Genomic DNA, 57,671 nt, shown 5'->3' with positions numbered 1-57,671 from the left:
AACACAAGAGAAATAATAGAAAAGCAAGAATCCTAGTTTAATTGACTAGGATTCTTTTTTATTTAAAAGAATTTTCATGCAATTTTGCATATTGTCTTTTAAATTTGTTATATAAGATATTTAATATATATCACATAACTCTTTATTTTTCATATTTCGATATAAAGTGAAACTTTAATCAGTGGGGACTTTGTTCATCCCCACACTGATTATTAATTGAACCAAGGGATAAAAAGATAGAGGGTCTGACCAGAAAACTGGAGGGCATGATTCTATAACAGAAAGCTTAACGTTTATAGAATTATGCCTTTTTATATAGGGAGGGTAGTAAACGGGGATTTCGACAAAAATGTACTTATTTATCTGAATTTTAAGTTTTATAAAAGGAGAGAAATGGAATGAGAAGAAAAGCGCCATTTAAAGTGTTATCGTCATTAGCAATTGCGGCAATTATCGGATGCACATCTGTAATGAGTGCTCCATTAACATACGCAGAAACGCCAGCAAAAGAGAAAGATAATGTATCTACAACACCAATTGATTACAATTTAATTCAAGAAGATCGTTTAGCGGAAGCACTGAAAGAAAGAGGAACAATTAATCCAGCATCTTCTAAAGAAGAGACGAAAAAAGCTGTCGAGCAATATATTGAAAAGAAACAAGGAGATCAGGCGAATAAAGAAATTCTTCCAGATGCTCACTCACAAGAAACGTCTGATTTCACAAAAAAAGTAAAAGAGAAAAAGATGGAAGAAAAGGAAAATGTAAAAAAGGCTGAAAAAAATGTTAGCCTTGAGCAAAAGCCAGAACCAAATAAAAAGCAATTGAATGGGCAAGTTCCAACTTCAAAAGCAAAGCAAGCTCCATATAAGGGATCTGTTCGATCGGATAAAGTATTAGTGTTACTCGTTGAATTTAGTGATTATAAACATAATAATATTGATCAAACACCAGGTTATATGTATTCGAAAGACTTTAGTAGAGAACATTATCAAAAGATGTTGTTCGGTAATGAGCCGTATACTTTATTTGATGGTTCAAAAGTAAAAACGTTTAAACAATACTATGAAGAGCAGTCTGGTGGTAGTTATACGACAGATGGATATGTAACGGAGTGGCTAACTGTTCCAGGAAAAGCATCTGATTATGGAGCTGATGGTAGCAGTGGTCACGATAATAAAGGTCCAAAGGGTGCACGTGATTTAGTGAAAGAAGCTTTGCATGCAGCTGCTGAGAAAGGACTAGATTTATCCCAGTTTGATCAATTTGATAGATATGATACAAACGGGGACGGGAATCAAAATGAACCTGACGGTGTAATTGATCATTTAATGGTAATCCATGCTGGTGTTGGTCAAGAAGCTGGTGGCGGTAAATTAGGTGATGATGCGATCTGGTCACATCGTTCAAAATTAGCAGTAGATCCAGTAGCGATTGAAGGTACGAAATCAAAGGTAGATTACTTTGGTGGTAAAGTAGCAGCACATGATTACACAATTGAACCAGAAGATGGAGCTGTAGGTGTGTTTGCACATGAATTTGGACATGATCTTGGATTACCAGATGAATATGACACGAAATATACTGGAAATGGTTCACCAGTCGAAGCTTGGTCATTAATGAGTGGAGGTAGTTGGACAGGGAAAATCGCAGGAACAGAGCCGACTAGTTTTTCACCACAAAATAAAGATTTCTTACAAAAGAATATGGGTGGCAACTGGGCAAAAATATTAGAAGTAGATTACGATAAAATTAAGAGTGGTGTGGGAGTTCCTACCTATATTGATCAAAGTGTTACGAAATCAAATCGTCCAGGCGTTGTACGTGTTAACTTACCAGGTAAAAGTGTTGAAACGATTAAACCGGAGTTTGGAAAGCATGCATATTATAGTACAAGAGGCGATGATATGCATACAACGTTAGAGACACCATTCTTTGATTTAACGAAAGGAACAAATGCAAAATTCGATTATAAAGCAAATTATGAGTTAGAAGCAGAGTGCGATTTCGTCGAAGTACATGCAGTAACAGAAGATGGAACGAAAACATTAATTGATAGACTTGGGGAAAAAGTAGTCCAAGGAGATAAAGATACAACAGATGGGAAATGGATTGATAAATCATATGATTTAAGTCAATTTAAAGGCAAAAAAGTGAAACTACAATTCGACTATATTACAGATCCGGCTGTAACATATAAAGGTTTTGCGATGGACAATGTAAATGTAACTGTTGATGGACAAGTTGTATTTTCTGATGATGTAGAAGGACAGTCTAAAATGAATTTAAATGGTTTTGTTGTTTCTGATGGGACAGAGAAGAAAGCTCATTATTACTACTTAGAGTGGAGAAACTATGCGGGATCAGATAATGGTTTAAAAGCAGGAAAAGGTCCAGTGTATAATACAGGCCTTGTCGTTTGGTATGCAGATGATAGTTTCAAAGATAACTGGGTTGGGATGCATCCAGGTGAAGGATTCCTGGGTGTTGTAGATTCTCATCCAGAAGCGCTAGTTGGTAATTTAAACGGAAAACCAGCATACGGTAATACGGGCATGCAAATTGCAGATGCTGCATTTTCATTTGATAAAACACCAGCATGGAGTGTAAATTCATTAACACGTGGTCAGTTTAACTATTCTGGATTACAAGGTGTTACAACTTTTGATGATTCAAAAGTATATAGTAACAAGCAAATTGCAGACGCAGGAAGAAAAGTTCCAAACCTTGGACTTAAATTCCAAGTTGTTGGACAGGCAGAAGATAAATCGGCAGGCGCTGTTTGGATTAAACGTTAATAACATAAAAGCACATTCTTCATATGAAGAGTGTGCTTTTTGATTTGTACAGTAAGTTATTATTTTAGTTTATCCCGCATTAACGGTCAGTAAGATCCCCACCTCAAAATTCAGTGGAAGTAAAGAAGTTAGTTGGGAGATCAACTGCCCGTAAAAGCCCGATTGGTTCAACTAATAATCAGTGGGGAGGAACCAAACCCCCACTGATTAAAGTTTCACTTTATGTAATACAAGTGTTTATTCATGTGTACTGTATCAAATTATGTGGGGAAAGGAAATATTTCCGAGGAAATTGTCGAAGTATCGTCAGTATTTATAAACTTTCTGTTTAAAAGAAGAGATGTATTATTGCCTCTACGGCTCAATTTATTTACATTGTTATTTGGTTATACACAAAAGTAATATATTGGGCAAAAAGAGTTCTATTCGATAGGGCTCTTTGGTTTTGTATTTGATATACAAATATTAACCTCAATTGTTTGGAAATGTATCTTCTTGTTTAGCGTCATTTGGACTTTAACTACAGTTTTTGTTTTTCGTTTATATGAAGAAGGAGATGAGCGGTTACCTTTTATATTTAAATTAATTGGCATTATTCCAACGCTTCCATTATATTACGAGTTATATCAATATGCATTAAAAAAAAGACAACGATGGATTATCCCATCATTGTCTTTTTTACTTTGCTTCTTACATAAATCATCCCAGCAAATGTTAATAAAAATGCTGTCCCGATAATGAAGCTGACGCTAGGTGATGCTCCGATTGCGCCGACTGTAAAGGAGCCAGCAACAACTCCTAATGAGAAGAAGGCATAAAATAATCCGAATGCCTTTCCGCGATTATCGTCTGTAGTATTTTCAACGAGTAAAGCGTTAATAGATGGAAAGAGGATTGCGAATCCAATTCCATAAATCATCATTACGATAAAGAGCATACCTTTTGTAGCAAATAATCCGAGTAAAGATAATGCGAATGCCATAACTGCAATTCCGATTAGCATTAGTTTCGAACGATTAAATCGATCATAAATACGATTTGTTGGAAGTAAGAAGAAGAGGATAGCAGTTATACCAAATATACTTAACATCATGCCTGTTGTGGATGCTTTAAGCGCTAATGCCTCAACTTTTACTGGTAACATGTAAGTGACAATTCCTTGTGAAAACATTAATGTGAAAGCACCAATATATGCTTGTAATAACGGTTCTGATTTTAAAAGTTCAACCATATCTTCTTTGTTCATCATTTGTGTTCTTGATGTATCTTTTCTTGATACGTTATTTGGTAAGAAGAATAGAGATACGATCGTACCAAGAGCCATTAAAATAGAAATAGTAATGAAGACCCATTCTACGCCCGCTGTTGCTTTCATAATACCGCTGAAAGCAGGTCCTACGATTGCGGCTGTTCCAACAGCAGCACCAGATAGAGCCATTGCTTTTCCTTGTCTTTTTGCATTTGTTTGTTTTGATAAAAATGTAAAGGCAGCAGGAATTAAAAAGCCATCACTAAATCCATGCATAAAGCGCACAACTAATAGTTGTTCACCACTTTGAACAACGGTGTATAACAAGACTATGAAACTCGTAATTCCCATGCTTATATAAAGGATTTTTTTTGCACCAAATTTATCGACAGCGGCTCCAGCAATAATATTACCGATCATATTAGCGAATGAGTACATACCGACAACTAGCCCGATAATAAGAGGAGTTCCTCCAAGGCTTTGAGCGAAAGTACTCATAATAGGTAATTGTGAAAATGTATCTAAAAATGCCACGATAACGATAAAGTAAATAAAATATTTCAAGCGATATTCACCTCTCCTATGCTATTATGGCACAATGCTAATTTCACCTGCAATGAAATTGAATTAACAGATGTGGAAAAAAGTACAAAGTGACAAAATATTGAACGTTATTTGTAAAAAATTAGTGGGAATGTGATTGTTTTTTTGAAATATATGGATAGAAGTATTATAATAGAATTGTAAACTTCACCAGGTTAAGTATATACATAGAGAGGGATGTATAAAATGAAAGCACTACTTTGGCATAATCAACGTGATGTACGAGTAGAAGAAGTACCAGAACCAACAGTAAAACCAGGAACAGTGAAAATCAAAGTTAAATGGTGTGGTATTTGTGGGACAGACTTGCATGAATATTTAGCAGGGCCTATTTTTATTCCAACAGAAGAACATCCATTAACACATGTGAAAGCACCTGTTATTTTAGGTCATGAGTTTAGTGGTGAGGTAATAGAGATTGGTGAAGGAGTTACATCTCATAAAGTGGGAGACCGCGTTGTTGTAGAGCCAATTTATTCTTGTGGTAAATGTGAAGCTTGTAAACATGGACATTACAATGTTTGTGAACAACTTGTTTTCCACGGTCTTGGCGGAGAAGGCGGCGGTTTCTCTGAATATACAGTAGTACCAGAAGATATGGTTCATCACATTCCAGATGAAATGACGTATGAACAAGGTGCGCTTGTAGAACCAGCAGCAGTAGCAGTTCATGCAGTACGTCAAAGTAAATTAAAAGAAGGGGAAGCTGTAGCGGTATTTGGTTGCGGTCCAATTGGACTTCTTGTTATCCAAGCAGCTAAAGCAGCAGGAGCAACTCCTGTTATTGCAGTTGAACTTTCTAAAGAACGTCAAGAGTTAGCGAAATTAGCAGGTGCGGATTATGTATTAAATCCAGCAACTCAAGATGTGTTAGCTGAAATTCGTAACTTAACAAATGGTTTAGGGGTAAATGTTAGCTTTGAAGTAACAGGTGTTGAAGTTGTACTACGTCAAGCGATTGAAAGTACAAGCTTTGAAGGACAAACTGTAATTGTTAGTGTATGGGAAAAAGACGCAACAATTACTCCAAATAATTTAGTATTAAAAGAAAAAGAAGTTATTGGTATTTTAGGATACCGTCACATCTTCCCAGCCGTTATTAAATTAATTAGCTCTGGTCAAATTCAAGCAGAGAAATTAATTACGAAAAAAATTACAGTCGATCAAGTTGTTGAAGAAGGATTTGAAGCACTGGTAAAAGATAAAACACAAGTGAAAATTCTTGTTTCACCTAAATAAGATAGAATCGAATAAAGTAGCCCTTTTCTAGAAATAGAAGAGGGCTACTTTTTTTCTATACTGAAAGGTGATAGACTTTCCTTTGACTCAATGTATTTTTGTTTGGAAGGGAGAATCTAATGCTTTCATTTTTGTTAACTTTAAAGCGAATGTTAAGAGCCTGTTTACGAGCGTGGAAAGATAAAGAATTTCAAGTATTATTTGTATTAACAATTCTGACTTTAATATCGGGTACGATTTTTTATAGTACAGTTGAAGGATTACATCCTATTGACGCTTTATATTTTAGTGTGGTCACGTTGACGACTGTCGGTGATGGGAATTTTAGTCCGCAAACTGATTTCGGAAAGATATTTACAATCTTATACATATTTATTGGGATTGGACTAGTGTTTGGATTTATTCATAAGTTAGCAGTTAATGTACAATTGCCAAGTATATTATCGAATAGAAAAAAAGAGTAAAGCATTCAGATGCTTTACTTTTTTTTTACATTAGTTTAGACAAGCCTTAATAATAGTTTATTAAAATGAAAGTGTATTCATTCATTATATTCACTGTGTATAAAGTTATAATGATATGAACATTTGCATATTTTAATTTAGTGATAGAAATTTCGTGAAAGGTGGGATATTCTAGTCATAGGTTAACCGGACGACATCATAGGATCCTAACAAAATGTTTACAATAATTCAATTATAAAATGGAGGATTTTATATGAAAAAGAAAGTACTTGCTTTAGCAGCAGCTATTACATTAGTTGCTCCATTACAAAGTGTTGCATTTGCTCATGAAAATGATGGGGCACAGAGATTTGGAGTTATTCCGCGCTGGTCTGCTGAAGATAAACATAAAGAAGGCGTGAATTCTCATTTATGGATTGTAAACCGTGCAATTGATATTATGTCTCGTAATACAACACTTGTAAAACAAGATCGAGTTGCACTATTAAATGAATGGCGTACGGAGTTAGAGAACGGTATTTATGCTGCTGACTATGAAAATCCTTATTATGATAATAGCACATTTGCTTCACATTTCTATGACCCTGACAATGGGAAAACTTATATTCCGTATGCAAAGCAAGCAAAGGAAACAGGAGCTAAATATTTTAAATTAGCTGGTGAGTCTTATAAAAATAAAGATATGAAACAAGCGTTCTTCTATTTAGGATTATCTCTTCATTATTTAGGGGATGTAAACCAACCGATGCATGCGGCAAACTTTACGAATCTATCGTATCCACAAGGATTCCATTCTAAATATGAAAACTTTGTAGATACGATAAAAGATAATTATAAAGTAACGGATGGAAATGGATATTGGAACTGGAAAGGTACGAATCCAGAAGATTGGATTCATGGAGCAGCAGTAGTTGCGAAACAAGATTACGCTGGCATTGTAAATGATAATACGAAAGATTGGTTCGTGAGAGCTGCTGTATCACAAGAATATGCAGATAAATGGCGCGCTGAAGTTACACCAATGACAGGTAAGCGTTTAATGGATGCACAACGTGTTACTGCTGGATATATTCAGCTTTGGTTTGATACGTACGGAAATCGTTAAGTATTTAAAAAAGGTCAAATCTCAGAATAGAGTATTTGGCCTTTTTATCACTATACAATACATGGGGGTATGAAACGTGAAATGTAAATTGCTAAAAGGTGTACTTAGCTTAGGTGTTGGTTTAGGAGCTTTATATAGCGGAACGTCAGCTCAAGCAGAAGTGTCTACAAATCAAAATGATACATTAAAAGTGATGACGCATAATGTATATATGCTATCAACAAACTTATATCCGAACTGGGGACAAACTGAGCGTGCTGATTTAATCGGGGCGGCAGATTATATAAAGAATCAAGATGTAGTTATATTAAATGAAGTGTTTGATAATAGCGCTTCAGATCGTTTATTAGGGAATTTGAAGAAAGAATATCCAAATCAAACAGCAGTATTAGGTCGTAGTAGTGGAAGTGAATGGGATAAAACGTTAGGAAACTATTCATCTTCAACTCCTGAAGATGGTGGCGTTGCGATTGTGAGCAAATGGCCAATCGCTGAAAAGATTCAATATGTATTTGCAAAAGGATGCGGGCCAGATAATTTATCGAATAAAGGATTTGTATACACGAAAATTAAGAAAAATGATCGCTTCGTTCACGTGATTGGTACACATTTGCAAGCGGAAGATAGTATGTGCGGAAAAACTTCACCTGCATCTGTACGTACAGACCAATTAAAAGAAATTCAAGACTTTATTAAAAATAAAAATATACCAAATAATGAGTATGTGTTAATTGGCGGTGATATGAACGTAAATAAAATTAATGCAGAGAACAAGAATGATTCAGAGTATGCATCTATGTTTAAAACATTGAACGCTTCTGTACCATCTTATACTGGACATACAGCGACTTGGGACGCAACGACAAACAGTATTGCAAAATATAATTTCCCTGATAGTCCTGCTGAGTATTTAGATTATATTATTGCAAGTAAAGACCATGCGAACCCATCATATATAGAGAATAAGGTGTTACAGCCGAAATCTCCACAATGGACTGTTACATCGTGGTTCCAAAAATATACGTATAATGATTACTCTGATCATTATCCAGTAGAGGCGACTATTTCTATGAAGTAGTTTCAAAAAGTTTCTTCGTAAAGAAGAAACTTTTTTTATTTGCAAACAGGAAAATCACACTTTCTTTCCAATATGTATAAGACATATTGAGAAGAGGAGAGAAAAATGTGGATCGAGGAATTTTTAAAGAAGTTCCATTACCGTGTGCATTTTTGGATGAAATGGCTTTAGATAGAAATATTCAATCGATTATAGAGTTAAGTGGAAATAAGAAGATTCGTATAGCGAGTAAATCGTTACGCTCTGTTCCGATTATGCAAAAGATTTTAGCTGCAAATGATCGATTTCAAGGTATTATGTGCTTTTCACCTAGAGAGATTTTATTTTTAATAGAACAAGGATTTAATGATTTATTGCTTGGATATCCTGCTTACGATGAAAGAGCTCTGTATGAAATTAGTTTGTTAACAAAGAAAGGTTTCATTATAACTTGTATGGTGGATTGTGAAGAGCATATTGTGTATTTAGAAAGCATTGCTGAGAAATCTAAAGGATGTTTTCGTGTTTGTTTGGATATTGATATGAGTAGTCGTTTCTTTCAATTTCATTTTGGTGTACAAAGGTCCCCAGTAAAAAATGTGCAGGATGCGTTGAAAGTAGTAGAAAAGGTGAGAAGGTCATCATATTTAATGTTAGATGGTGTAATGGGTTATGAAGCTCAAATTGCTGGGGTGGGAGATCATATACCGAATCAATGGTTGAAAAGTAAAATAATTTCATATTTAAAGCAGAAATCAGTGCTAGAAGTGAAAGAAAGAAGAGAACATATTGTAAAAGCAATACAAAACCTTGGTATTGAGCTAAGGTTTGTAAATGGAGGCGGAACAGGAAGTATAAAAACAACCGAGAAAGATAATTCAGTTTCAGAGATTACAATAGGTTCTGCTTTTTATTCTCCGAAGCTGTTTGATTATTATAAAGAGGTGAAATTTTATCCAGCGGTCGGATTTGCCTTACCAGTTGTGCGTAAACCAGCCCCGTTTATTTACACTTGCCTAGGTGGTGGATATATTGCTTCAGGAGCAGTTGGAAAAGATAAAGAGCCTGAAGTTTGGAGACCGAAGGGTGCAAAACTATTAGCTTTAGAAGGTGCTGGCGAGGTACAAACGCCAATTTTTTATAAAGGTGAGGAACGAGTGGATATAGGAGAGTCCATTTTGTTTCGCCATAGTAAAGCTGGTGAGTTATGTGAGCGTTTTCCCTTTTTGTATCGTGTTAAAAAAGGAGAGATTGTTGGGGAGTATTCAACATATCGGGGGGATGGCCAATGCTTTCTATAAAGGGACAAAAGTGGAGAAATTGGACAGGGAATGTAGAAGGAACGCCGCATTATACGATGTATCCAGAAAGTATACAAGATGTAGTAGAAGTTGTGGGACTTGCGCGAAAAAAGGGGAAGAAAATTCGTGTTGTCGGTTCAGGACATTCGTTTACACCCCTTGTGCAAACGGAAGAAGTTTTAGTTTCTTTAGATGAATTGAAGGGTATTGTGAATATTGATGCAGAGAAGATGGTTGCTGAAGTATGGGCAGGAACAAAGTTATATGATTTAGGGAAGTTACTTGAGGAAAAAGGGTATGCGCAAGAAAATTTAGGGGATATTGATTCGCAATCTATTGCAGGAGCGATTAGTACGGGGACTCATGGAACGGGTATTACCTTTGGGAGCTTATCAACACAAGTTATAGAGATTACGGCAGTTCTATCTAATGGTGAGAGTATAGTTTGTTCGGAAGCTGAGAACGTAGAATATTGGAGAGCGTTTCAGTTGTCACTTGGAATGTTAGGTATCATTGTAAAGATAAAATTGAAGGTTATTCCAGCGTATTCACTCGTTTATGAAAGTGAAAAACAGTCATTATCCACTGTAATGAACAAACTAGAAGAATATAAGAAGCATCGTCATTTTGAATTTTTCGTTTTTCCTTATTCTGATGAAGTACAAGTAAAACTTACGAACGAAACAACGAATCAAGGCAGTGATTTGAAATGGCATAAACTAAAGGTGGAGTTACTTGAAAATAGGATGTTCTCTTTACTATCTAAAGGGTGTAAATGGTTTCCTTCTATAAGTAAAGGAGTGAGTCGATTATCAGCTAAAGCTGTACCAAACACAAAAATAATTGGCCCGAGCTATGAAGTATTTGCTACATCACGTACGGTACCATTTTATGAAATGGAGTATAGCATTCCTTCAAAGTATATGAGGACGGTTGTAGAAGAAATCTCAAATCTTATTGAAAAGAAAAAGTATAAGGTGCACTTTCCGATCGAATGCCGCTATGTAAAAGGGGATGATATATGGCTTAGTCCAGCCTATGGAAGAGATTCAGCGTATATCGCTGTTCATATGTATAAAGGTATGAAATATGCTGCTTACTTTGGCGAAGTGGAAAAAATTTTTCTGAAGTATGAAGGGCGTCCGCATTGGGGGAAAATGCATACATTATCATATGAGCAATTACAAGATATATATCCAGAGTTTCATTCGTTTTTACAGGTGAGGAAATCTCTAGATGAACTTGGAATGTTTTTTAATCCTTATGCAGAAAAGTTATTTATCCCGCTATTTGCCGGGCAGTAAGACCCCCACTGATTAAAGTTTCATATTATGTATATAAAAAAGCTGACAAATAATTATTTGTCAGCTTTTTTTAGTGTAATTGCATTTCTTGTATGACTAATATGTTCATAAAATAGTAGTTTATCACGGCTAAATACATGCAGTAAAATATGAATAATGAATAGGCCGTTAATGATAAATAGGAATAACAATGTAACGAGTAATACTAAAGGCTCTGTGTGATTTAAAATAGAGCTACTAGAAAGAATATAATTGATTCCGCCTAGCGCAAAATAAAATATACCGTAGCGAATAAATAGTTCTTTTAATGTAATACGATTTGATTTTCCTTTCACGTGAATGCGAAGCAATGCTTTCCCAATTGTTTTTCCATTCGTAAAGTATGGAATAATAATAAAGTAAATAAGGATTGAACACGTAATGAAAATGAGTTCATACATATTGGTGTAAGATTGCATATTAGAAACGAAGAAAGAATTTCCTTTGTTTTTAACGACAGGTACGACGATAGATAAGAAAATCCAATCAATTTGCATTGCGATAAGGCGACGAATGAATCCGACTGGTTTCGTTTCCAAATTAATATGACTATCTAACTCGTTTGTCTTCGGAAGGAAGTACGTAAATATTGGTGCAATGATAAAACCAATTACGCCACCTAATGTATTTAAAAACAAATCATCGATATCAAATAATCGGTATGCACAATTGTATATACCGTATAATCCAGTCACTTGTGTTAGCTCAAAAAATAGTGAAAGGAAAAAGGAAATGCAAATTGTTTGTAAGAAACTACGTCGGAAATAATAACGTAAGTAAATGCCGAATGGAACAGTTAATAGAACATTAAAGGCAACTTGTAAAAACGCAGACTCTTTTAATAAGTAGAAATAAGTAGTTGGTTTCGTTAAAACTGCCGATGTATGACTACTAATCTCTTGTATGAAATAAAATGGTGAGAGTTGCATGTGTTGTGTATTAGCCGGTTGTAGGCTACAAGTATCAAACGTTTGTGGCAACGGCAAAATAACAAGAAAATAGGCATTTAATAAGTAAAGTAATAATGAGTATAAAATAAATGAGCGCCATTTATTTAAATAACCGTATTTTCGATAATTAAATATTAAAAAAGGAATTAAAAGAAACATTGCTAAAAAGGGAAATAAAATAAATGCTGTTTTCACTGGAAATAAATATGCAGTCAAAGTAAAACTCCTTTCAATAAAAATTCGTTTATCATTATAGCGCTAAAAATATTTAAATACAAAGTTAAAATCTTTCGAAATAGAAATAATTACTAATTTTATAGGAATTAAGTTATAATAAATTTAATATGAGGATATTATGATTATATAAGTTGAGAGAGGGTACAAGAGATGCGATATGAACTTTTTTCTGTAAGTGGGGATCATATTACGACTTTTGAAAGTGCATGGCGTTTTCAGGAGGGAGAACAGATTTTTGTTCATGATGATCAAACAAAACGAAACTTTATTATTATTCGGCTGACGCATGATGTATTTCAACAAAATAAACATGTTATTCGTTTGTATTGTCAAGAGAAGAAAGTGTATGCATAAGAGAAGCCCTCTTACAGTATGAAAAATAAGAGGGTCCTTACCTCGTTATTTGTGAACAGCCCAATTGATGAGGGCTGATTAAAGTTTCGCTTTATCATTTTATCCCTCGTAAGGAATAAAAAGAGAAGGGTTAATGCACATAGGTAGCATTTGATTTGGAAGAAAGGATATAGCCTTGTATTTTTTGCTTCAAAGTTTCATTGCCTTCTTTTTGAGAAAGCCATGTATGGTAATCTTGTTGTGTTTTCCATAACATACGAATCATATATTCTGCCTTATCATTTGTACGATGAACATGTGAAAACTCTATGTTAATACAACCGTTCGTTCCAGGGGAAGGATAATATTGTTTAAGCCCATAAAATAGCTCATTTTCATATCCGTACTTAATGTGAATGAGTTTAGTAACTATAAACATATAAACACCTCTTTTACGATAATAGTAGGAAAGATAGAATTACTGTAATAGTGAACTTAAATAATATTATACTATTCAGAAAATTCAAAGTAAATGATAGGTTTTAACTTAATAAAGGTATAAAAAAGCGAGTCATTCTATTACACTAGATGACTCGCTTTCAATTTGTAAGTTTTACTTTATAAGAAAATAAGAGTAAGTACACCTACGATAATACAATAGAAAGAGAAATATTTTAAATTTCCTTTTGCCATAATGTTCATAAACCATTTTAGTGAAATATACGTCATGATAAATGTTGCGATGAATGCAACGACATATGGTACGAATAATGTGTCTAGATTTGGATCATTTGCAATGTCTGTAATGCTTAACAACAAGCCACCTAAGCTAACAGGAATGTATAGTAAGAATGAGAAGCGAAGAGCTGTTTCTTGCTTCATACCAAGTAACATTGCTGCTACGATTGTGGCACCAGATCGGCTTATTCCGGGAATCAGTGCGCAAGCTTGTGCTAATCCGACGATGATTGCATCTTTCATAGAAAGGTCGCCATCATTTTTACGACCGCGTAAATTTCTAATAATCCAAAGGCCGACAGCAGTAATAAGAAGGGAAATCCCAACCATCTTCACACCTTTTAAGTACTGATCGATGTAATCTTTAAATAAAACACCAATAACACCTGCTGGAATGGTTGCAATAACAAGATAAATAATAAAGAAGAAATCTGATTTTGCGTCTTCTGCTCTTGTAAATATATAAGAGAGACCATTCTTCGTTAGACGAATTAAATCATTTCTATAAATAAGTAATACAGCTAATAATGAAGCTGAATTAACAAGTAGTTCGAAGCTAAACCCTTCTATTTTTAGTCCTAGCAAATGTTGTGCTAAAACGAGATGACCACTTGAAGAAATCGGAATTGGTTCTGTTAGTCCTTGGAACAGACCGAGAATTAAATATTTTAAAACGTAGTAAAATTGTTCCATAATAACCTCCTTGTTTATTAGTTGAAAGAAACAACTTTTCCATTATAACAAAGATATGGATGAATATTGAAAAGAAATAAATATTCAAAATAAAATAAAAATCCCTTATAGCAGTATAAGGGATTTTTATTTTTAATTAAGAAGTTACTGTTTCTTGAAGACTTTTAGACAATTGAACATCGACTTTTTCAGCATCATGAATATGATTCATAATAGTAGTATTTAATTTTTGGAACATTTGTTGTGTGTTAGCGAATTCTCGTAATATGTCATCATTACAAGACTTTTGGTTTTCGATAGCCTTAATAACATTTGTAGCACCATTTTGTAACGTTTGAATCATAACTAAAATATTTTCAATTCTAGCATTTGTATCGGCGCTCATTTCTACACCTTCATCGACTAAATGTAAATTATCTTTTGTGTTATCATATGCTTTTTCAATTTCTTCTTGAATTTTTTTCGTTAAGTTGCCGATGTTTTTTGTACTTTCTGCTGTACTTTCCGCTAGTTTTCTTACCTCATTGGCAACGACAGCGAATCCTTTACCGTGCTCCCCAGCACGTGCGGCTTCAATACTCGCATTTAATGCAAGTAAATTTGTTTGTGCTGCAATGTTTTGAATGACTTCTACAATTTGCTCGATTTCCTTTGAGCGTTCGCTTAGATGATTCATACTATTAGACGTGCGTTGAGATTGTTCACCTAATTTATTAATTACAATAAGTAAGCGGTGAACGGATTCTTTTCCTTCATTAGAGCAGTCAATAATTTCTGCAATAGACTGAATTAAGCTTTGTTCCTTTTGTAACATTTCATTATTTAACTCATTGGAATGTGTCGTACGTGTTGAAACATTTTCGAAACATGAACTTAATTGTTGAACTAAATTTTGAAGTGTATTGTGTTGGTTATTTACAAGTTGATGCTCTTGGACAACGCTTTGTACACGATCGTGGATAGTAGAAATAGTCTCTTGCTTTTCAATATCCTTTTGTTTTAATTCTAATTCTAATTCTTGTATACGCTCTTCTAATTGAGCAATTGTATGTTGGAGTGATTTTTTTTGAGTAAACATGTATTTATTTCAACCGCCTTCGAAAGTTATATTTTCTCTATATTTGGATTTTAGCATCTTTTGTATTTTTTAAATATAGGAATTGTTAAATATTTAAGAATCTATTACATTTTATTCATAATTCTCTTTTTTTCGTCACGAAAAATAAACTGTATTTAATCGTTTTGTAAACAAACTGTAAAATAAATCATGTATAACTGTATAAGAAGGGAGTCGGATTATGAACTATTTTAAGCGAATCAGCTGTCTAGTATTAGCAGGAATTATCGGTCTTTCTAGTACAGTCGCTGTTAAAGCAGAGTCAAACGACGAGAAACTTAACAACATGCAACAGCAATTGCAACAAAACGATGCAGAAATGCAAAAGAAAGAGCAAGAAAAGCAAGCTGTTAGTAAAGAAATTAAAGGTATCGAAAACGAACTACATAATTTAAATAATACAATTGCAAAAAATAAAGAGGATCAAGCTGCTATTCAACGTAAAATCGATGAAACACATAAGCAGATTGAGCAAAAAAAGCAAGAAATTGTCGTTTTGGAGGATAAAGTCCTTGCTCGTAAAGATATTATGAGAAAACGTATGGTTTCTGTTCAAAACAGTTCAAATACAAGTTTAGTAGTAGAAGTTGTAGTAGAGTCAAAAAACTTTGCAGACTTCTTACAACGTATGAACGCAGTTTCTACTATTCTAGAAGCTGATAAAGAAATTTTACGTCTACAAGAACAAGATCTTCGTCAAATTGAAGAAGATAAGAAAACAATTGACGAAAAAGAAGCATCTTTAGTAGTAGACAAACAAAAATTAGCAAAAGCGCAAGCTGAACTGCAAGATAACTTGAAAAAACGTCAAGATAACTTACAAACAGTTCAAGCTAAATATAATGAAGTTGCAAGTCAACTTAATTTAGCAGCGGAAGAAAAAGCTAAAATTGAATCAAATATGAAGACAGTACAAGAAACGATTGCTCGTGAGCAAGAAGCAGCAAGAATCGCAGCAGAAGAGCGTGCAAAAGCAGAAGCGGCTGCAAAAGCAGAGCAAGAAGCTTTAGCGAAAGCACAAGCAGAAATTGCTGAAAAGCAAAAGCAGGAAAAAGCTAGTAAACCAGCTGAACCTGTAGCAAAAAATACAGAAACAGAGTCTAAGCCTGATACGAAACCAACTCAAGGTGGAAAAGAATTTTACGTAACAGCAACCGCTTATACAGCTGACCCATCTGAAAACGGCTATAAACCGGGTGAAACTGTAAAATCTAAGTTAGGACATAATTTAACTGCAAATCCAAACATGAAATTAATTGCTGTAGATCCATCTGTTATCCCATTAGGTTCTACTGTATATGTAGAAGGATATGGAACAGCAATTGCTGGAGATACTGGTAGTGCAATAAAAGGGCATATCATTGATCTATTAATGCCAAATTCAGCTCAAGCTAATGACTGGGGTAGAAGAACAGTTAAAGTTAAAATTTTAAACTAACAAGTAATCCAACTTTACAATACGTAAAGTTGGATTTTTTTATAATAATAATGTTAAGTTGAGTTTACATTTTGTTAAGGATAGCATACAATAATGGTGAGAGGTGGTAAATTTGACCATTTTAAATAGAGTAAAAGAATTAAGAGCTCGTTTTAACTTTACGCAAAGTGTATTAGCAGAAAAGGTTGGAGTAACGAGACAAACAATTGCTGCAATTGAAAAAGGGGATTACGTTCCTTCGTTGTTATTAGCACTTACAATTTGTGATGTGTTTCAGTTAAAGATGGAAGATGTGTTTGTTTTAAATAAGGAGGGGGAAGAGGATGAATAGAATTGTTTTTTCTTATATCATAAACGTGCTTTATACTGCTTTAGCATGCTGGACATTTGTTGAATTTTATAGTGTCATTACAGAGTTAGCAGATATAATTAAAAACGAGAAATTCCCATTTGAAGTATGGTTTAATGGAGTACCATTCATTTTATTATTTATTGGAGCAATTATAGTTACAATTTTTTATAGAATTCAAAAGAAAAAATATAAGAATTTATCTTTTTGGATGTATCCATTATTATTTCCGCTAGAAGATGAACGTGAAAAAGCGATTACGGATAAAGCTTGTCGAACAACATTTGTATCGTTATGGTTTGTGTTACCTTGTGCAGTTGGATTTTTAACTTTTTCGCCTATTATTAATGAATATCTTCCTGGATACCCATTATATATTCTATTTTCTATTTTCTTTATTCAAATGACAGTATTTCACGTATCACTATACAGAAATAAATTAGCTTAAAAAGAAACCTTCTTGCACTGGCAAGAAGGTTTCTTTTTAAGCTAATACTTGTACATATAGCGATATTATTTTATCATTTTATATAGAGTAAGATTTTGTAAGGGAAAGGAACTGTGTATGAATAAGCAAAGAATTTATAGTATAGTAGCAATTCTGCTATTTGTTGTAGGTGGCGTATTAATTGGAAAGCCATTTTATGATGGATATCAGGCTGAAAAGAAACAGACTGAAAATGTGCAGGCTGTTCAAAAGATGGATTATGAAAAGCATGAGACGGAATTTGTAGATGCTTCCAAAATTAATCAACCAGACTTGGCGGAAGTAGCGAATGCATCATTAGATAAGAAACAAGTAATTGGTCGTATTTCGATTCCAAGTGTTTCAGTAGAACTGCCTGTTTTAAAAGCTTCTACTGAAAAAAACTTATTATCAGGTGCAGCGACAGTAAAAGAGAATCAAGTTATGGGAAAAGGAAATTACGCATTAGCAGGACATAATATGTCTAAAAAAGGTGTTTTATTTAGTGATATAGCTTCTTTGAAAAAAGGCGATAAAATTTATTTGTATGACAATGAAAATGAATATGAGTATACGGTTACTGGTGTATCTGAAGTAACTCCTGATAAGTGGGAAGTTGTAGAGGATCATGGGAAAGATGAGATAACGCTTATTACATGTGTATCTGTAAAGGATAATTCTAAGCGTTATGTTGTTGCTGGTGATTTAGTAGGAACGAAGGCGAAGAAGTAAAAAAGAAGGTGAACTCTTTAAAGAGTTCACCTTCTTTTTTTACTAATGTTGAGAAATAATAGAATATTTTGGTTTGTATTCAAATATTATTCTATTTATGTATAATAAAGTTAGGATTCTATATTTTGGGAGGAACAAGAGTGAGACAACAGGTGAAGAAACTTCTTTTAACAACGAGTATAGCGTTATTGGTAGCTCCAATTTCAGCTTATGCACATCCAGGGCGTACAGATGCTAATGGCGGACATACGTGTCGTACAAATTGTGAGAAATGGGGATTACAGTACGGGGAATATCATTATCACAATAAACCAGCTTCTAGTAGTGGCGCAACGAGCCCAGCTCCTAGCCAGAATAATAATAGTGCTGTAGAAGCTGAGAGACAAGTAGAAGCACAGCGCAATACTGAGGCGGAAAAACAACGTGCTGCAGAAGCGCAACGCAACGCTGAGGCGGAAAAACAACGTAATGCAGAAGCACAGCGTAAAGCTGAAGAAGAGAGACAACGTGTAGCCGAGGAACAAAGAAAAGCTGAAGAGGCACGTAAGCAAGAGGAAGCGCAGCGCCAAGCTGATATGGAAAAAGGTCAACTTGAAGGTCAAAAGAATGGAGAAACTGATTTTAAAGCAGGAAAAAATGATGCAGAAGTGCATGTAGCTAGAAAATCTGATGCATATAAACAAGCGTTTAAAGCGACTTATGCAGCCGTATGGTCTTTAGAAGAGCAGAAGAAAACGCATTTTGAAAAAGGAAAAGAACAAGGTTTAGCACAAGAGACGATGGACGATAGTCAAGTTGCTCCAGAGTTTAAGGTAAACTTTGCAGACGGATTCAAAGTAGGGAATAAAGAAAGAACAGAAAAAATTGAAAAAGAGCAAGCTGAGTTAGGGGAAAAGACAGGGAAAGAACTAGCTGAAAAGAATCCTGGAAATAGAGAGAAAGAAGTATACGTGAAGGCATATGAAACAGCGTATGAAAAAGGCTATAAGTCTACAAAAAAGGCAGTAGAAAAGGCTGGCTATAAGTATGCATTTGAAAACTATGATTTAAAAGTTCCTGCTAAGTATGAAAGAAATGAATTGTTAAAGAAATGGTTTACTGAAGGATTTAAATCGAATAAAAAAGCAGCGGAAATTCGAGAAGAAGGGTATAAAAAGGGAGACAGCTGGTTCTCATTCTTCTATAAGAGTTTCGTACCAAGTGAATATAAAGAACATAAAGTGCTGTACGAACAAGCAATTGAAAAAGGTAAAACAGCATAAAAAAAGATGAGGAGAAATTCCTCATCTTTTTTAATCCATCCATTTCACTAATTTCTTAGAAATTAATAATAAAACACAACCTAGTACAATTGCCACAGCACCAATAACTGTGAATACTTCAGCGTATCCAAGTGAAGTTGTGAAGCTTGCAAGTTGTCCGCCTAAAATGTTGGCGATACCTGAACTTGCTAGCCATACACCCATTAGTAAAGATGCTAATTTTACCGGAGCAAGCGCACTAACCATTGATAGTCCGACAGGTGATAAGAATAGCTCACCTAACGTATGGAAAAGATACGTAAAGACGATAAACAGTAAGTTTGCTTTTTCTGTAATGTTATGTTCATCACTACCTGTTTTTAATGTAGCGATAACGAGAATGATATAACCGATACCGAGCAAGATCATACCAAGTCCCATTTTAGTTGGGATTTTTAAATCACCCTGCTTGCGAGTTGCAAGTTTTGCCCATAATGCAGAAATGACTGGAGCAAGCAAAATAATAAATAATGGATTGACCGATTGGAACCAAGATGTTGGAACTTCCCATCCGAACACAGAGCGGTCTACAAATTTGTTTGTATATAATGTTAATGAGCTACCAGCTTGTTCAAAGCCAGCCCAGAAGAAGACAACGAAGCATGTTAAAATGACGATAACTGCGGTACGTTGTTTTTCTTTTTTTGTTAATGGTGTATCTCCTACTGCTGGTTGTCCAGCAGCTGTTTGTAAATCGCGAGTTGGTTTTTTACCGATATTACCAAGGAAGCGATTTGATAGTGTTGTAAATAAAATTTGTCCAATAATCATTCCGATTGAAGCGGCTAAGAAACCGTAACGGAATCCGTAATGTACAACGCCATCAACTGTTGTTTTGAATAAATTTTCTGATAAAAATCCGCAAACGAGTGGAGCTAAAAATGACCCGACGTTAATACCCATATAGAAAATGGTAAATGCACTATCACGTTTTGGATCGTTCTCTTCGTATAATTCTCCAACCAGTGTAGAGATGTTCGGTTTGAAGAATCCGTTACCGATAATAATAAGCGCTAATCCGAGGTATAGGCCTAATTGGTTTTGCAAGGCAAATAGTGTAAGGTTACCGATTGCCATTGTTATACCACCAATTGTGATTGCTTTTCGTCTACCTAGAAAACGGTCTGTTAAGTATCCACCAATCATTGGTGTGAAATAACAGGCTCCAGTATAAAATCCGTAAATAGAGAGTGCCCATGCGGGACTAAACCCAAGACCACCGCTTACTAAAGCTGTCGTTAAATATAATGTTAATAATCCTCGTAATCCATAGTAACTAAATCTTTCCCACATTTCTGTAAAGAAGAGTAAGTATAAACCTGGAGGATGTTTCTTTTTTCTTTGTTGTTCTCTTTCTAGTTGTATCGCTGATTCCATGTTATTTTCCTCCTGACACAAACAAAAACAAAGTTAATAATTTTGTACATTTAATATTTTACCTTATTAACTATTATAAGTCAATAAAGGTTGATTTTTCAGAAGAAATTGGAAAAGAGGAATAGCTATAGAATGGGTGTTTCTTTTGTGATAGACTATGGACTATGTTTTCTTTGCAAGGAAGCGGGTTATTGTACTTTTTTATATGTGAAATTGATTTCATAAAAGATGAAATTAAAGAAGGAGAAAGAAATGAAATTGTTACAGAAAAAAGAAATTTTACTTATTAGCCTTATGTTATTCTCTATGTTCTTTGGAGCAGGGAATCTGATATTTCCACCTTTCCTTGGGTATGAAGCAGGAGAACATGTTTGGATTTCATTAGTAGGGTTTATTATATCAGCAACAGGTCTTCCTATATTAGGTGTTATCTCTATTGCAAAAGCAGGAAGTTTTCAAACGTTAGCGGGTAGGGTTCATTCTTCATTTGCAATTATTTTTCCATGTATCGTGTATGTATTTATTGGACCTGGGCTTGGTATACCACGTGCGGGAAGTTTAGCCTTTGAAATGGGGCCAGGTCAGTTATTCCCTGAAGCAGGAAACGGATTATTATTGTTTTACACAGTTATTTTCTTTAGTATTGTTTACTGGTTAAGTTTATCACCATCTAAACTAATGGGGTTGTTTGGAAAAGTCTTGACGCCATTATTATTATGTATGATTGCACTCATTTTTATAAAGAGTATGTTTACAACAGTAGGAGATATGAAAGAACCAATAGGGAACTATGGCCAAGCTCCTATGTTTCAAGGGTTTTTAGATGGATATTTAACAATGGATGCGTTAGCTGCTTTAATCTTTGGAATTGTTATTGCAAATGCATTACGTGCAAAGGGTATTGAAGATGATAAAGGTTTAGCGAAATATATGAGTATTGCTGGAATTGGGGCAGGACTATTATTATCGATTATTTATGTCATCCTTGGATATGTGGGGGCAATTAGTGGCTCATTAGGAACATTTGATAACGGTGCGAAAGTGTTAGCACAAGTTATGATTACATTATTTGGACAGGGCGGAGTCGTTTTATTAGGTCTTATTTTTACTATCGCGTGTTTATGTGTTTCAATTGGACTTGTTACGTCTTGTAGTCAATTTTTTGCGAGTGCATTTCCGAAAGTATCTTATAAATTGTGGGCATTTATAGTAAGCGTTGTTAGTATGATTTTAGCTAATTTAGGGTTAACGCAAATTTTAAAAGTATCAGTACCAATTCTTGGATTTATTTATCCAATTGCGTTAACGCTTATTATTCTAGGGTTATTCCATCAGTATATTGGAAAGTATGCATACGTATATGCAGTAACTGTTTTGGTTGTAGCGTTATTTAGTGCAATTGACATTTTAAATAAAAATGTAATGATGAATCAGTGGACGTCAGCATTAAAATACATCCCGTTTTATACAGAAGGCGTTGGGTGGATTGTTCCAGCTATTGTAGGCATGTGTCTTGGTTTTATCGTTAGCATTTTTCTAAATAAGAATAAATGAGTAAAAAGGTGTTTTCCTATTTTGGGAAGACACCTTTCTTTTTTTGGAAAAATACTATTGAAAATGAATAGACTAAGAGTATGATAAAGATAATTGGTAATATATAGGTTCAATGAGAGTTACGAATAAGGGGGGAGCGTATGAAGAAGGATTTGGATAAGAAAATAGAAGCACTCGAAACGGCAATTGAAACAATTCAAGAAGCACTTGCTGAATTAAAAGTAAAGCAAAGGGAAATAGAAGTAGAAAACGCTCAGCAACATGTTAGTAAGAACAAGAAAGAATATATTGAAACGGTAATGGAGGAAAAGCCAAAAGAAGAAATAGTTAAGATAAAAGAGCCTTTGCAAGAACCTGAGGTAAAACAAGTAGATATATCGGCTTTTAAACCAGAGCCATTTAATATTATTAAGTTTTGTCAGACGTGGTTACCGCGTGTATTTGTCGGTATTATGTTGCTTGGAGTGATCTGGTTATTTAAAGCAGGGGTAGATGCTGGTTTATTAACACCAGCGATACGAATTGTGTTTGGTATCGCATTATCTATCGGGTTGTATTATATAGGAGATATTCAAATTAAAAGAGAGCGGCAAGCGTTAGGATTAGTATTAGCTGGAGGAAGTATTACCGGGATTGTTCTAACGACGTTTGCAGCACATTATTTATATGGATTTATTCCGGCAAGTGTCGCGTTTCTCTGTAATATTGCATGGGTTATTTTAGGTATTTATTTAGCGAAAAGATATCAATCGGAATATCTCACTATTTTCGTAGCGGTCGGTGCGTTCTTCGTACCATTCTTGTTAAATAGTACGACTCCTAATCCTTATATTTTCTTTGGATATGAGACAGTATTAACACTTAGTTTATTATGGTATGCGTTGAAAAATCGTTATAAATACTTATATATGATTTCTTACGCTGTTGCTGCCATTGTCCTTTTCGTTTTCTTTGCTGTTATGTCAATGTTAGTAGAGAACTTGCAAATACAGTTAACGATTGTATATGGTTTGATTCATTTACTATTATTTTGGCATATGTTTACGGAGAGAAGTTTTATACCAGAACCACGTTTGGCGATATTTAGTGCGAATGCAGTTTTCTTTATACTAGCTATTGCCAAAATACCTGATTTTACAACATGGGGATTGATTATTAGTGCAATTGTGCACGCTGCTATGTTTGTGCTTGAGTATAGGAAGAATAGACATTCTACATTTACAAATCTCTTATTTGGTTTCGCAATGGGAGCATTTAGTTTAGCGATTTTATACGAGTATAGTTTAGTGAATGCAGCGATTGTACTATTATTACAAGGTTTCCTTGGCATGGTCACTTCTATTAAAGTAAAACAACAGATAAAATTGTATGTTAGTGCGACGGTTTACGCAATTGGAATGATACAGACTATTTTTAGCCCGTTTGATCAATTTATTTCGGCAGGCTTTGTTGCTCATCTTATTTTAATAGGAACGTTCTATTATTGCATGAGAGAAGCGAAAGAAGTATTAGCGAGCTTCGGCAAATATATGTATTCTATAGTGCTCTATTGGTTTATGATAATTGTATTTATTACAATTACGAGAATCGGTGAAGTTTTATCTACAGATGGAAGCGTAATTAGTGTATCAGTATCGTTATTATGGATGGTATATGCATTATTTGCGGTTTGGTTTGGAAGAAATAGAAATATGAATGAAATATTATATGCTGGTTTAGTCGTTTTAGTCGTAACGGTAGGGAAGTTATTCTTACTTGACTTACCAGAGGTATCGATGATGATTAGGGCAGTGTTATTCCTAATCGTCGGTAGTATAGGTATCGTTATTTCAAGAATGTTTTTCTCGAAGGAAGAGAAGTGAGAAGAAGGCAATCCATGTATGGATTGCCTTCTTTATTATTTCTTATTAATCGTTACAGTTTCATTATATTTCGTTGTTGTATTTTGGCGTAGACGAAGCGTTGCTTGTCCAGTTGTATTTGAATCAATCTGTACATTTACAACTTTCTCAGCAGAGCCTAAGCTGTTTGTTGTGAAAGAAAATGCACTACTATATCCGAAAGTAGATGGCCAAGTGCCGTTTGCATTTTGTACTTTAGCCACTTGTGTTCCACCAGTAGTGAAGATACCTAAAGAATAGTTGTTATACGTTGTATTAGGTAGTAAGTTATTTACTTGAATCTTCATTTGGAAAATTTCATTGTTTGGTAGAATGCTAGGGTGTGTAACGACGTAGTCGCTTGTTGTTACCGCACCGTTATAACCGTATGAACCTGGTTTAAAAGTATTTGTATTAAACCATTGATAACCTGCATTTGGTGCACTCCAAGGTTCAGGTTGTGGTTCTGTTGATAAGTTTGGCTGTTCAAATGTTTGTAGAGCTGTAGGTGAATCAAGTTGTAAACCATTTACTTGATCTAAACTTGTAAATGTCTCTTTATTTGATAACCAATTTACGATGTTTTCTAATAAAATCGCATCGTTTTCTTCTTTATAACCATCGTAAGTTTTCTTTGTTTGACCAGAATCTTCACGAACGTATTTTGGCGTAGCATCTTCAACAGGAGAAGAGTCACCAATAAAGGCAGCTTTTCCAAGTCCTACTTTTGCGATAGCAGCATATGGGCCTTCTGCAATACCACCGCCATTATAAACGCCACTATCAACAGCGTTATTCCATTTTGATGGATTTTCTGGAAGGTAAACAAGTCCTTTTGCTAGTTTTGGGTTTGTAATTGCTAGAGTAGAACCAGCATGCATTGCTACAGACGAAACACCTTTTGTAATTCCGAAAGATTGTTCAGGCGATACAATTGTTTTCGCTGAAACATCACCAAGTGCATTGTAGCGGAAGCGAATACCGAAGTTGTCAGAGAGCCAATCAGAGCTTTCTACTCCTTGCATAGCTTGTGAATTTGCTTCTTCATTAGACATTCCTTTTGCTGGATTATCCCAAGCACCGCGTCTATATCCATTAAATACTTCAGAAGAGTCCCAGCGATTTTTATTACGATCTGCATTGTAATGATCAGCAATAAAGAAGATACTACCACCATTTTTTACATATTGTAACATAGCGTCCTGCTCAGATTTTTTGTAAGGAATATTAGCTTCTGGAACGATAAATACATTGTAATCTTTTAAGTCTTCGTACGTAATAGGTGTTGATTTACGAAGTTCCTTTACGTGATATCCGTTTTTTGCAATGCCGTTTCCGAAGTCAGAAAAGCCGCCGTCAATAACCCAGTCAGCTGTCCCAGCAGTTTGACCGTGTGTATTATCGAATAATACTTTCTTCCCATTGTTTTGATTTACAACTTTTGCAGCAATTTCAGGAGCTGGGTCTACAGAGCTTTCGGCATAAGTAGACGGTATGAACGAGGTCCCTATACTTAGTGTAATTGCTGTTGCTAAAGAAAATGTAATCCATTTTTTATTCTTCATAGAAGAATCCCCCTAATAATAAATATATGTGCTTTAATAATGTAATTTATTTTTCTGTAAAAATAAAGACGGAAAACATAAAAAATATTAAAAAATTGTAAAAATACCGTGAATTTTGTTGAGAAATATTTATATAGATATAAAAACATCCCTTCCAAGTAATAAGGAAGGGATGTTTTGCTTAACTAATTTTTGAGTTAGGTGTTTCATCAATCTTATGAAACCCTTTCATGTAATATACGATTGCTAAGCCGATAAGCCAAATTGGGCCGACAATCAATGCAATTCGTGTATCTTCTGAATACGCCATTATACCTAATACTAATACAAGGAAAACGAGTGAGAAATATGAGCTTAATGGGTATAAAGGCATTTTATACGATAACTTTTGTTTATTTTGAGTAGGCAAGCTTTTACGGAATTTAATTTGAGCGACTAATATAATTCCCCAAGTCCAAATTGCACCGAAAGTTGAAATGCTAGTAAGCCATGTAAATACCTTTGCAGGTACGAGATAGTTTAATATAACACCAATTAGTAAAACGATAGCAGTTGCTACAATTCCTTGGCTTGGAATGCCATTTTTATTTAAACGACCAAATCTTTCAGGAGCTTTTTTCTGCTGAGCTAATGTATATAGCATACGGCCTGTACTAAATAAACCACCGTTACAAGAAGAAAGAGCTGCTGTTAATACGACAAAGTTAATAATACCTGCTGCTTTTGCGATACCAATTTGTTGGAATGTTAATACGAATGGACTGCCTTTCTCACCAAGTTCGTTCCATGGATAAATTGCCATCATAACGAATAATGCCCCAACGTAAAAGAGTAGAATTCTCCAAAATACGTTATCGATTGCCTTTGCGAGTGTTTTCTTCGGATTTTGAGCCTCACCAGCTGTAACACCGATTAATTCAACGCCTAAATAAGCGAATAGTACCATCTGCATGGAGAGTAGTAACCCAGAAAATCCATTTGGGAACCAGCCACCATGTGACCAAAGATTTGAAATACCAGTAGCGATACCACCGTTTCCGAATCCGAATAAAATAATACCAGCTCCGACTACTATCATACAGATAATTGTGACAATTTTAATGAGAGCAAACCAAAACTCAAGTTCTCCAAATACTTTTACCGATAAGAAGTTAAAAGCGCTCATTAATAATAGAGCAAGTAATGCCCAAGTCCAGCGCGGGATATCAGGGAACCAGTACTGCATGTAAATGCCAGCTGCTGTAATTTCAGCCATACAAGTAACAACCCATAAGAACCAGTAATTCCAACCAGTAATATAACCAGCGAGTGGTCCAATATAATCATATGCATATTTACTAAAAGAACCAGCAACAGGTTGTTCAATTGCCATTTCCCCAAGCGCTCGCATAATGAAAAAAATAACGAGACCGGCAATCATATAGCCTAGCAAAATAGAAGGACCTGCTAGTTTAATGGCGGAAGCGGATCCTAAAAATAGCCCAACGCCAATAGCTGAGCCCAGTGACATTAAAGTAATATGTCGTTCTTTTAAACCACGATTTAAAGTTCCAGATTTGTTTGTGTGCTGCATAAGAAGAATCCCCCTTGTAGAGTGAACGATATTTGAATGCGTTTACTAAATATTTAACTATTTCAAATTATAAAACATTTCTATCTGTTATGCTACAAAAATAATCATAATGAACTGTACTACATCTGTACTTGTCAGACTTAAACTTAAAATTCGAACTATTAGGGAATATATTGACTCTTCTTTTTATTGATTGTTAAGATTAAGTATTATATTTTCTCACATACTAGTAAGAAAAAGAATGTGTGATAATAATTCAGGTGTAGGAAGGGTACATAAGCATGTTTCAATTACAAAAATATAACACTTCTGTGAAGCAAGAGTTTTTAGCTGGCATCACAACTTTTTTTACATTTGCGTATATTCTTGTCATCAATCCAAAAATATTATCTGATGCAGGTGTACCATTTGATCAAGCGTTTACAGCAACAATTATTGCAACCGTTGTTGGAACAGTAGGTATGGCGATTTTCGCGAATTACCCGATTGTTATTGCTCCAGCTATGGGAATGAATGCATATTTTGCTTATTCTGTTGTACAGAAGGCAGAAGGGATTACATATGTAGTTGCCTTTTCAGCTGTATTTGTAACGGGGATTATTTTTCTTTTATTATCTTTTACTTCGTTTAGGCAAAAGTTAATTTTAGCAATTCCTGATAGTTTAAAGCATGCAATTGCAGGTGGAATTGGACTATTTATTGCTTTTATTGGATTGCGCCTTTCTGGAATTATCGTGGATCATCCGTCTAATTTAGTTACGATTGGTGATTTTCATTCTCCAGCTGTTATTTTAACTTTAATTGGTTTAATATTAGCGGCGGTATTAATGACATTGCGTGTGAGCGGTGCATTATTTATTAGTATGATTGTGACAGGAATTATTGCCTTCTTTACAGGGCAATTGAAGTTTGCTGATAAAATTGTGGCGATGCCTCATTTACCAGAGGGTATCATCGTTTCAAACCCAATCAATGCCTTTTCAGATGTAATTGAATACGGATTATACGGCGTTGTATTTTCATTTTTACTTGTACTTTTATTCGATACAACAGGTGCATTACTTGGTTTAATTAAACAAGCAGGTTTAATTACAGACAATACAGAGAAGCGTTTTGGTAAAGCGTTTATTGCAGATGCAATTGGCGGGACTACAGGTTCTATCTTTGGAACCAGCCCAACAGCAGCGACGATTGAATCGTCAGCAGGTATTGCTGCAGGTGGTAAAACTGGGTTAACAGGGATTGTAGTTGTTGGTCTAACAATTATAACGGCATTTTTTAGTCCTGTTATTGATTCTTTATCAAGTGTAGCCGCTATTACAGCTCCTTCATTAATTATAGTAGGTAGTTTAATGGCACAAAGCATTCGAGATATTAATTGGAATGAATTTGAAGATGCGTTACCAGCATTTTTAATTTTTATAGGTATTCCGTTAACATCTAGTATTGCAAATGGAATCGCAATTGGATTTTTAGTATATCCAGTCTTGAAAATTGTGAAGGGTAAAGGGATGGAAGTACATCCATTACTATACTTATTTACAATTTTATTTGGATGTCATTTATTCTTATAATATAGGAGAGGGGGCTTCTTATGAGGGGCTCCTTTTTTGTGTATAATAAAGTGAAACTTAAATTAGTAATGTAAAATATAAATTACTTATTGGAATATATATTATAATAAGGGTGGAGGAGAAAGAAACAGTAAACAAAAACATAGACAAAAGTAGGCATATATAGTGAAAAGTAATTATGAAACAATATAAACCGAAAGAATTTTCAGAAATGCTTAATGTCTCTGTTAAGACATTGCAAAGGTGGGACAATCAAGGTGTTTTACCTGCTTACCGAAACCCAAAAGGAAGAAGATATTATACAGAAGAACAGTATAAGAAATATATGGGTATTCAAGAAGAACTTGTTCAGGATTTAATATCTATCATTCATGTATTTAGCTGTAGAATATATGGGTTGAGAAAATACGAAAAGAAAATGTCGGAGGATGAAGACTTATGAAAAGAGCATATTTAATAGAAATCAAACCGACAACTGAACAAATTAGTAAAATCCGTCAAACTATTGGGGTGTGTCGATATGTATATAACCTGTATATCTCTAAAAATAAAGAGGTATATGAGTCGGAGGGGAAATTTCTTAGTGGTTATGACTTTTCCAAATGGTTAAACAACATTCATACAAAAGAGTGTGACCAGTGGATTAAAGAAGTGTCGAGCAAAGCGGTAAAACAAGCGATTATGAATGGAGATAAAGCTTTTAAGCGGTTTTTTAAAGGTTTATCTAAGTTTCCACGATATAAAAAAAAGAAGAAGCAAGATGTGAAGTGCTACTTTCCGAAAAACAACAAAACAGATTGGACAGTAGAAAGACATAGAGTAAAAGTCCCTACAATTGGTTGGATAAGGTTAAAAGAGTATGGATATATTTCAAAAAATACAACTGTAAAAAGTGGTACAGTATATCAAAGAGCAGGAAGATACTATGTGTCTATACTCTGTGAAGTGAAAGAGGTAAAACCAAATGCAACTCTCAATACAGTAGGTCTAGGAATTGATTTGGGAATTAAAGACTTCGCTGTACGTAGCGATGGAAAAACTCACAAAAATATAAATAAAACAGTACAAGTAAAAAAGATAGAAAAACGGTTAAAACGTGAACAACGCTCTTTATCACGCAAATTTGAAAATATAAGAAAGAGAGGTGAACAACCTGTTACTAATAAAAGAGCGAATATAAACAAAAATATTCTTAGGGTGCAAAAACTACATGCTAGGCTAGCAAATATTCGATTAGCGTATGTAAAGTCTATTGTAAATGATGTGGTGAAAACCAAGCCAACGTTTATTGTAGTAGAAGATTTGAATGTGAAAGGTATGATGAAGAACAAACATCTATCTAAAGCTGTAGCGCAACAATGTTTTTATGCTTTTAAAACATGGTTATTAACGAAATGTAGGGAATATGGAATTGAACTACGGCAAGTGGACAGATTCTATCCATCTTCTAAAATGTGTTCATGTTGCGGTCAAAAAAAGTCGGATTTAAAGCTGTCTGACCGAGTATATACATGTGAATGTGGCAATGTAATAGATAGAGATTTAAATGCGTCAATCAACCTTTTACAAGCAAAAAAATATACAATACTAACGTAAATAGATTGTATATATGTACGGTGGGCTACATCGGAATTTACGCCTGTGAAGTGTCACAGCAAACTGTAGTAGCAAGTGATTAGCGAGGCAGGGCACGTAGAAGCAGGAATACTCTAAGAATATACATTTGTCTATATTTTTAGTAGCAGGAACATGAATGGCTGTAAGTAAAATAAAAGTCGCGCGTGTTCAGTTAGATTTAACACAGCAACAATTAGCAGAAAAAGTAGGCGTTACAAGGCAAACGATTAGTTTAATTGAGAAGGGGAAATACAATCCATCTTTAGATTTATGTTTAAAAATTTGTTATGCAGTAGATAAAACGTTGAATGATTTGTTTTGGGAGGAAAAGGAGTGGTAGGATGAAAATCGTGAAAGATGAACGTTTAATGATTGAAGGGTTAAAACATATTAGATTAGCTTTCATCTTACAAAATATCGTCATACTAGCTATCGTCTTTTACCGCTATGTCTTGCAAGGGGCAGGATATGAAAGTGTTTCGGATTTATTAATGGTATTTATGGGCGGGATAATAATTATTAACTTTTTAAATCTGAAAAATTCAGTGGAAGTGTATGAGCATACGGGCGGAGTGTCGCGTCGTTATTTTATGAAGCTATTATTCATTCCGGTGGGTATTATTATTGGGATTTTAGCTATTTGTATCGTTGTAACACCAGATATTTCGATAAAGGAAATTAGTATGACAGGACTTATTATGTTTGCTTGTTTTTTAGTTCCAAGTTTGTTTATATACATATATATGAAAAAAATAAAAAGAGAAGATTGAAATATAAGAAAGGCTTTCCTGTATTGAGGAAAGCTTTTCTTATATCTTTTTATACAAAACTTTATGAAGGCCAATTGGTTCAATTTCAAAAATTTCACCATGCTCCTGAAAGCCTAATCGTTTGTAATAGTCAGTTACAGTAATTCGGCCATTACACCATAACATATTTGCTTGACGCTCTTGTAAGATTTGTTCTGCATTCTGAATTAAGGAGCTTCCAGCGTGGTTGTTTCGAAACTCAGGTAATGTGGCCATTCCTCGTAGACGATAATGAATCCCGGCTGGTAGGTCAGGATATATTTCTTTTGAGAAGGAAGCGATACTAATTAGTTCATCGTTTATAAATGCGCCTAAGTGGAAGGTGTCTGTTTCATAATCGGAAGGATATTTACAATCTGCTAATGTTTGATTGGGGCGTAAAATTTTTTGACGTAATACGTAAGTTTCAGATCCCTCAATATTTTTCACGGTAATCATATTAACATCCTTTCTTATAACGCTTTTTCTGTTAATTGTATAAAGAAATAGGCAGGTGCGGCGAGAAGTCCGAGTATGCTAGCAGTTCCGAGAAGGAGTGAAAGTAGGAGGCAAGAATATTTTATTCCATTCGATTTTTTCCATCCGTAACTACAAATCTCAATACTAACACCGATGAGAATAATGGCAACGAGTATTTCGGCTAATAATAAGAGAGCTAAAGTTATAATAGACATAATGTAATCCATCCCCATAATATGTGATAGTAACATTTTACCATATGAAATGGAAAAAATGCCCCTCAATTATGTGAGGGGCATTTTTTTATTCTAATATGTTTTTTAGTGTATCGATATGTTCTTTTGAGCCTGTTACAAGTAATGTATCACCGTGTTGTAGTCTTGTATCCCCATGTGGGATTAATGCTTTATTTCCACGATAAATTTGAATGACTAGTACATCACCTAAAAACGGAAGGCGACGAAGTGCAACGCCGTTATATTTATTGCTCCGTAGTTCAACTTCACGGACTGTTTCGTTTGCTGTTGTAATTAAGCGGACGAGACTAGGTTTATCAATAAGCGCACGTAATAAAATACGTGTAGAGTTAATTGTTGAGAATACAGCGATATGTTCTTGCGTTGCTTTTTCTTGTAGAAGTGGATCTTCTACACTTGCAATAACATGTTCAACACCTAGCTCTTTTGCATGTTCTGCCAATAATAAGTTTTGTTCATCATCACTTGTTGCAACAACGACGCGATCTGCATCAAATGCTGTTTGTTCAGTTAATGATGCGATTGTGATGTCATCCAATTTCACGATAGGGAAGTCGTGCGATTTCGCTTCTTCATCATTTATTTTGTTTTGACGCATCATATATAGCGTTACGTCATAATCTTCTCGTTTTAAATCTAGTGATAACGGAAGGGTAATTCTGCTCGCGCCAATAATAGCTACTTTTGGTTTTGGTGTTTCTACTTTTGGGAACATTTTTTTAAACAATATAGGTGCAAAAATACAAGTAATAACTGCGCTTAAAATAAGAGAGGCAGATAAACTTGGACTGATGATCTCCAGTTTTTCACCAATTTGTGCAGCCGCAATAACTAAAGAAAGTGTCGATGTTAATAAAATTGCACTTCCAAGTACGATATTACGTGGATACCATTTTCTTAAGACGAGTGATGGTAAGAGTTTTGAAATAAAGAGTCCTACAATTAAGATTGGGATCATTAGCATGCTAGAAGGTTCTTTGAAAATAGACCACACCTCTAGATTTACACCAACCATTACGAAGAAAATAGGGATGAAGAAACCATAGCCGATAGAATCAAGTTTTTCCACCATATCTTCATTTGGTGATAATAAAGATACAAGTACACCTGCTAAGAAGGCGCCTAAAATATTTTCTGCTCCAACAGATTCCGATAACCCAACTAAGATTAAAATGAGTGCAAAAACAGCTCGTGTATCAATTTGTACACTACCAGCTTTTAAACTATCTAAGTATGGAATGTTTTTAAAACGTTTTGCAACGAAGTAAATAACAATACCAGCGCCGAATAGAAGAAGAAGAAGCCACATGCTTTGGCCGCTTTCGGAATTTAATCCGACGAATACAGCGAGTAAAATCATTGTAACTAAATCCGCAATAACAGCGACTAATAAAATGATTTGCCCAATTGCTGTTTTTCCTAAGTTATTCTCTTTTAATGTTGGTACAACAACACCTAAAGAAATAGTTGAAATAATTAAAGTCATGAACATTGCATTATCTACGAATCCTAGCCATACGAATAGTAATGATAGGGCATAAGATAAGATGAAAATAAATAAGAAGATAATGCTTGCTGCCTGAAATGTATTTGGTTCGTTTGTCGTATTTTTTTTCCCTTTTTGTTTAAAGATAGAAAAATCAATTTCTAAACCGCTTAAGAACATGAGGAAGATAAATCCTAATGTTGATAAAACTTGAAGCCATATATCTGGCTCAATAATATTAAACCCACTTTTACCTACAAAGATTCCTGCAATAATTTCTGCAACGACCACAGGAAGTGCTTTTAATTTAAAGCGTTGTAACAAAAGGGGAACGAAAAACGCGATTGCAACGACAACCATAAGTGATAGAACAGAAGTATGATGTTCCATTGCGTTCTCTCCCTTCAAATAAATATAGTACCTATTTAGCCATATAATAGGTAGAAAAGCAACGCATATGGATTCGATTTCATAAAGAAAGACTTTTCTTAACATTTGTCATAATAAGTATATTTTTCATGATTATGCTGTTAATTCCGTAATGTGGATGTAATAGAGGGGATAAAAAAAGACTGCTGAGGAATCTCAGCAGTCTTTTTCATGTACATTACATTGAGAAGAAGATCCATACAGTTAAACCAACTGTTGCAGTTGCAACGAAGAAACTGTATATCATTGTAAGAATTTGAACTCTTCCTTCTCCTTCTTTTAAATGCATGAACATAATTAATTGTAACAATGCTTGCGCAACAGCCATTATGATAATAGTTGTTAAGACTGTTGAAAGTGGCAATGTTGTGTAAAGTGCCACGTATAACGCTAGAAACGTTAATGCAAGCGATAAAATAAATCCGAAAACGTGTGACCAAGGGAATCCGCTATGCGCATGCCCGTTTGCTTGATTGTTGTTTTGAGCCATTTACGCCACCATCCCGTTCAAGTAAACTAGTGTGTAAATAAAGACCCAAACAAGATCAAGGAAATGCCAGTATAAGCTGATAATGAATACTTTACGAGCTGTAACTGGTGTTAAACCTCGTTTTAAAATTTGGATAATAACACAAGTTGCCCAAATGATACCGCCTGTTACGTGAGCTCCGTGCGTTCCAAGAAGAACGAAGAATCCAGATAAGAAAGCACTTGTTTGAATTGTTGCGCCTTCACCAATGTACATAATGAACTCTTCGATCTCGAAGAATAGGAAACCTGCACCTAAAAGTAATGTAAGGACGAACCATCCAAGCATCGCTTTTTGGTTATGCTTACGCATTTCATGAATTACGATACCACATGTGAAACTACTTGTTAAAAGTAGTAATGTTTGAATTAAAAGCGTTTTAAGTTCAAACAATTGCGCTGGTGTTGGGCCATCTGCCGTACGACCAGCAAGGACTAGATAAGAGGCGAAAAGTGTTGCGAACAGCATAATTTCAGCCCCAAGAAAAATCCAGAATCCTAGGATATTCAATCTGCTTTGTTCGGATTGATATTCCAAAGGTAAGCTTTTATCTAAAGCCGCCATGTCATTTCACCTCTCATGCTATATGTTCTGTTTTTTTAATTTCATCAACACTGATATAGTAGCCTTCATCATAATCGAATGAACGATAGATTAAGCAAGCTAAAATACCAATACCACCGATTGCTGCAAGCCAGAACCAGCTAAATACTAATGCGAAACCTGCAAGACCGAAGAATCCAGACGCAATAATAGGCACACCAGAGTTACTTGGCATGTGAATTGGTTTAATATCTTCTGCTGCTGGTGTAACTGTTTCTCCGCGCTTTTTCATGTACCAGAAAGCATCAGCTTCTTTAATTTCAGGAAGCTTCGCGAAGTTGTAATGTTGTACAGGAGAGTGAGTTGCCCATTCAAGTGTACGACCATCCCATGGATCTCCAGTTGTGTCACGTTCACCGTGACGTGCACTCCAAATTACGTTGTAGCAAAGAAGTAGGAAGCCGATACCCATCATTACCGCACCAACAGATGCGATTTGGTTTAGCCATCCCCATCCAAGACTTTCAGAGTAAGTGTACATACGACGAGTCATACCGTCTAAACCTAAGAAGTACATTGGGAAGAAACAGATGTTGAATCCGCTCATAAAGATCCAGAATGTCCATTTACCTAGGCGTTCATTTAACATATGACCAGTCATTTTTGGATACCAGAATGTGAATCCAGCAAGCATAGCGAATACTGTACCTGCGATTAATACGTAGTGGAAGTGAGCGATTAGGAAGTAGCTGTTATGGTATTGATAATCAGCTGCTGCCATTCCAAGCATAACCCCTGTAACCCCACCGACTACGAAGTTTGGAATAAATGCCAATGACCAAAGCATTGGAACTGTAAAACGAATACGTCCTTTATACAGTGTAAACAACCAGTTAAAGATCTTAACCCCGGTTGGAATCGAAATCGCCATTGTCGAAATCGAGAAGAATGAGTTAACCGCTGGACCTGCACCCATCGTGAAGAAGTGGTGAAGCCATACGACGAAACTTAGTAAAGAAATTGCAACCATTGAGTATACCATCGCACTGTAACCGAATAGACGTTTACGTGAGAATGTACTAATGATTTCAGAGAAAATACCGAATGCCGGTAAAATAACGATATATACTTCAGGGTGACCCCATACCCAGAACAGGTTGGCCCATAACATCGGCATACCGCCGCTCGCCATCGTAAAGAAGTGAGCATCGAATAGACGGTCAAATGTCATTAATGCAAGAGCAACTGTTAATACTGGGAAAGCGAAAATAATGATAATTGTTGTAATTAAGATTGACCAAGTAAACATTGGCATTCTCATTAAAGTCATACCAGGTGTACGCATTTTTAAGATAGTAACAAGGAAGTTAATACCGGTCATTAGCGTACCGAGACCTGAAATCTGTAATGCAATTGCGTAGTAGTTATTTCCTACGCCTGAAGTAAACTCTGTACCTGCCATTGGGAAGTAAGAAGTCCACCCAGCGTCTGGAGAACCACCGATTACGAAAGCGATGTTGAATAACATTGCTCCGACAAAGAATAACCAGAAACTTAAAGCATTTAAGAACGGATATGCAACGTCACGAGCACCAATTTGTAATGGTACTACAAGGTTCATTAATCCCATAACGAATGGCATTGCCATGAAAAGAATCATTACTGTACCATGCGTTGTAAAGATTCCGTTATAGTGTTCAGCGTTTAAATAAGTTGTTTCTGGGAATGTTAACTGTGCACGGATCATTAAACCATCCATACCACCACGGAATAACATGATAACCGCAGAAATAATATACATAGCTCCGATTTTTTTATGGTCAACAGTTGTTAACCATTCGTCCCAAAGCCATTTCCATTTTTTATACTTTGTTAGTACGAAAATGATTGCTAATGTCACAAGAACGATAGAAGCGTCTGCACCGTAAATAATCGGATCACCTGTGACAAAGAATTCATCAAGCTTCACTGTGTTCACTCCAATCTGTTGGAATAATAGCTATTATTTTTTGTTTTTGTAGTAGTTGTAATCACAATATTCAAGTGATTTTGGATCTACATAACTTAAGTGGTGACTAGAGAATGTCATACGACCAACTACACCAGGTTTAACAATTTCGTTGTACTTAGCTTCTGTTAGTTTAGGAGCAGTTTCTTGTACTTCTTTAACCCACTTGTCATATTTCTCTTTAGTTTTTGCTTCAACTTCGAACTCCATGTGAGTGAATCCTTCACCAGAGAAGTTCGCACTACGACCTAGGTAAGAACCTGGCTTATCAGCTTGTAAATAAAGATCCATAATCATGCCATCCATTGTGTACTTCATACCACCAAGTTCTGGTACCCAGAAAGCATTCATTGGGCCGACAGAAGTCAGTTTGAATTGAATTGGTACACCAGCTGGGATGTTTAAATAGTTAACGGTTTCAATTTTTTCCTCTGGGTAACTGAATAACCATTTCCAGTTTGCAGATGTAACATAAATTTCAACTGGTTTAATATGTTTGGACTCTTTCGGAACCTCTTCCGAAGCATAAGTTGCTTTTACTGTTGGAATCGATAATGCGATAACGATAATAACAGGAACAAGCGTCCAAATAATTTCTAGTAATGTGTTACCGTGTTGTTCAGGTGGCTCATAGTCCATATTCTCTGGTTTTTCACGATAACGAATCAAGATGACTGTAAACAGAATGAATACAATTGCGATAATTAATGACATAAGCAAGAATGACCAAACAATTAAATCATACTGTGCTTTTGCAACAGGTCCTTGCGGATTTAATACTGCGAGTTTTTTATCACAGCCACCGAGGAACAGAAGTAATGATAACGGAAGAAGTGAAGCCAACTTCCAAAACGCTTTCTTTAGTTGCACGATTGAAAATCTCCTTTCTCCTTGGATTGAAACTATGCCAATAAAACAATATAAACCTATTAATTTATAGAAGGCAATAGTTTTTGATATATTGTTAAAAAATAGACACAAATGCACACTTTTTAAGGTGAATATCATTTGTAACTTGATTACATTGTAAACTATTTTCCAGAGAAAAACGTGATTGTGAAAATTTTAAGATAAATAAAGTTATACCAGGATATCCAAGAAATAGAAAAAAGCTATCTTATGATAAGAAAGATAGCTGAATATTTTGTATATTTAGTTTATTTCTTGTGTGACAGTTCGTGGCTGTTCAAGTGTGACAATTTTTTTATATTTAACTTGGTATAAAATGTAACAAATAATCATAAATGGAATGCCGCAATAAAGAGCAATTCTTTGATCTGGAATGAAAGCCAAACTAACAAATGTAATGAAATTGAGCGAGAACGCTACGATTGGAACGAGTGGATAGAGCGGTGTACGATATTTTAAATCATTTATGTCGCCACCATTTTTCACGAAATTTCTACGGAAGAAAAACTGTGAAGCGGCGATTGACATCCAAACTACAACGGCAGCCATTGCTGCAATAGATGTTAAAACTAGAAAGACAGTATCTGCCGCAAATACACTTGTTAGTAAGGATAGGCTAGCGAAAATTAGGCTGAAAATTAATGCATTTAGCGGTACACCTTTTTTAGTTAATTTCGTAAATGCTGGACTTGCCATTCCTTGTTTTGCCATCGCCCACAGCATACGAGAATTTGCGTAGAGACCAGAGTTAGCAACGGATAATACAGCTGTAATAATAACAAAGTTCATAATGTCTGCTGCATATGGGACACCGGCTACATCAAATACAAGTACAAAGGGACTTTCGACTAGATTAGCCTCTTGCCATGGGAGTAAACCTACAACAACTGATATCGCTAAGACGAAGAAGAAGAGAGTTCGCCAAATTGTGTTTTTAATTGCTTTTGGAATTGTTTTTTCAGGATTTTCACTTTCGCCTGAAGCGATTCCGATTAATTCTGTTCCTTGGAAGGAGTAATTTACTGTAATCATCGTAAGAAGAACAGCTAATGCACCATTTGGAAATAGCCCGCCATTTTCAGTGAAATTATGAAGCATTGGAGCTGGCTTTCCATTAAAGTCTAGTAGACCGAACATAACAGCGCCGCCAAGTACGATGAAAATAACAATTGTTGCGACTTTTACACTTGCGAACCAAAACTCTGCTTCTGCATATGCTTTTGCTGATAAAGCGTTTACGAGGAAGAGTGCTGCTGCAAATGTAACGCACCAAATCCAGGAAGAAACGTCTGGAAACCAGCGTTTCATTAAAATACTTACAGTTGTTAACTCTACGCCAACTGTAACAGCCCAATTTAACCAATACATCCAACCGACAACAAATCCAAAACCAGGTGAAATGAATTTGCTTGCATAACTTTGGAATGAACCTGCTTCTGGCATAGCGACGGATAATTCACCAAGACATAACATCGTTAAATACATAACAAATCCACCGACTAAAAATGCAAGAATAGCACCACCAGGTCCGGCATTATGGACAATTTGACCAGATCCCATAAATAACCCGGTTCCGATAACACCGCCGAGTGCAATCATAAATAGGTGTCTACTTTTCATTGTTCGTTTTAAATCTGTTTGTTCAATTTGTTGATTCATATGCCCCTCACCCCGTATTTTCTTGAATGTGTGAACTTCGTTTTATTCTGAGTTTTTAATCATTAGTGGGGGATGCAACACACACTCGGTTTATTTGCTATGAAATGAATGGAGTATGTAAAAAAACGAACTATGACTAAATACTCTAAGAATGTTTGTTAACATGGTGATATCTTCACTATGTTAACAATTTTGATTTTAGCAAAATATTCTGTAAATGTATATTTATTTTTCTTTTTATTAAAAATAATTAGAATTTTTATAATTAATTCTATGATCGATAATTCACATGATCTTTCTAGCAAACTAGTAAGAAGAAGGGTACAATGATAAGAGGTGTATCTGTAAAATAATAATTAATGGAGTTTTGTTTATAATGAAAAAGTTAAAATATCTTTTTGTTTTTGGGATTATACTTGCTGCTGCATTTTTTATAGGAAAAGATAAAATCATGCAAAAGGCGCAAGTTCTACGCTTAGAGTTTCTATCTGAAATGAAAGAAGCAGCTATGATTGAAGATGTTCCGTTTATTAAACAATTACCAGAATTACCTAGAGGGTGTGAAGTGACAAGTTTAGCTATGTTGCTGCAATATAAAGGTGTACAAGTAGATAAGATGCAACTTGCTAGCGAAATTCATCGTGTTCCATTTGAACAAAATGGTTTGCGTGGAAATCCTTACGAGGGATTTGTGGGAAATATTTATACAAAGGCAGAGCCTGGGTATGGTGTATACAATAAACCAATCTTTGATTTAGCAGAAAAATATGTTCCTGAAAAAGTAATTAATTTAACAGGTAGAGACATGCAAGATATATATAAAGTAATTAGTTCTGGCTCTCCGGTATGGGTCATTATTAATACGACGTTTAAGCCGCTAGCTGAAAGTAGTTTTGAAACATGGAATACGAGTTCAGGCGAAGTGAAAATTACATATTATGAGCATAGTGCAGTAGTAATTGGATATGATCAAAACTTTGTATATGTAAATGATCCTCTTAAAAATAATCCACGTTTGGCTGTTCCGCGAGCAGAATTTGAGAAAGCTTGGGAGCAAATGGGAAAACAAGCAATTACTATTTTATAATAATGAAAAAGTCATCTTTGGGATGGCTTTTTCTTTTTGGTTTATTAACACTGAAAATTCAGAAGATTCTTTTAAAAATTAACAATTCACGTTATAATAACATTTAACTTGGTGAAGAAGGGGAGAAGAGAAATGGATGTTGCAAAGGAACTTGTTTTGTCAAAAAATCAGTTAGTTGAGTGGAGAAGGCATTTTCATAAGTATCCAGAGTTATCTTTTCAAGAAGAGAAAACATCGCAGTTTGTGTTCGATATACTTCGGAAATTCCCATATTTAGAAGTGTCACGGCCGACTAAATATAGTGTGATGGCAAAGTTAGTAGGTAAACATCCGGGCAAAACAGTTGCGATTCGAGCCGATATGGATGCTCTTCCTATTCATGAAGAAAATGAGTTTGATTTTATTTCTACATATAAAGGTGTAATGCATGCATGTGGTCATGATGGACATATAGCGATATTACTTGGGGTTGTACATAAGTTGGTAGAAGAAAGAGAGAAGATTCAAGGGGAGATTCGTTTTCTATTCCAACATGCTGAAGAGAATTTTCCTGGTGGTGCAGAGGAGATGGTTGCTGCAGGTGTAATGGAAGGTGTGGATTATATTATTGGTGCTCACCTTTGGGCGTCGTTAGAGGTTGGGAAAATAGGTGTTATTTATGGTCCTGCAATGGCTGCACCGGATGTTTTTAAAATTAAGATAGAGGGAAAAGGTGGACATGCTGGAATCCCTCATGAAACGGTGGATAGTATTGCAATCGGAACACAAGTCGTTTCGCAACTTCAGCAAATTGTATCTCGCCTCACGAATCCATTAGATTCTCTCGTAATATCTGTTACGCAATTTCATGCTGGGACAACTCATAATGTAATACCAGAGCAAGCCGAGATTGAAGGGACAGTAAGAAGTTTAAGACATGAATTACGAGGTGAAACAGAGAAGAAGATTGAGCGGATTGTGAAGCATATTACGGAATCTTACGGAGCGAAATATACATTTTCATATGAATATGGATATCGACCAGTTGTAAATGATTATGAAGCTACAGAGCTTATTGAACAAACGGCATTACAACTTTATGGAAGGGATAGGGTTGTTCGTTTACAGCCGACGATGGCTGGAGAAGATTTTTCAGCGTTTTTACAAAAGGCACCGGGGACATTCTTTTTTATCGGAGCGGGAAATAAAGAGAAAGGTATTATATATCCTCACCATCACCCTCGTTTTACGATTGACGAAGATGCATTACCGATTGGAGTGGAAGTCTTTGTATCAGCCATTATGAACTTTATAAGTAAAGGAGAATGAGATGAAGAAAATACACATTCTAGCGCTTATCCCAGTTCTTTGTTTAGTAGTTGGGCCAATATTTGCGAATTCAGTTACTCCTTACGTATTAGGGATGCCATTTTTATTATTTTGGGTATTATTATCAGTGTTTATTACATCTTTTTGTATGTGGCTTGTGTACGTGTTTGATCCTGCTAATAAGGAGGATGTAAAATGACTGCATTACTTATCATTATTTTATTTTTGTTTCTCGCACTATTTTTAGGGATTCGGGCACAACATGGAAAAGATATGAATTTAGAACAATGGTCAGTTGGAGGAAGAGGATTTGGCACTATTTTTGTTTTTCTCCTTATGGCAGGTGAAATTTATACGACGTTTACATTTTTAGGGGGAAGCGGCTGGGCGTATAGTAAAGGAGCACCTACCTTTTATATTTTGGGATATGGTGCTTTAGCTTATCTTTTATCGTATTTTTTATTGCCACCCATTTGGAAGTATGCGAAAGAGCATAACCTTGTTTCACAGTCGGATTTTTTTGCGAAGAAATATAGAAGTAAAGCGCTTGGACTTATTGTTTCGATTGTTGGTGTTGTTTCCATCATCCCATATCTTGTTTTACAGTTAAAAGGACTGGGAATTATCGTTTCAGAAGCTTCTTACGGAAGGGTGTCACCTGTTGTTGCAGTATGGATCGGTGCTATTGTTATAACTATATATGTAATGGTTTCAGGTATACATGGTTCGGCTTGGACGGCTGCTTTGAAGGATATTATGATACTGTTTATCGTTATGTTTTTAGGTATATATTTGCCGTATCATTATTATGGAGGATTTCAGCCGATGTTTGAGGCTGTAGAGGCAGCGAAACCGGGATTTTTATCTTTACCTGAAGAAGGAATGAGTATTTCTTGGTTTGTTTCTACTATTATATTAACGGCCCTCGGTTTTTATATGTGGCCTCATACATTTGCTTCTGCTTTTTCTGCAAAAAATGAAAAAGTATTTCGTAAAAATGCAGCAATTATGCCATTGTATTCTTTAGTTTTACTTTTCGTATTTTTTGCAGGATTTGCTGCTATATTGCAAGTTCCTGGGTTAAAGGGAGCGGATGTAGATCTTTCGTTATTCCGTCTTGCTTTACAAACTTTTGATCCTTGGTTTATTGGAATTATTGGTAGTGCGGGAGTATTAACGGCATTGGTTCCAGGGTCTATGCTTGTTATGGCGGCTTCTACACTGTTAGCAAAAAATATTTACCGAACGATAGTCCCGTCTGCTTCAGATAGACAAGTTGCTAAGATGGCAAAATTATTTGTGCCTGTAGTAACGCTCGTGGCAGTTTTATTTACATTTAAGGGAGGAGAAACAATAGGAGCACTTCTATTAATGGGATACAGTATCGTTACGCAACTTTTCCCTGCACTTGTATGTAGCTTGTTTCCACGTCAAATTATTACGAAGCAAGGGGCGATTGCAGGAATGGGAGTTGGGCTATTAGTGGTCGCATATATTACCTTATCTGGTTCAACTATAGCCACGATGTTTCCGAGTTTCCCGCAGTATATAAAAGATTTGAATGTAGGTATAGTCGCATTGTTAATTAATATAATTGTGATGTTTGTAGTTAGTGGATTTACAAAAGTTGTATTTATAAAGAAAAACACTATAATAGTAGAAAAGTAATTCGTTTATCCTGCATTAACGGGCAGTAAGACCCCCACCTCAAAATTCAGCGGAAGCAAAGAAGTTAGGTGGGGATTAAACTGTCCGTAAAAGCCCGATTGGTGAGGGTTGATTAAAGTTTTACTTTATTAGAGCTATCTTTGAAAAGAGATAGCTCTTTTTTTGTATATATTTCCTTCTATTAGCGGAATCTAACTAAAAACTTGTTGAAAAGGAAGCTAGGTGGGGAAATTGTTAGAGCTTGAAGGTAACTTATTTGAAGTTATGAAAGAAATTAGGGATGAGTTAGGTTCACCTAATGATTTAACAATTAGAGAAGTTGCTCTTGCTGGGAGTTTTACACGTAGTGCGGTTGTGTTTTTATGTGGATTGACAGATAAGGATAATGTTTATAAATATGTCATTCGCACACTGCAATACGAAGAAATTATAAATGAGGAAGCTGTTGTTCAAACGTTATTGGATCGTTTTATTTCTATCGCAGAAGTGGGTGTAAAGACGAAGTTTCCAGATATTATGAATGCGATATTAGCGGGAGATACAGTTATATTAATTGATAATATTCAAACCGCTATCGTTATTAATAGTAGGGCCTGGGAGAAGCGAAGTTTAGAACCACCAGTGACAGAAGATTTAATACGCGGACCGAGAGTTGGATTAAATGAAGATATTAATGTGAATAAAATGTTAATCCGACGCAGTTTACGCGATCCAAAGTTGAGGTTCCAATCTTATATTATGGGGAAGCGATCGCAGAAAGAAGTAACCCTAGTATATATAGAGGATATTATTAATCCTCACATTGTAAAAGAGTTAGATCGCCGTCTTCAATCAATAGTGACAGATGTCGTTTTGGAAACAGGTACGATTGAACAATTAATTCAGGATAATAATTTATCCCCATTTCCACAGTTTTTGAATACAGAGAGGCCTGATAATATTATAGCCTCATTAGCGAAAGGGAAGGCGGCCATTTTAGTAGACGGATCCCCGTTTGCTCTTATTGCACCACTTGTGTTTGTTGATATTTTTCAATCTGTAGAAGATCATTACGAGCGCTGGGTGATTGGAACGTTATTAAGATTTTTACGTATGGGTTCAGGTATAATTGCGGTTTTGTTACCAGCTATGTATGTAGCACTTGTATCTTATCATCAAGGACTTATTCCTTCTAAACTGGCTTATTCAATTGCAGGTGCGAGGGAAGGTGTTCCATTTCCAGCATATATTGAAACGTTAATGATGGCCTTGACTATGGAATTAATACGAGAAGCTGGAATCCGATTGCCGAAACCGATGGGACAAACGATAGGGATTGTAGGAGGTCTTGTAATTGGAGAAGCTGCGGTAAATGCAGGGATTGTAAATCCGTTTTTAGTTATTATTATTGCAGTTACTGCGATTGCTACGTTTTCGCTTCCTGTATATAGTATTACGATTACGTTCCGAATTTTACTTTTCGTCTTTGTATTAGCTGCAACGGCTTTTGGGTTGTATGGGATCATTCTAGCTCTGATCGCACTTGCTATTCATATTACAAATTTAACAAGTGTTGGTATACCGTATACAACTCCAATTGCTCCTGCATTTTATAAAGATTGGAAAGAAGAATTTATTCGCATGCCAAAATCGATGTTGAAAGATAGACCAGAGTACTTACAAACAAAAGATTCTACAATACGTCCAAAGGAGCGAAAATAAGTGAAACCATTTGAGTATGGCGATGAAGAGATTGGATCTCGTGAAATTGGGTTTGCGGTATCATCGACCATTATTGGTATAGGGGCATTGTCTATGCCAAGAGATATCGCTAACCAAACTTTATTTTCGGACGGTTGGATTATCTTGCTTTTGGGTGGATTAATCTGCGCAGTTTTAGGCTGGTTTGTGACGAGAGTGGCTATCTTATTTCCAAAACAAAATTTTGTTCAATATACGAGTGCGCATTTGACGAAGCCTGTTGCATACACAATTAGTAGTATTTTAGTATTAACGTTTGCTGCTTTGACAGCATATGAATCGCGAATGATTTCAGTTATTTCTCAAACGTATTTATTTAGTGATACACCAATACAACTACTGTCTTTCTTCTTCTTATTAGTTGTTATTTATGGAATAGCAGGATCAAGAGCAGCCTTATTAAGGTTAAATGTTTTATTCTTACCTATTGTTTTAATTGCGATAGTACTTCTTTCTTTATTGAATATAAATTTAATGGAAATAAATAATTTACTACCAGCTTTTCAAACGAAAGTAAGTCAATATGCTGTTGGAGTTAAAAATTCTATTTTTACGTTTATTGGATTTGAAGTAGCGTTATTTTATGCGGTTTTGCTGAATGATAAGACAGCGAAAAAAGCGCCAATGGCAGTCGCGAAAGCGGTGATGGTAAACGTGCTGTCATACATTTTAATTTATGTAACTTGTATTAGTGTTTTTACTTATATGACAACACGTGGATTGACATATCCAACAATTGAATTAGGGAAAGAAATTGAAATTGGTGGAGGATTTTTAGAAAGGTTTGATGCGATTTTTTTTACGACTTGGATTATTACTATTTATAACACTACAGCAATGTATTATGACGTCGCATCTTTATTGTTTTGTGCTATGTTTCCGAAAGTGAAGAAACAAATTTTTATTTTCGTAAGTGCCCCTATTATTTTTATGGTGAATATGATACCTAGTAGTTTGAATACTTTATCAAGTTATGGGACTTATTTAGCTTGGATAGATATGGGGTTTGTTTTGTTAGCTCCTTTGCTCGTTTTGATTGTATATAAAATAAAAAGAAGGAATGGTGGAAATGAAACACCTTCTTAAAATTATAATGGTTATGGCTTTAACTGGATTTATGAGTGGGTGTTCTGAGTTAGAAGAGATAGAAGAAAGAGGATTTGTAGTAGGAGCGGCTTACGATATTGTGAAGGAGAAGAAAGCGAATCCAATTATGAAAGGGACCTATCAGATGGTACTCCCCAGTAAATTGTCTCAACAGGGTGGACAAGGGGGTGGGGATAGCGAAAATTATATTAATGTTAGTGCAAAAGCAGATAGTGTATTTGAACAAATAAGAATAATCGCCAAAAAAATTAGTCGTACATTATTTTTCCCTCATATACAGGTGATTATTTTCTCTGAAGAATTACTTTCACATCCATACATTTTACAAAATACGTTAGATGTATATATTCGCGATCATGAGATGAGAAGAAATATTCGTTTGTTCGTTTCTAATAAAAATGCCGAAGCTATTTTAAAACAAAGTGCCAAGCCTGAAAATTTACCGGCGCAGTATATTGATATGTTAGCTGAACACCCTCCGAAAAATGCCCAAATGATTGAGGCTGCAAGAATTGGTGAGGTGCAGGAAAAGATGATCTCTAACCGAAGTTTTGTATTACCTATTCTGGAACTAACAAAACAAGGAGTACAAATGAACGGTGCAGCATTGTTTCGTGGAAAGGATAATAAGTGTGTAGGCAATTTGAGTGGGGAAGAAACAGTAGGGATGAATTATATAATAGGTAAAAAAATTGGAGGTTTTTTTACCATCCGTAAAAAGAATCAACTTATTACATATGAAATTCATAAGTTACGTCGAAAAATTAAAGTATCCACAACGAATGCTACAAAACCGAAATTTAATATTCATTTATTTCTGGAAGGTACAATAGCTGAGTTGCACTTTAGTGATCATAAAAAGGTTTTGAATGAAAAGAGTTTAGAGAAGGATATATCGGAAGAAATGGAGGAGCGTATTCAAAAATCGATTAAGCTTGTTCAAAAAAAATATAAGGTAGATGTATTAGAGTTAGGGGAAGTGTATAAGCGACATAATTATAAAGAATGGACAAAAATAAGTAAGAATTGGGATCAAGGCGAAAATTACTTTAGTAATGCTGAAATTACTGTTCATGTTCATCCAACAATTGAACATTCAGGTTCAGCTTTACCGAAAAGAGTGAAATAAGGTGATGAAAGTTGTTTACTGGATTAGGAATTAGTTGCACGATATTAATGGCAGTTCTTCCAGGAACTATATATTTTATTCATAAAAAACTCACAACGTATGGAGCACAGCCGTGGAATACTGATGTGCAAAAAAAGAAACCTGAATAATTTCAGGTTTCTTTCGTGCAAAGCATATGTGAAGGGGGATACCTTCTATGTATGCTTTGCTTTATACAAGCCCTAACCAATGTACCAATTGTGTAGAGAGGAATGTAACAGCAATGGCGATAACGGTAGGGATTGCAAACGATAAGAATGTCCATTTTGCACTTTTTGTTTCTTTGTATATGTTAACTAGTGTTGTTCCGCACGGGAAATGAAGAAGTGAGAACAACATTGTGTTTAACGCTGTTAACCAAGTCCAACCATTTTCTAGGAATAGATTTTTAATTTGATTAAAATCATCTATTTCAGTTAAGGCCCCAGTTGATAAGTAAGACATTAATAAAATTGGGATTACAATTTCATTAGCGGGTAGTCCAAGAATGAATGCAGCTAGAATAAAGCCGTCAAGTCCTAACATTTTAGCAAATGGATCTAGGAAGTTTACAAAATACATAAGTAAGCTTGTGTCACCAATAAAAATGTTAGCAAGTAACCAAGTTAATGCAGCCGCAGGGGCAGCAACAACTATAGCTCGTTTTAAAACATAGATTGATTTATCGAGTGTTGCGCGAACAATTGTATTCCAAACTTTTGGCTTGCGGTACGGAGGTAACTCAAGTGTGTAGTGAGTTGGAACCCCTTTTAAGGCTGTTTTTGATAGTACCCAAGAAACAGTTAATGTCATAATAACACCAATTACAACCATTCCGACTACAACGCCAGCAGTAACCAATGTTTGCATACTGCCTGTATAACCAGCAGCCATAAATAGTGAAGCCATTAAAATTAACATAGGCCAGCGACCGTTACAAGGAACGAAGTTGTTCGTTAAAATTGCTAGCATACGTTCACGTGGTGATTCAATGATACGTGTTGACATAATGGCTGCTGCATTACAACCAAATCCCATTGCCATTGTTAAAGATTGTTTCCCGTGTGCGCCGGATCGTTTGAATAAGCGGTCCATATTAAACGCGACACGTGGTAAGTATCCGTAGTTTTCTAATAGCGCGAACATAGGGAAAAAGATTGCCATAGGTGGTAACATAACGCTAATAACAGCACCGATACCACGGAACAAACCAAGTATTAAAATGCCATGTAACCATTCAGGTGCATGCGCAGCTTGGAACCAAGATGTTAAATATCCTTCGGCCCATCCGAAGAATTCGGCAATCATATCAGATGGTACGTTAGCGCCTGCAATTGTAAGATAAAAAATAATAGATAAAATACCGAGCATAATTGGGAATCCCCAGATTGGAGATGTGAAAATTTTATCTAGTTTTTCGGAACGATATAATTTATCAGTATTTGTATATTGGACGGATTCTTTACATATGCTTGCAGATGTTCGGTAAATATCTCCGACTATATCATCTCGTATATCTTCTTTTGAAAGTGTTTGTGCATGTTGAATAATATAGTCTAATGGAAGAGCTTTACTGGCTGAGTGAGATTCCATTAATTACGACCTCCCTTACAAGTGGTTCATTATGGTGTTTTTGAAGTGTAGTTAAGAAATTTTTATCTCCATCTAATATACGTAACGCAATCCAACGTGCTGGATACGTATCACCGAACACTTTATAAATTTGTGGTTCTAATTCCTGAATCATATTTTCGATTTTTTCGCTGTAAGTAATTTTAATTGGTGCTGGAATTAGTTTTTTATTTGCTACTTTTGCAATAACATTTAGCAAATGACCAATACCTACTCGGTTACGTGCTGAAATTTTAACGACAGGCACACCAAGTGATTTTGCTAATTTCTTTTCATCAATAAGGATGCCTTTTTTCTGGGCTTCATCAATTAAGTTAATGCAAATGACTACATTATTTGTCATCTCCATCACCTGGAGTGCTAAATTTAAATTTCTTTCCATAGCAGTTGCGTCTATAACAACTACAGTTACTTCTGGTTTTTCAAATATAATATAATCCCTCGCTACTTCTTCGTCTGCGGAATTTGAGTATAGTGAGTAAGTTCCCGGTAAATCTATTAATGTATAATTACTTCCGTTATGTTCATATTCTCCTTCAGCTTTTAAAACAGTTTTTCCCGTCCAGTTTCCAGTATGTTGTTTTAAGCCTGTTAAAGTATTAAATAATGTACTTTTCCCTGTATTCGGGTTACCAGCTAAAGCGATACGATGTTTGCTCATCTGAAATCATCTCCTATTAATACCCCGAAAATAAGGGAGCTTTCTTCTTTGCGCAGTGCAATAGTTGTGTTGCTCACTTGATAAGCGACCGGATCTCCAAGTGGACTGCGTTGCAATACTTTAATCGTCGCCCCCGGGATAAATCCCAAATCTAATAAGCGTCGTTTCATAGTTCCTTCTAATTGTATCTTCTCAATTTGTACAAACTCTCCTATTTTAAATTCGGAAAGTGGTTTTATATTAGCCGATACCATAAAAGTTACCTCATCTCTATATTTTTAGTTTGAGTTTAAAAAGTTTCCTAAGGTAAACTTTTTGTTAGTAATATAGTAGACTACATTGGATTATGTTGTCAATTAGTACTTTAAAAATATTCATTTATTTTTAGAATTGTTCCAATTTATTTAGTTGTACTAAAAAATATTACTGAAATTATTTTTAATGTGCATAAATTAGGTGTGTAAAAATTACAAAATACAGCGGAATTGTAAATGTAACTTTAACGAAAAGGGAAAAAGAGAGAAAAACATTTACATTGAATTTACATTGTTAAGAATATATTTACATTGCAGCGTAGTTAGTGTGGTTTTTGTTGGGTTATTTAACTATAAATGTTGGGATTTCTAGCTTTTAAAGATTATTATCGTCATTTACTTAAAATTAAAAATTGCTTAACACTCACATAATATTGTTGTCCTACAATGAATTTGTGTTCGAAAGAAAATGAATTCGAAAAGTGATAATCCAAATGGGGGTACAAGACATGGTTATGAAAAAAGGTATTAAATTTTCTTTAGCAGCTTTAGTGGTAGCAGGAGCATTAGTTGGTTGTGGGAAAGCAGAAGATACAACTAGTAAAGACACTGCTAAAGGAAGCGATAATACAAAACAAGAATTATCAGGTACGATTGCAGCGGCTGGTTCTACAGCTCTTCTACCTCTTGCGGAGGAAGCTGGAAAGAAATTCATGGAGAAAAATTCAAAAGTTTCTATTCAAGTTCAAGGTGGCGGTAGTGGAACTGGGATTAACCAAGTAGCATCTGGTGCAGTACAAATTGGTAATTCAGATGTTCCATCCGGAGATAAAATAAAAGATGCTGAAAAGGCGAAAGAATTAGTAGATAACAAGGTAGCGGGTATTGCATTCGCTCTTGTCGTAAATAAAGATGTAAAAGTTGATAACTTAACAATGCAACAAGTACAAGATATCTTCACTGGAAAAGTAACAAATTGGAAAGAAGTTGGCGGAAAAGATGAAAAAATCAATGTGATTAATCGTCCAGCTTCATCTGGTACACGTGCTACATTTGAAAAAACGATTATGAAAGACGCGAAAATTAATGATGGAACTGGTACAACACAAGATTCTAACGGTGCAGTAGAGCAAGCGATTAACTCTACTCCTGGTTCGGTGAGCTATTTAGCAATGTCTTACATGGTGGGCGAGAAAAAAGGCGCACTACAAACAGTGAAAATTGATGGTGCTGAACCGAAAGTTGAAAACATCGCGTCTGGTAAATATCCATTCTGGTCTTACGAATATATGGTAACAAAAGGTGAAGCGAAGGAAGCGACGAAAGCTTACATCGATTATGTAAAAGGTAAAGATTTTGAAAAGCAAGTAGAAGATATGGGCTACATTCCAATGTCTAAATTAAATAAGTAATAAAATTTTATGGGGCTGGCTGCAAGGCCAGTCCTGTTCATTTCAATCTGTGAAGTGGGGTCTGTCCTGTGATGAAGGGGAAAAAACAAATTAATTACGTGAAAAGTGAATATATAGGAAGATCACTTGTTACGTTTTGTGGTATTTTTATAGTTTTAATTACATTAGCTATTATTGCGTTTATTTGTGGGAAAGGTATTCAATCTTTTACACAAAGTGGTATCTCATTTACTGAGATGTTAACATCGACAAAATGGAATCCAAATGCTGATCAAGGATCCTTCGGGGCTTTAATTTTCATTGTAGGTTCAACGGTGGTTTCGTTAGGTGCGGTTATTATTAGTGCACCAATTGCTATAGCTCTTGCTATATTCATGAATTTAATTTCGCCAAAGTTTGGAAATAAAGTATTGAAGCCTGTTCTAGAATTGTTAGTTGGTATTCCTTCGGTTGTATACGGATTATTAGGGGTTACGATTTTAGTACCGCTATTACGTGATTCGTTTGGGGGAGTAGGCTTTAGTTTAATTGCAGGTATTGTTGTATTAAGTATTATGATTTTACCTACTATTGCTAGTATCGCTTCTGATGCAATACGTTCTGTTCCATTTGATTATTTAGAAGCTTCTTATGGTCTAGGATCAACGAAATGGCAAGCGATTAGCCGAGTGATTGTTCCTGCTGCGAAAAAAGGGATTTTAACAGGTGTTGTTTTAGGCTTAGCGCGTGCTTTCGGTGAAGCGTTAGCGGTTCAAATGGTAATCGGGAATACGATTAAATTACCAGAAGGAATATATAGTCCGACAGCGACGTTAACTGGTATTTTAACAATGGACATGACGAATACATTGAACGGAACTGCTTGGAACAATGCGCTATGGACTTTAGCGATGATTTTACTTGTTATTTCATTCCTGTTTATTTTAGTAATTCGAGCGATTGGGCAAAGAGGTGAGCGATAATAATGAATGCAAGAACGGTAAATAAAGTTTGGACAGGTATCTTTTATGCGGTTGCGGCTTTAGTTGTAGCTTTGCTAGTGTTCTTAGTATTTGAGATTTTACAAAAGGGATGGGGATTTTGGGATCCTAATTTCTTGTTTGGAGAACCAAGCAATACAAGAGCTGGTGGTGGGATTGGTCCGCAGTTATTCAATTCATTCTACATGCTTGTTATAACGCTTATTATATCTATTCCTCTTGGATTAGGTGCTGGAATATATTTAGCAGAGTACGCAAAACAAGGACGTTTTTTAAATTTTGTTCGTCTATGTATAGAGACGATGGCGTCTTTACCTTCTATTGTTGTTGGTTTGTTTGGTTTGTTAGTGTTCGTTACAATGACAGGTTGGGGATACACAGTAATGGGTGGTGCTCTTGCTTTAACTATTTTAAATTTACCAGGTTTAACGCGTGTTTGTGAAAATGCGATTTCAGAAGTTCCTCAGAATGTAAAAGAGGCAAGTCTTGGATTAGGTGCAACGAAGTGGCAAACAATCGCTCGTATTATTATCCCATCGTCATTACCACAAATTATTACAGGGATTATTTTAGCGGCGGGTCGTATATTTGGGGAAGCGGCAGCATTAATTTACACAGCGGGTTTAACATCCCCGATTTTAAATTCAGCAGCGGATTTCTCAAGTCCTGCGCATCCTTTAAATCCGTTTAGACCAGCTGAAACATTAGCGGTTCACATTTGGAAATTAAATTCTGAAGGAGTTATTCCAGATGCGAAGTTGATTGCGACAAAATCTGCAGCTGTATTAATTATTATGGTATTACTATTCAATGTTATTTCACGCTTGATAGCATCTATATTACACAAGCGCTTTACAGGAACGAAAAGAAAAAGTAAAACAACGAAAAAGGTAAAAGCGGCATAAATTATAAAGAAGAACTCTCTATTTATAAGTAGGGGGTTCTTTTGTATTTTAATATAGAAGGAATGGATGTAATGATTGTTGAATTTGTGATTAATTATAAAGAAGAACAGATGTAATTTAGATTGTGGATTCTAGTAAACCTATAGAGCAATATGTGGAAAAAATGATGGATTATATGACTAAATAGAGAGAAGGCGTTATCTTCATTTGTGAAGATAACGCCTTTTGTTTTTAAATATCAGGTGTTTCTGTAGAAGTGCTTATTTTCCTACGGGAGCGTCTTTTTCTCCCGATTTTATCTAATAGTTCATACATAACTGGAACGACTACTAATGTAAGAGCAGTTGAGACTGCCAAACCGCCGATGACAACGACGGCTAAACTTTTTGATACCATACTTCCTGCTTGGGATTGGCCAAATAGGAGTGGGAGCATAGCAACGATTGTTGTAATAGCTGTCATAATAATTGGGCGTAGTCTAGTAGAACCTGCTTCAAGTAAGGCTTCTCTAGTTTCAATTCCATGTTCACGATTTTGTTGGACTCTTTCTATTAATACAATAGCGTTTGTAACAACAATCCCAATTAACATTAATGCGCCGATCAAGGAATTTACATCAACAGGTGTTCGTGAAATGATTAATCCTAAAATACCACCGACAGCAGCTAATGGTAAGGAGAATAGGATTGCAAAAGGAGCACGTGCTTGCCCGAAGGTGATAACCATAATTAAATATACAATCCCGATTGCAATCCCCATAATTTTGAATAAATCTGTAAAATTCTCTTGCATAGATTCAGTAGCTCCTGCGATATTTACTTTTGCACCACCAGGTAAATCTAAGTCAGTCATCGCTTTATTTACTGCTGTGTTTACTTTACTCAAATCTTCATTTGAAGCTTCGGCTGTAATTTGGATTGTTTCTTTTCCGTCTTTATGGAAAATTTCTGTTTGTGTTTGTTTTTCTGAAATAGTTGCGATGTCTTTTAAAGGTATTGGTCCATTAATAGGTGATAGTATGTTTGTATTTAAAATATCTTCTTGTTTATTAATGTTTTCTTTTTTGTGTTCTATCATAATAGTAGCTTTTTCATTATTAATTGTAATTTCGCCAATAGGTGATTTCTTCATAAGGAATGCCACTTGTTGCGCAGATATTTCTGGTGTTAAACCTAGTTGTTCAGCCTTTGTTTGATCAATATGAATTTGCCATTCTTTCTTAGAATCTTCTAAGTTTGTTTTTACTTTAGAAAGATCATCCATGCTTTTTAGTTTTGTTTCAACGATAGTAGCCGCCTCTTTTAAATCCGCTTCGTTAGTAGCTGTTACGTTAAATTGTAAGTTATTGCCGCCGCCAGAGCTTGAATAACTTGTTTTTATATAATCAAGTTCAGCAGGCTCAAAAGTTTTATGTTCCTTTTTTAACTCTTTAATATATTGATCAATATCAGAACCTTTTTTAAAGACTACGAATATACTAGCGAGGTTATTTTTAGTTGTTTGCCCCCATTGTGCATCTTCTGCGCTAGATCCCATTCGTAAAATAACGTCTGTTATATCTGAATTAGAAAGTAATTTCTTTTCAAAATCAAATGCTTTTTGTTTTTGAGATTCAGCATTATAATCGGCTGGAAATGTCATGTTAATAGATAACATTGTGTCGTCTTCAGATTTTATGTTTGCTTTCGGTAGTAATATATAAGCTGCAATTGATCCTACAAATAATAAAAATGCAGTAAGTAGAATAATGAATTTATGAGAAAGAGCCCACTTTAATGTAGCGACATATCGTGATGAAGAACTTGGCTTTCGATGCTTTGTTTTTTTGAGTAGTAAAAAAGCCATAAGTGGAACAACTGTTAGTGCAACGATTAAGGATGATAATATAGAATATACAACTGCTAATACCATAGGTAACATTAATTTTCCGATTGCTCCTGATACGAGGCCGATAGGTAAAAAAACAGCGACCGTTGTTAAAGTAGAAGAAGTAATTGCGACTGCGACTTCTTTCGTTGCATCGAGAATGATATCTTTAGAGAAAGAATCTTTTTGTAAACGGCGGAAAATATTCTCGATGACAACGATACTATCATCGACGAGACGTCCAACCGCAACAGCTAAACCACCGAGGGTTAAAATGTTAAGCGTAATGTTAGATTGATGTAGTAAAAAGAGTGTTAATAAAATGGATAATGGAATACTGACAACAGCGATGAGTGTTGTTCGGAAGTTACGTAAAAAGATTAAGATAATTAGAGTTGCAGCGATTGCTCCAAGTATTACTTCTTTTCCCATGCTAGTAACAGCATTTTCAACTTGTTCATGGGTTGAAGCCAAAAGTTTAATGGAAAATTGATCTTTATATTCCTTATCTATCTCTTTAACTTTTTTATCAATCTCTTTTCCAATGGCAACTGCATTTTTACTCGGTTCTTTCATGATGATTAATCCTGTGCCTTCTTCTCCGTTTATATGTGAGATTGTATCGTAGTGTTGTTTGATTTCAATTTGAGCAATGTCTTGCAATTTCACTTGGGGTGCCACAGTGATGTTTTTAATGTCATTTACATTTTTTATGTCCCCAATGACGCGGAGGTTGTATTCTTCCTGATTAACAGTAATTGCCCCAGCTGGAGTAGAAGTTTCTTTTCCTTGTAAAACAGTTAGTACCTGCTGTGATGTTACGTTTTTGTTTTTTAATTGGTTCGGATCAAGTACGATAGATAATTCAGAGGTGGATTTTCCGAAAAACATAACGTTGGCAACACCATCAATGTTTTCGAGTTGTGGTACGATTTCTTTTTCAATTTGTTTTTCATCTGCTTTTGAAAAACCGTTTTGTTTCTGGATAGTAATTTGAGCGAGTGGAATCATAGAAGTGTTTAATTGACTAACTACGGGCTTGGTTACATCTTTAGGTAATTTAATTGTATTGACGGCTTTTTCGACTTCGCGTGCTGCATCTTTCATGTTTGCTTTTGATGTATACGCAATGTCGATACGTGATAATCCCTCGTATGTAGAAGAAGTAATGGTGTCGACGTGTTCTAAATTGCGAAATTGTTTTTCGAGAGGATCAGTTACATTCTTTGTCATCGTTTCAGCGTCGAGTCCTTGAGATAAGGTTGTGACGGTAATTGCTGGATTGTCGATACTCGGTAAAAATTCCATAGGTAATTTAGAGCCGGAATAAACACCGAGTATGGAAATGAGAAAAATCATGATGATAATGGCAGCTCGGTTTTTTAATGAAAACTTTGTTAACCTATCCATAAAATAATTCCTCCATTGGTTTATTTATAGTTGAGTGCGTCCTTTCTTACTATATAACAAAAAATGGATATTTTTCATTAATTAAATGTAAAAAAATTCTAACAATATCCTTAAGTTTGTATTAGGATTGGAATGTTGTTAATTTGTAGGGGGTAAATTTTTGAATGAGAAGGAAGGGGATAATGCGCGCGAGTGGCTGTTTAATGTAGACAGGATTTTTTCTTAAGGCTAATTTGTATAGTTATTTTATAGAAGGATAATGATTATAAGCTTTAATATAGAAGAGAATGAAAATTTGGGAAGGCATTGTGAAATACAATTTGGTTGAACGGAGTGTATTAGCATACAATTAGAATAACTATTTTCAGTAGTAAGGATAATAGTTATTTCTATAGAAGAAAGTAGGGTAGATAATTTTTTTATATTTTTATAAAAAAAACACTTGTTATTTAAAAAGTGTGATGGTATATTAATAAACGTCGCTGATGCGGAAACGCAGAAAACGACAAAAAAGAAATTTTAAAACTTAGTTGACATCGAAAAATTAAGATGTTAATATGATGAAGTCGCTTCTGAAGCGGCGGACAAGTTCTTTGAAAACTGAACGAAACAAACAACGTGAAACGTCAATTTTTATTCTAGATGCTAGACAAACTAACTTTATTGGAGAGTTTGATCCTGGCTCAGGATGAACGCTGGCGGCGTGCCTAATACATGCAAGTCGAGCGAATGGATTAAGAGCTTGCTCTTATG

The 57,671-nt window shown here is 35.2% G+C and carries 52 protein-coding genes, 1 rRNA gene and 2 pseudogenes (1 of these 55 running past the window's edge); 35 read left to right on the top strand and 20 right to left on the bottom strand.

Annotation, left to right across the window (positions count from 1 at the left end; translation table 11 throughout):
• The 3 genes and pseudogenes from fsa to HMAS_RS24835 form a co-directional block, all read left to right on the top strand.
• Positions 1-16, top strand: the 3' end of a protein-coding gene (fsa, locus tag HMAS_RS24845) for a fructose-6-phosphate aldolase (RefSeq protein WP_000667661.1). Its footprint begins 632 nt before the window's first position; 16 of the gene's 648 nt are visible here — the last part of the coding sequence; its start codon lies beyond the left edge, outside the window; the stop codon is at positions 14-16.
• 382 nt (positions 17-398) lie between these two features.
• A complete protein-coding gene (gene inhA2, locus HMAS_RS24840; RefSeq protein WP_001252990.1) occupies positions 399-2,798 on the top strand; it encodes a M6 family metalloprotease immune inhibitor InhA2 in 2,400 nt (799 codons plus the stop codon).
• Positions 2,799-3,227: 429 nt separating this feature from the next.
• Positions 3,228-3,536, top strand: a pseudogene (locus HMAS_RS24835) (hypothetical protein); the annotation flags it as partial.
• On the opposite strand, the gene HMAS_RS24830 reads toward HMAS_RS24835, so the two are convergent.
• Positions 3,457-4,611, bottom strand: coding sequence for an MFS transporter (locus HMAS_RS24830; protein ID WP_116345074.1), 1,155 nt, complete (start codon positions 4,609-4,611; stop codon positions 3,457-3,459). The pseudogene HMAS_RS24835 and the gene HMAS_RS24830 sit on opposite strands and share 80 nt — an antisense overlap.
• Before the next feature lie 225 nt (positions 4,612-4,836).
• On the opposite strand from HMAS_RS24830, the gene bdhA reads away from it, so the two are divergent.
• From bdhA to HMAS_RS24800, 6 genes are all read left to right on the top strand, one after another.
• Positions 4,837-5,889 carry a (R,R)-butanediol dehydrogenase gene (gene bdhA / locus HMAS_RS24825; RefSeq protein ID WP_000645827.1) on the top strand — a complete coding sequence of 351 codons (1,053 nt, stop codon included), beginning with the start codon at positions 4,837-4,839 and terminating at the stop codon, positions 5,887-5,889.
• Positions 5,890-6,008: 119 nt separating this feature from the next.
• A complete protein-coding gene (locus HMAS_RS24820) occupies positions 6,009-6,353 on the top strand; it encodes a potassium channel family protein (RefSeq protein WP_025710081.1) in 345 nt (114 codons plus the stop codon).
• Between the two features lie 253 nt (positions 6,354-6,606).
• Entirely contained in the window at positions 6,607-7,458 is an 852-nt protein-coding gene (gene cerA / locus HMAS_RS24815) for a phospholipase CerA (protein WP_000730995.1), read from the top strand.
• A 76-nt stretch (positions 7,459-7,534) separates the two neighbouring features.
• On the top strand, positions 7,535-8,536 hold the full coding sequence (gene sph / locus HMAS_RS24810; RefSeq protein WP_000649835.1) for a sphingomyelinase C: 1,002 nt from the start codon (positions 7,535-7,537) through the stop codon (positions 8,534-8,536).
• A gap of 107 nt (positions 8,537-8,643) precedes the next feature.
• Positions 8,644-9,816 carry an amino acid deaminase/aldolase gene (locus tag HMAS_RS24805; RefSeq protein ID WP_006920837.1) on the top strand — a complete coding sequence of 391 codons (1,173 nt, stop codon included), beginning with the start codon at positions 8,644-8,646 and terminating at the stop codon, positions 9,814-9,816.
• The gene (locus tag HMAS_RS24800; protein ID WP_025710080.1) at positions 9,804-11,120 is read left to right on the top strand and encodes a D-arabinono-1,4-lactone oxidase; all 1,317 of its coding nucleotides are present in this window, start codon (positions 9,804-9,806) and stop codon (positions 11,118-11,120) included. The genes HMAS_RS24805 and HMAS_RS24800 overlap by 13 nt, the downstream gene beginning before the upstream one ends.
• A 53-nt stretch (positions 11,121-11,173) precedes the next feature.
• Here HMAS_RS24800 and HMAS_RS24795 read toward each other — a convergent pair whose 3' ends face one another.
• Positions 11,174-12,325, bottom strand: a complete 1,152-nt coding sequence (locus HMAS_RS24795) for a VanZ family protein (protein ID WP_000128027.1) — start codon at positions 12,323-12,325, stop codon at positions 11,174-11,176.
• 171 nt (positions 12,326-12,496) lie between these two features.
• Between HMAS_RS24795 and HMAS_RS24790 the strand changes: the two genes are divergently transcribed.
• Positions 12,497-12,700 carry a hypothetical protein gene (locus HMAS_RS24790; protein ID WP_001268332.1) on the top strand — a complete coding sequence of 68 codons (204 nt, stop codon included), beginning with the start codon at positions 12,497-12,499 and terminating at the stop codon, positions 12,698-12,700.
• 130 nt (positions 12,701-12,830) lie between these two features.
• Here HMAS_RS24790 and HMAS_RS24785 read toward each other — a convergent pair whose 3' ends face one another.
• From HMAS_RS24785 to HMAS_RS24775, 3 genes are all read right to left on the bottom strand, one after another.
• On the bottom strand, positions 12,831-13,118 hold the full coding sequence (locus tag HMAS_RS24785; protein WP_025710079.1) for a hypothetical protein: 288 nt from the start codon (positions 13,116-13,118) through the stop codon (positions 12,831-12,833).
• Positions 13,119-13,297: 179 nt separating this feature from the next.
• Positions 13,298-14,110: an undecaprenyl-diphosphate phosphatase gene (locus HMAS_RS24780; RefSeq protein WP_000434794.1), complete on the bottom strand. Its 813-nt coding sequence runs from the start codon at positions 14,108-14,110 to the stop codon at positions 13,298-13,300.
• Positions 14,111-14,246: 136 nt separating this feature from the next.
• Positions 14,247-14,924, bottom strand: coding sequence for a methyl-accepting chemotaxis protein (locus HMAS_RS24775; protein ID WP_000939456.1), 678 nt, complete (start codon positions 14,922-14,924; stop codon positions 14,247-14,249).
• Between the two features lie 484 nt (positions 14,925-15,408).
• On the opposite strand from HMAS_RS24775, the gene HMAS_RS24770 reads away from it, so the two are divergent.
• From HMAS_RS24770 to HMAS_RS24750, 5 genes are all read left to right on the top strand, one after another.
• Complete coding sequence (locus tag HMAS_RS24770; RefSeq protein ID WP_001105783.1) at positions 15,409-16,665, top strand: 3D domain-containing protein; 1,257 nt, start codon at positions 15,409-15,411, stop codon at positions 16,663-16,665.
• A gap of 112 nt (positions 16,666-16,777) precedes the next feature.
• The gene (locus tag HMAS_RS24765; RefSeq protein WP_000154019.1) at positions 16,778-16,996 is read left to right on the top strand and encodes a helix-turn-helix transcriptional regulator; all 219 of its coding nucleotides are present in this window, start codon (positions 16,778-16,780) and stop codon (positions 16,994-16,996) included.
• Positions 16,989-17,462: a hypothetical protein gene (locus HMAS_RS24760; RefSeq protein WP_001080043.1), complete on the top strand. Its 474-nt coding sequence runs from the start codon at positions 16,989-16,991 to the stop codon at positions 17,460-17,462. The genes HMAS_RS24765 and HMAS_RS24760 overlap by 8 nt, the downstream gene beginning before the upstream one ends.
• Before the next feature lie 117 nt (positions 17,463-17,579).
• Complete coding sequence (locus HMAS_RS24755) at positions 17,580-18,212, top strand: class A sortase (protein WP_001041727.1); 633 nt, start codon at positions 17,580-17,582, stop codon at positions 18,210-18,212.
• 140 nt (positions 18,213-18,352) lie between these two features.
• Positions 18,353-19,474: a YHYH domain-containing protein gene (locus tag HMAS_RS24750; RefSeq protein WP_116345072.1), complete on the top strand. Its 1,122-nt coding sequence runs from the start codon at positions 18,353-18,355 to the stop codon at positions 19,472-19,474.
• A 30-nt stretch (positions 19,475-19,504) separates the two neighbouring features.
• Here the strand turns inward: HMAS_RS24750 and HMAS_RS24745 are convergent, their stop codons facing one another.
• Positions 19,505-20,890 (bottom strand): peptide MFS transporter, encoded by a 1,386-nt coding sequence (locus HMAS_RS24745; protein WP_116345071.1) that lies wholly within the window; start codon positions 20,888-20,890, stop codon positions 19,505-19,507.
• Between the two features lie 252 nt (positions 20,891-21,142).
• Here HMAS_RS24745 and brnQ1 point away from each other — a divergent pair, with 252 nt between their 5' ends.
• Entirely contained in the window at positions 21,143-22,444 is a 1,302-nt protein-coding gene (gene brnQ1 / locus HMAS_RS24740; RefSeq protein ID WP_000771692.1) for a branched-chain amino acid transport system II carrier protein BrnQ1, read from the top strand.
• Positions 22,445-22,584: 140 nt separating this feature from the next.
• On the top strand, positions 22,585-24,306 hold the full coding sequence (locus HMAS_RS24735; RefSeq protein WP_016121908.1) for a DUF2339 domain-containing protein: 1,722 nt from the start codon (positions 22,585-22,587) through the stop codon (positions 24,304-24,306).
• Positions 24,307-24,341: 35 nt separating this feature from the next.
• Here HMAS_RS24735 and HMAS_RS24730 read toward each other — a convergent pair whose 3' ends face one another.
• Together HMAS_RS24730 and HMAS_RS24725 are read right to left on the bottom strand one after the other, a co-directional pair.
• On the bottom strand, positions 24,342-25,889 hold the full coding sequence (locus HMAS_RS24730; RefSeq protein ID WP_000791506.1) for a DNA-binding protein: 1,548 nt from the start codon (positions 25,887-25,889) through the stop codon (positions 24,342-24,344).
• A 181-nt stretch (positions 25,890-26,070) separates the two neighbouring features.
• On the bottom strand, positions 26,071-27,462 hold the full coding sequence (locus HMAS_RS24725) for an amino acid permease (RefSeq protein WP_001164897.1): 1,392 nt from the start codon (positions 27,460-27,462) through the stop codon (positions 26,071-26,073).
• Positions 27,463-27,743: 281 nt separating this feature from the next.
• On the opposite strand from HMAS_RS24725, the gene HMAS_RS24720 reads away from it, so the two are divergent.
• The 5 genes from HMAS_RS24720 (at position 27,744) to HMAS_RS24700 (ending at position 31,423) form a co-directional block, all read left to right on the top strand.
• Complete coding sequence (locus tag HMAS_RS24720; protein WP_025710076.1) at positions 27,744-29,036, top strand: NCS2 family permease; 1,293 nt, start codon at positions 27,744-27,746, stop codon at positions 29,034-29,036.
• A 178-nt stretch (positions 29,037-29,214) separates the two neighbouring features.
• Positions 29,215-29,478, top strand: coding sequence for a MerR family transcriptional regulator (locus HMAS_RS24715; RefSeq protein ID WP_025710075.1), 264 nt, complete (start codon positions 29,215-29,217; stop codon positions 29,476-29,478).
• Positions 29,475-30,632, top strand: a complete 1,158-nt coding sequence (locus HMAS_RS24710; RefSeq protein WP_046392356.1) for an RNA-guided endonuclease InsQ/TnpB family protein — start codon at positions 29,475-29,477, stop codon at positions 30,630-30,632. Before HMAS_RS24715 ends, HMAS_RS24710 begins: the two co-directional genes overlap by 4 nt.
• A 157-nt stretch (positions 30,633-30,789) precedes the next feature.
• The gene (locus tag HMAS_RS24705; RefSeq protein ID WP_000301183.1) at positions 30,790-30,993 is read left to right on the top strand and encodes a helix-turn-helix transcriptional regulator; all 204 of its coding nucleotides are present in this window, start codon (positions 30,790-30,792) and stop codon (positions 30,991-30,993) included.
• 1 nt (position 30,994) lies between these two features.
• Positions 30,995-31,423, top strand: coding sequence for a hypothetical protein (locus tag HMAS_RS24700; RefSeq protein WP_000706629.1), 429 nt, complete (start codon positions 30,995-30,997; stop codon positions 31,421-31,423).
• Between the two features lie 39 nt (positions 31,424-31,462).
• On the opposite strand, the gene HMAS_RS24695 is transcribed toward HMAS_RS24700, so the two are convergent.
• From HMAS_RS24695 to HMAS_RS24660, 8 genes are all read right to left on the bottom strand, one after another.
• Positions 31,463-31,900 (bottom strand): GNAT family N-acetyltransferase, encoded by a 438-nt coding sequence (locus HMAS_RS24695; RefSeq protein WP_025710073.1) that lies wholly within the window; start codon positions 31,898-31,900, stop codon positions 31,463-31,465.
• A gap of 14 nt (positions 31,901-31,914) precedes the next feature.
• On the bottom strand, positions 31,915-32,172 hold the full coding sequence (locus HMAS_RS24690) for a DUF4022 family protein (protein ID WP_000926991.1): 258 nt from the start codon (positions 32,170-32,172) through the stop codon (positions 31,915-31,917).
• Between the two features lie 52 nt (positions 32,173-32,224).
• A complete protein-coding gene (locus HMAS_RS24685) occupies positions 32,225-34,054 on the bottom strand; it encodes a monovalent cation:proton antiporter family protein (protein ID WP_000399965.1) in 1,830 nt (609 codons plus the stop codon).
• Between the two features lie 217 nt (positions 34,055-34,271).
• Entirely contained in the window at positions 34,272-34,583 is a 312-nt protein-coding gene (gene qoxD / locus HMAS_RS24680; RefSeq protein WP_000068425.1) for a cytochrome aa3 quinol oxidase subunit IV, read from the bottom strand.
• Complete coding sequence (gene qoxC, locus HMAS_RS24675; protein ID WP_000729318.1) at positions 34,584-35,186, bottom strand: cytochrome aa3 quinol oxidase subunit III; 603 nt, start codon at positions 35,184-35,186, stop codon at positions 34,584-34,586.
• Positions 35,187-35,199: 13 nt separating this feature from the next.
• A complete protein-coding gene (gene qoxB / locus HMAS_RS24670; RefSeq protein ID WP_000762366.1) occupies positions 35,200-37,134 on the bottom strand; it encodes a cytochrome aa3 quinol oxidase subunit I in 1,935 nt (644 codons plus the stop codon).
• A gap of 33 nt (positions 37,135-37,167) precedes the next feature.
• Complete coding sequence (locus HMAS_RS24665) at positions 37,168-38,043, bottom strand: cytochrome aa3 quinol oxidase subunit II (RefSeq protein WP_001176165.1); 876 nt, start codon at positions 38,041-38,043, stop codon at positions 37,168-37,170.
• A gap of 282 nt (positions 38,044-38,325) precedes the next feature.
• On the bottom strand, positions 38,326-39,741 hold the full coding sequence (locus tag HMAS_RS24660; RefSeq protein ID WP_001075749.1) for an amino acid permease: 1,416 nt from the start codon (positions 39,739-39,741) through the stop codon (positions 38,326-38,328).
• A 376-nt stretch (positions 39,742-40,117) separates the two neighbouring features.
• On the opposite strand from HMAS_RS24660, the gene HMAS_RS24655 reads away from it, so the two are divergent.
• The 8 genes from HMAS_RS24655 to HMAS_RS27850 all read left to right on the top strand — a co-directional run bounded on the left by HMAS_RS24655 (position 40,118) and on the right by HMAS_RS27850 (position 47,929).
• Positions 40,118-40,828: a C39 family peptidase gene (locus tag HMAS_RS24655; RefSeq protein ID WP_000734488.1), complete on the top strand. Its 711-nt coding sequence runs from the start codon at positions 40,118-40,120 to the stop codon at positions 40,826-40,828.
• 132 nt (positions 40,829-40,960) lie between these two features.
• Complete coding sequence (locus tag HMAS_RS24650; protein WP_025710072.1) at positions 40,961-42,136, top strand: amidohydrolase; 1,176 nt, start codon at positions 40,961-40,963, stop codon at positions 42,134-42,136.
• A 1-nt stretch (position 42,137) separates the two neighbouring features.
• A complete protein-coding gene (locus HMAS_RS24645; protein WP_006919289.1) occupies positions 42,138-42,335 on the top strand; it encodes a DUF3311 domain-containing protein in 198 nt (65 codons plus the stop codon).
• Positions 42,332-43,804 (top strand): sodium:solute symporter family protein, encoded by a 1,473-nt coding sequence (locus tag HMAS_RS24640; RefSeq protein WP_098906008.1) that lies wholly within the window; start codon positions 42,332-42,334, stop codon positions 43,802-43,804. The genes HMAS_RS24645 and HMAS_RS24640 overlap by 4 nt, the downstream gene beginning before the upstream one ends.
• Before the next feature lie 222 nt (positions 43,805-44,026).
• Positions 44,027-45,505, top strand: a complete 1,479-nt coding sequence (gene gerLA / locus HMAS_RS24635; protein ID WP_025921876.1) for a spore germination protein GerLA — start codon at positions 44,027-44,029, stop codon at positions 45,503-45,505.
• Positions 45,506-46,630, top strand: a complete 1,125-nt coding sequence (gene gerLB, locus HMAS_RS24630) for a spore germination protein GerLB (protein WP_000802009.1) — start codon at positions 45,506-45,508, stop codon at positions 46,628-46,630. It abuts the gene before it with no gap.
• On the top strand, positions 46,614-47,780 hold the full coding sequence (gene gerLC / locus HMAS_RS24625; protein WP_000681632.1) for a spore germination protein GerLC: 1,167 nt from the start codon (positions 46,614-46,616) through the stop codon (positions 47,778-47,780). Before gerLB ends, gerLC begins: the two co-directional genes overlap by 17 nt.
• Before the next feature lie 11 nt (positions 47,781-47,791).
• On the top strand, positions 47,792-47,929 hold the full coding sequence (locus tag HMAS_RS27850; RefSeq protein WP_000493997.1) for a hypothetical protein: 138 nt from the start codon (positions 47,792-47,794) through the stop codon (positions 47,927-47,929).
• 61 nt (positions 47,930-47,990) lie between these two features.
• Here the strand turns inward: HMAS_RS27850 and HMAS_RS24620 are convergent, their stop codons facing one another.
• From HMAS_RS24620 to HMAS_RS24610, 3 genes are read right to left on the bottom strand one after another with little or no spacing between them, the layout of a single operon-like run.
• The gene (locus tag HMAS_RS24620) at positions 47,991-49,391 is read right to left on the bottom strand and encodes a nucleoside recognition domain-containing protein (protein ID WP_116345070.1); all 1,401 of its coding nucleotides are present in this window, start codon (positions 49,389-49,391) and stop codon (positions 47,991-47,993) included.
• A complete protein-coding gene (locus HMAS_RS24615; RefSeq protein ID WP_000033871.1) occupies positions 49,369-50,091 on the bottom strand; it encodes a FeoB small GTPase domain-containing protein in 723 nt (240 codons plus the stop codon). The genes HMAS_RS24620 and HMAS_RS24615 overlap by 23 nt, the downstream gene beginning before the upstream one ends.
• Positions 50,088-50,345, bottom strand: a complete 258-nt coding sequence (locus HMAS_RS24610) for a FeoA family protein (protein ID WP_000252982.1) — start codon at positions 50,343-50,345, stop codon at positions 50,088-50,090. The genes HMAS_RS24615 and HMAS_RS24610 overlap by 4 nt, the downstream gene beginning before the upstream one ends.
• A gap of 509 nt (positions 50,346-50,854) precedes the next feature.
• Between HMAS_RS24610 and HMAS_RS24605 the strand changes: the two genes are divergently transcribed.
• The 4 genes and pseudogenes from HMAS_RS24605 to HMAS_RS28375 form a co-directional block, all read left to right on the top strand.
• Positions 50,855-51,757 (top strand): phosphate ABC transporter substrate-binding protein PstS family protein, encoded by a 903-nt coding sequence (locus tag HMAS_RS24605; protein WP_000245108.1) that lies wholly within the window; start codon positions 50,855-50,857, stop codon positions 51,755-51,757.
• Positions 51,758-51,828: 71 nt separating this feature from the next.
• Positions 51,829-52,719: a phosphate ABC transporter permease subunit PstC gene (pstC, locus tag HMAS_RS24600; RefSeq protein ID WP_000676676.1), complete on the top strand. Its 891-nt coding sequence runs from the start codon at positions 51,829-51,831 to the stop codon at positions 52,717-52,719.
• Between the two features lie 2 nt (positions 52,720-52,721).
• Positions 52,722-53,642: a phosphate ABC transporter permease PstA gene (gene pstA / locus HMAS_RS24595; protein ID WP_000994141.1), complete on the top strand. Its 921-nt coding sequence runs from the start codon at positions 52,722-52,724 to the stop codon at positions 53,640-53,642.
• A gap of 121 nt (positions 53,643-53,763) precedes the next feature.
• Positions 53,764-53,829, top strand: a pseudogene (locus tag HMAS_RS28375) (ATP-binding protein); the annotation flags it as partial.
• Between the two features lie 44 nt (positions 53,830-53,873).
• Here HMAS_RS28375 and HMAS_RS24585 read toward each other — a convergent pair.
• Complete coding sequence (locus HMAS_RS24585) at positions 53,874-56,918, bottom strand: efflux RND transporter permease subunit (RefSeq protein ID WP_116345069.1); 3,045 nt, start codon at positions 56,916-56,918, stop codon at positions 53,874-53,876.
• Between the two features lie 660 nt (positions 56,919-57,578).
• Here HMAS_RS24585 and HMAS_RS24580 point away from each other — a divergent pair.
• Positions 57,579-57,671: ribosomal RNA gene (locus HMAS_RS24580) — 16S ribosomal RNA — on the top strand; the annotation flags it as partial.

The organism is Bacillus sp. HMA207 (genome assembly GCF_003402455.1).
GTDB classification, from domain to species: Bacteria; Bacillota; Bacilli; order Bacillales; family Bacillaceae_G; genus Bacillus_A; species Bacillus_A cereus.
The sequence above is the reverse complement of the archived record's forward strand: the minus strand, read 5'-3'. Positions and strand labels throughout refer to the sequence as shown.

What these genes read in the sequence shown, in the direction of transcription:
- inhA2 (WP_001252990.1), top strand. Translation starts at nt 399, where the DNA reads ATGAGAAGAAAAGCGCCATTTAAAGTGTTATCGTCATTAGCAATTGCG.
- bdhA (WP_000645827.1), top strand. Translation starts at nt 4,837, where the DNA reads ATGAAAGCACTACTTTGGCATAATCAACGTGATGTACGAGTAGAAGAA.
- HMAS_RS24820 (WP_025710081.1), top strand. Translation starts at nt 6,009, where the DNA reads ATGCTTTCATTTTTGTTAACTTTAAAGCGAATGTTAAGAGCCTGTTTA.
- cerA (WP_000730995.1), top strand. Translation starts at nt 6,607, where the DNA reads ATGAAAAAGAAAGTACTTGCTTTAGCAGCAGCTATTACATTAGTTGCT.
- HMAS_RS24800 (WP_025710080.1), top strand. Translation starts at nt 9,804, where the DNA reads ATGCTTTCTATAAAGGGACAAAAGTGGAGAAATTGGACAGGGAATGTA.
- HMAS_RS24790 (WP_001268332.1), top strand. Translation starts at nt 12,497, where the DNA reads ATGCGATATGAACTTTTTTCTGTAAGTGGGGATCATATTACGACTTTT.
- HMAS_RS24785 (WP_025710079.1), bottom strand. Translation starts at nt 13,118, where the DNA reads ATGTTTATAGTTACTAAACTCATTCACATTAAGTACGGATATGAAAAT.
- HMAS_RS24780 (WP_000434794.1), bottom strand. Translation starts at nt 14,110, where the DNA reads ATGGAACAATTTTACTACGTTTTAAAATATTTAATTCTCGGTCTGTTC.
- HMAS_RS24775 (WP_000939456.1), bottom strand. Translation starts at nt 14,924, where the DNA reads ATGTTACAAAAGGAACAAAGCTTAATTCAGTCTATTGCAGAAATTATT.
- HMAS_RS24770 (WP_001105783.1), top strand. Translation starts at nt 15,409, where the DNA reads ATGAACTATTTTAAGCGAATCAGCTGTCTAGTATTAGCAGGAATTATC.
- HMAS_RS24760 (WP_001080043.1), top strand. Translation starts at nt 16,989, where the DNA reads ATGAATAGAATTGTTTTTTCTTATATCATAAACGTGCTTTATACTGCT.
- HMAS_RS24755 (WP_001041727.1), top strand. Translation starts at nt 17,580, where the DNA reads ATGAATAAGCAAAGAATTTATAGTATAGTAGCAATTCTGCTATTTGTT.
- HMAS_RS24745 (WP_116345071.1), bottom strand. Translation starts at nt 20,890, where the DNA reads ATGGAATCAGCGATACAACTAGAAAGAGAACAACAAAGAAAAAAGAAA.
- brnQ1 (WP_000771692.1), top strand. Translation starts at nt 21,143, where the DNA reads ATGAAATTGTTACAGAAAAAAGAAATTTTACTTATTAGCCTTATGTTA.
- HMAS_RS24735 (WP_016121908.1), top strand. Translation starts at nt 22,585, where the DNA reads ATGAAGAAGGATTTGGATAAGAAAATAGAAGCACTCGAAACGGCAATT.
- HMAS_RS24730 (WP_000791506.1), bottom strand. Translation starts at nt 25,889, where the DNA reads ATGAAGAATAAAAAATGGATTACATTTTCTTTAGCAACAGCAATTACA.
- HMAS_RS24725 (WP_001164897.1), bottom strand. Translation starts at nt 27,462, where the DNA reads ATGCAGCACACAAACAAATCTGGAACTTTAAATCGTGGTTTAAAAGAA.
- HMAS_RS24720 (WP_025710076.1), top strand. Translation starts at nt 27,744, where the DNA reads ATGTTTCAATTACAAAAATATAACACTTCTGTGAAGCAAGAGTTTTTA.
- HMAS_RS24715 (WP_025710075.1), top strand. Translation starts at nt 29,215, where the DNA reads ATGAAACAATATAAACCGAAAGAATTTTCAGAAATGCTTAATGTCTCT.
- HMAS_RS24710 (WP_046392356.1), top strand. Translation starts at nt 29,475, where the DNA reads ATGAAAAGAGCATATTTAATAGAAATCAAACCGACAACTGAACAAATT.
- HMAS_RS24705 (WP_000301183.1), top strand. Translation starts at nt 30,790, where the DNA reads ATGGCTGTAAGTAAAATAAAAGTCGCGCGTGTTCAGTTAGATTTAACA.
- HMAS_RS24700 (WP_000706629.1), top strand. Translation starts at nt 30,995, where the DNA reads ATGAAAATCGTGAAAGATGAACGTTTAATGATTGAAGGGTTAAAACAT.
- HMAS_RS24695 (WP_025710073.1), bottom strand. Translation starts at nt 31,900, where the DNA reads ATGATTACCGTGAAAAATATTGAGGGATCTGAAACTTACGTATTACGT.
- HMAS_RS24690 (WP_000926991.1), bottom strand. Translation starts at nt 32,172, where the DNA reads ATGTTACTATCACATATTATGGGGATGGATTACATTATGTCTATTATA.
- HMAS_RS24685 (WP_000399965.1), bottom strand. Translation starts at nt 34,054, where the DNA reads ATGGAACATCATACTTCTGTTCTATCACTTATGGTTGTCGTTGCAATC.
- qoxD (WP_000068425.1), bottom strand. Translation starts at nt 34,583, where the DNA reads ATGGCTCAAAACAACAATCAAGCAAACGGGCATGCGCATAGCGGATTC.
- qoxC (WP_000729318.1), bottom strand. Translation starts at nt 35,186, where the DNA reads ATGGCGGCTTTAGATAAAAGCTTACCTTTGGAATATCAATCCGAACAA.
- HMAS_RS24660 (WP_001075749.1), bottom strand. Translation starts at nt 39,741, where the DNA reads ATGAATCAACAAATTGAACAAACAGATTTAAAACGAACAATGAAAAGT.
- HMAS_RS24655 (WP_000734488.1), top strand. Translation starts at nt 40,118, where the DNA reads ATGAAAAAGTTAAAATATCTTTTTGTTTTTGGGATTATACTTGCTGCT.
- HMAS_RS24650 (WP_025710072.1), top strand. Translation starts at nt 40,961, where the DNA reads ATGGATGTTGCAAAGGAACTTGTTTTGTCAAAAAATCAGTTAGTTGAG.
- HMAS_RS24645 (WP_006919289.1), top strand. Translation starts at nt 42,138, where the DNA reads ATGAAGAAAATACACATTCTAGCGCTTATCCCAGTTCTTTGTTTAGTA.
- HMAS_RS24640 (WP_098906008.1), top strand. Translation starts at nt 42,332, where the DNA reads ATGACTGCATTACTTATCATTATTTTATTTTTGTTTCTCGCACTATTT.
- gerLC (WP_000681632.1), top strand. Translation starts at nt 46,614, where the DNA reads ATGAAACACCTTCTTAAAATTATAATGGTTATGGCTTTAACTGGATTT.
- HMAS_RS24620 (WP_116345070.1), bottom strand. Translation starts at nt 49,391, where the DNA reads ATGGAATCTCACTCAGCCAGTAAAGCTCTTCCATTAGACTATATTATT.
- HMAS_RS24615 (WP_000033871.1), bottom strand. Translation starts at nt 50,091, where the DNA reads ATGAGCAAACATCGTATCGCTTTAGCTGGTAACCCGAATACAGGGAAA.
- HMAS_RS24610 (WP_000252982.1), bottom strand. Translation starts at nt 50,345, where the DNA reads ATGGTATCGGCTAATATAAAACCACTTTCCGAATTTAAAATAGGAGAG.
- HMAS_RS24605 (WP_000245108.1), top strand. Translation starts at nt 50,855, where the DNA reads ATGGTTATGAAAAAAGGTATTAAATTTTCTTTAGCAGCTTTAGTGGTA.
- pstC (WP_000676676.1), top strand. Translation starts at nt 51,829, where the DNA reads ATGAAGGGGAAAAAACAAATTAATTACGTGAAAAGTGAATATATAGGA.
- pstA (WP_000994141.1), top strand. Translation starts at nt 52,722, where the DNA reads ATGAATGCAAGAACGGTAAATAAAGTTTGGACAGGTATCTTTTATGCG.
- HMAS_RS24585 (WP_116345069.1), bottom strand. Translation starts at nt 56,918, where the DNA reads ATGGATAGGTTAACAAAGTTTTCATTAAAAAACCGAGCTGCCATTATC.